Origin of the sequence: Pseudomonas sp. JDS08PS003, from assembly GCF_045013505.1 — a bacterium.
Classification (GTDB): Bacteria; Pseudomonadota; Gammaproteobacteria; order Pseudomonadales; family Pseudomonadaceae; genus Aquipseudomonas; species Aquipseudomonas protegens_B.
The window spans coordinates 5,662,860-5,719,255 of the sequence record NZ_CP120724.1; the positions used below are offsets into that span (position 1 = coordinate 5,662,860).

Annotated in this window: 51 protein-coding genes and 1 pseudogene (2 of these 52 cut by a window edge); 29 read left to right on the forward strand and 23 right to left on the reverse strand. The window is 62.1% G+C overall.

The genetic code is table 11. The annotated features are described in order from the left end of the window. Together argJ and secA are read right to left on the reverse strand one after the other, a co-directional pair. A protein-coding gene (gene argJ, locus P7C00_RS25090) for a bifunctional glutamate N-acetyltransferase/amino-acid acetyltransferase ArgJ (RefSeq protein WP_404937542.1) crosses the window boundary here: on the reverse strand, nt 1–547 show its 5' end (the start). The gene continues 671 nt to the left of window position 1, outside the view; 547 of the gene's 1,218 nt are visible here — the first part of the coding sequence; its start codon is at nt 545–547; the stop codon falls past the left edge of the window. Nucleotides 548–667: 120 nt separating this feature from the next. Then, nucleotides 668–3,409, reverse strand: coding sequence for a preprotein translocase subunit SecA (gene secA, locus P7C00_RS25095; RefSeq protein ID WP_346632451.1), 2,742 nt, complete (start codon nt 3,407–3,409; stop codon nt 668–670). A 322-nt stretch (nt 3,410–3,731) separates the two neighbouring features. Between secA and P7C00_RS25100 the strand changes: the two genes are divergently transcribed. Continuing rightward, complete coding sequence (locus P7C00_RS25100) at nt 3,732–4,187, forward strand: DUF721 domain-containing protein (RefSeq protein WP_123726105.1); 456 nt, start codon at nt 3,732–3,734, stop codon at nt 4,185–4,187. A gap of 15 nt (nt 4,188–4,202) precedes the next feature. Here the strand turns inward: P7C00_RS25100 and P7C00_RS25105 are convergent, their stop codons facing one another. Then, the gene (locus P7C00_RS25105) at nt 4,203–5,690 is read right to left on the reverse strand and encodes a helicase HerA-like domain-containing protein (protein ID WP_404937543.1); all 1,488 of its coding nucleotides are present in this window, start codon (nt 5,688–5,690) and stop codon (nt 4,203–4,205) included. Nucleotides 5,691–5,884: 194 nt separating this feature from the next. On the opposite strand from P7C00_RS25105, the pseudogene P7C00_RS25110 reads away from it, so the two are divergent. Together P7C00_RS25110 and P7C00_RS25115 are read left to right on the forward strand one after the other, a co-directional pair. Beyond that, a pseudogene (locus P7C00_RS25110) lies at nt 5,885–6,916 on the forward strand (cache domain-containing protein); the annotation flags it as partial. A gap of 93 nt (nt 6,917–7,009) precedes the next feature. Continuing rightward, nucleotides 7,010–7,774, forward strand: a complete 765-nt coding sequence (locus P7C00_RS25115; RefSeq protein ID WP_371826169.1) for a methyl-accepting chemotaxis protein — start codon at nt 7,010–7,012, stop codon at nt 7,772–7,774. Nucleotides 7,775–7,853: 79 nt separating this feature from the next. Here P7C00_RS25115 and P7C00_RS25120 read toward each other — a convergent pair whose 3' ends face one another. After that, complete coding sequence (locus tag P7C00_RS25120) at nt 7,854–8,024, reverse strand: hypothetical protein (protein WP_346632454.1); 171 nt, start codon at nt 8,022–8,024, stop codon at nt 7,854–7,856. Nucleotides 8,025–8,091: 67 nt separating this feature from the next. Next, nucleotides 8,092–8,940, reverse strand: a complete 849-nt coding sequence (purU, locus tag P7C00_RS25125) for a formyltetrahydrofolate deformylase (RefSeq protein ID WP_346632455.1) — start codon at nt 8,938–8,940, stop codon at nt 8,092–8,094. 346 nt (nt 8,941–9,286) lie between these two features. Between purU and mvaT the strand changes: the two genes are divergently transcribed. After that, nucleotides 9,287–9,661 (forward strand): histone-like nucleoid-structuring protein MvaT, encoded by a 375-nt coding sequence (gene mvaT, locus P7C00_RS25130; protein ID WP_102860539.1) that lies wholly within the window; start codon nt 9,287–9,289, stop codon nt 9,659–9,661. A gap of 104 nt (nt 9,662–9,765) precedes the next feature. Here mvaT and sbcB read toward each other — a convergent pair whose 3' ends face one another. Next, nucleotides 9,766–11,193: an exodeoxyribonuclease I gene (gene sbcB / locus P7C00_RS25135; RefSeq protein ID WP_346632456.1), complete on the reverse strand. Its 1,428-nt coding sequence runs from the start codon at nt 11,191–11,193 to the stop codon at nt 9,766–9,768. Between the two features lie 185 nt (nt 11,194–11,378). On the opposite strand from sbcB, the gene P7C00_RS25140 reads away from it, so the two are divergent. Genes P7C00_RS25140 through P7C00_RS25165 form a run of 6 tightly spaced genes read left to right on the forward strand, consistent with a single transcriptional unit; the run spans nt 11,379 to nt 18,145 of the window. Then, nucleotides 11,379–12,104 (forward strand): RDD family protein, encoded by a 726-nt coding sequence (locus tag P7C00_RS25140; protein ID WP_346632457.1) that lies wholly within the window; start codon nt 11,379–11,381, stop codon nt 12,102–12,104. Further along, entirely contained in the window at nt 12,101–13,081 is a 981-nt protein-coding gene (locus P7C00_RS25145) for a stage II sporulation protein M (protein WP_346632458.1), read from the forward strand. The genes P7C00_RS25140 and P7C00_RS25145 overlap by 4 nt, the downstream gene beginning before the upstream one ends. After that, a complete protein-coding gene (locus P7C00_RS25150; RefSeq protein ID WP_404937544.1) occupies nt 13,068–14,618 on the forward strand; it encodes a DUF4129 domain-containing protein in 1,551 nt (516 codons plus the stop codon). Before P7C00_RS25145 ends, P7C00_RS25150 begins: the two co-directional genes overlap by 14 nt. Continuing rightward, on the forward strand, nt 14,615–15,778 hold the full coding sequence (locus P7C00_RS25155) for a DUF4350 domain-containing protein (RefSeq protein ID WP_346632460.1): 1,164 nt from the start codon (nt 14,615–14,617) through the stop codon (nt 15,776–15,778). The genes P7C00_RS25150 and P7C00_RS25155 overlap by 4 nt, the downstream gene beginning before the upstream one ends. Continuing rightward, nucleotides 15,775–16,800 carry an AAA family ATPase gene (locus P7C00_RS25160; RefSeq protein WP_404937545.1) on the forward strand — a complete coding sequence of 342 codons (1,026 nt, stop codon included), beginning with the start codon at nt 15,775–15,777 and terminating at the stop codon, nt 16,798–16,800. The genes P7C00_RS25155 and P7C00_RS25160 overlap by 4 nt, the downstream gene beginning before the upstream one ends. Nucleotides 16,801–16,813: 13 nt before the next feature. Then, nucleotides 16,814–18,145 carry a DUF58 domain-containing protein gene (locus tag P7C00_RS25165; protein WP_404937546.1) on the forward strand — a complete coding sequence of 444 codons (1,332 nt, stop codon included), beginning with the start codon at nt 16,814–16,816 and terminating at the stop codon, nt 18,143–18,145. A gap of 15 nt (nt 18,146–18,160) precedes the next feature. Here P7C00_RS25165 and P7C00_RS25170 read toward each other — a convergent pair whose 3' ends face one another. Together P7C00_RS25170 and P7C00_RS25175 are read right to left on the reverse strand one after the other, a co-directional pair. Then, nucleotides 18,161–18,520: a PilZ domain-containing protein gene (locus P7C00_RS25170; protein ID WP_346632463.1), complete on the reverse strand. Its 360-nt coding sequence runs from the start codon at nt 18,518–18,520 to the stop codon at nt 18,161–18,163. Nucleotides 18,521–18,739: 219 nt separating this feature from the next. Further along, a complete protein-coding gene (locus P7C00_RS25175; RefSeq protein WP_123726098.1) occupies nt 18,740–19,114 on the reverse strand; it encodes a tetratricopeptide repeat protein in 375 nt (124 codons plus the stop codon). 157 nt (nt 19,115–19,271) lie between these two features. On the opposite strand from P7C00_RS25175, the gene pyk reads away from it, so the two are divergent. Continuing rightward, entirely contained in the window at nt 19,272–20,723 is a 1,452-nt protein-coding gene (pyk, locus tag P7C00_RS25180; RefSeq protein WP_346632464.1) for a pyruvate kinase, read from the forward strand. 85 nt (nt 20,724–20,808) lie between these two features. On the opposite strand, the gene P7C00_RS25185 is transcribed toward pyk, so the two are convergent. Genes P7C00_RS25185 through P7C00_RS25195 form a run of 3 tightly spaced genes read right to left on the reverse strand, consistent with a single transcriptional unit; the run spans nt 20,809 to nt 23,624 of the window. Then, nucleotides 20,809–21,558 carry an enoyl-CoA hydratase-related protein gene (locus P7C00_RS25185; RefSeq protein ID WP_346632465.1) on the reverse strand — a complete coding sequence of 250 codons (750 nt, stop codon included), beginning with the start codon at nt 21,556–21,558 and terminating at the stop codon, nt 20,809–20,811. Nucleotides 21,559–21,586: 28 nt separating this feature from the next. Next, a complete protein-coding gene (locus tag P7C00_RS25190) occupies nt 21,587–22,525 on the reverse strand; it encodes an iron-sulfur-binding ferredoxin reductase (protein ID WP_346632466.1) in 939 nt (312 codons plus the stop codon). Continuing rightward, complete coding sequence (locus P7C00_RS25195; RefSeq protein ID WP_346632467.1) at nt 22,518–23,624, reverse strand: GGDEF domain-containing protein; 1,107 nt, start codon at nt 23,622–23,624, stop codon at nt 22,518–22,520. The genes P7C00_RS25190 and P7C00_RS25195 overlap by 8 nt, the downstream gene beginning before the upstream one ends. 337 nt (nt 23,625–23,961) lie before the next feature. Between P7C00_RS25195 and P7C00_RS25200 the strand changes: the two genes are divergently transcribed. From P7C00_RS25200 to P7C00_RS25215, 4 genes are all read left to right on the forward strand, one after another. Further along, nucleotides 23,962–25,485, forward strand: coding sequence for a fumarate hydratase (locus P7C00_RS25200; protein ID WP_346632468.1), 1,524 nt, complete (start codon nt 23,962–23,964; stop codon nt 25,483–25,485). A gap of 153 nt (nt 25,486–25,638) precedes the next feature. Then, nucleotides 25,639–27,405 carry an ATP-binding protein gene (locus tag P7C00_RS25205; protein WP_346632469.1) on the forward strand — a complete coding sequence of 589 codons (1,767 nt, stop codon included), beginning with the start codon at nt 25,639–25,641 and terminating at the stop codon, nt 27,403–27,405. Continuing rightward, nucleotides 27,399–28,733 (forward strand): sigma-54-dependent transcriptional regulator, encoded by a 1,335-nt coding sequence (locus P7C00_RS25210; protein WP_404937547.1) that lies wholly within the window; start codon nt 27,399–27,401, stop codon nt 28,731–28,733. The genes P7C00_RS25205 and P7C00_RS25210 overlap by 7 nt, the downstream gene beginning before the upstream one ends. Before the next feature lie 290 nt (nt 28,734–29,023). Beyond that, on the forward strand, nt 29,024–30,346 hold the full coding sequence (locus tag P7C00_RS25215; RefSeq protein WP_346632471.1) for an MFS transporter: 1,323 nt from the start codon (nt 29,024–29,026) through the stop codon (nt 30,344–30,346). Between the two features lie 48 nt (nt 30,347–30,394). Here P7C00_RS25215 and P7C00_RS25220 read toward each other — a convergent pair whose 3' ends face one another. Further along, nucleotides 30,395–31,150: a hypothetical protein gene (locus tag P7C00_RS25220; protein ID WP_404937548.1), complete on the reverse strand. Its 756-nt coding sequence runs from the start codon at nt 31,148–31,150 to the stop codon at nt 30,395–30,397. 385 nt (nt 31,151–31,535) lie between these two features. Between P7C00_RS25220 and P7C00_RS25225 the strand changes: the two genes are divergently transcribed. Then, a complete protein-coding gene (locus P7C00_RS25225) occupies nt 31,536–31,988 on the forward strand; it encodes a heme utilization protein (protein ID WP_404937549.1) in 453 nt (150 codons plus the stop codon). A gap of 164 nt (nt 31,989–32,152) precedes the next feature. Next, on the forward strand, nt 32,153–32,782 hold the full coding sequence (locus tag P7C00_RS25230) for a flavin reductase family protein (RefSeq protein WP_346632474.1): 630 nt from the start codon (nt 32,153–32,155) through the stop codon (nt 32,780–32,782). 9 nt (nt 32,783–32,791) lie between these two features. On the opposite strand, the gene P7C00_RS25235 is transcribed toward P7C00_RS25230, so the two are convergent. Both P7C00_RS25235 and P7C00_RS25240 read right to left on the reverse strand, forming a co-directional pair. Continuing rightward, nucleotides 32,792–33,064 (reverse strand): hypothetical protein, encoded by a 273-nt coding sequence (locus P7C00_RS25235; RefSeq protein WP_339070115.1) that lies wholly within the window; start codon nt 33,062–33,064, stop codon nt 32,792–32,794. 9 nt (nt 33,065–33,073) lie between these two features. Then, nucleotides 33,074–33,439 (reverse strand): antibiotic biosynthesis monooxygenase family protein, encoded by a 366-nt coding sequence (locus P7C00_RS25240; protein ID WP_346632475.1) that lies wholly within the window; start codon nt 33,437–33,439, stop codon nt 33,074–33,076. Between the two features lie 330 nt (nt 33,440–33,769). Between P7C00_RS25240 and P7C00_RS25245 the strand changes: the two genes are divergently transcribed. Next, nucleotides 33,770–34,699, forward strand: coding sequence for an AraC family transcriptional regulator (locus P7C00_RS25245; protein ID WP_346632476.1), 930 nt, complete (start codon nt 33,770–33,772; stop codon nt 34,697–34,699). Nucleotides 34,700–34,724: 25 nt separating this feature from the next. On the opposite strand, the gene P7C00_RS25250 is transcribed toward P7C00_RS25245, so the two are convergent. Further along, entirely contained in the window at nt 34,725–36,173 is a 1,449-nt protein-coding gene (locus P7C00_RS25250; protein WP_404937550.1) for an aldehyde dehydrogenase family protein, read from the reverse strand. Further along, entirely contained in the window at nt 36,170–37,807 is a 1,638-nt protein-coding gene (locus P7C00_RS25255) for a 5-guanidino-2-oxopentanoate decarboxylase (RefSeq protein WP_404937551.1), read from the reverse strand. The genes P7C00_RS25250 and P7C00_RS25255 overlap by 4 nt, the downstream gene beginning before the upstream one ends. Nucleotides 37,808–37,964: 157 nt before the next feature. Between P7C00_RS25255 and P7C00_RS25260 the strand changes: the two genes are divergently transcribed. Beyond that, the gene (locus tag P7C00_RS25260) at nt 37,965–38,846 is read left to right on the forward strand and encodes a LysR substrate-binding domain-containing protein (RefSeq protein WP_346632479.1); all 882 of its coding nucleotides are present in this window, start codon (nt 37,965–37,967) and stop codon (nt 38,844–38,846) included. Between the two features lie 116 nt (nt 38,847–38,962). On the opposite strand, the gene P7C00_RS25265 is transcribed toward P7C00_RS25260, so the two are convergent. Further along, nucleotides 38,963–39,577 (reverse strand): NAD(P)-dependent oxidoreductase, encoded by a 615-nt coding sequence (locus P7C00_RS25265; RefSeq protein ID WP_123726083.1) that lies wholly within the window; start codon nt 39,575–39,577, stop codon nt 38,963–38,965. A 69-nt stretch (nt 39,578–39,646) separates the two neighbouring features. Beyond that, nucleotides 39,647–40,531 carry an MBL fold metallo-hydrolase gene (locus tag P7C00_RS25270; protein ID WP_346632481.1) on the reverse strand — a complete coding sequence of 295 codons (885 nt, stop codon included), beginning with the start codon at nt 40,529–40,531 and terminating at the stop codon, nt 39,647–39,649. A 114-nt stretch (nt 40,532–40,645) separates the two neighbouring features. On the opposite strand from P7C00_RS25270, the gene P7C00_RS25275 reads away from it, so the two are divergent. Both P7C00_RS25275 and P7C00_RS25280 read left to right on the forward strand, forming a co-directional pair. Beyond that, complete coding sequence (locus P7C00_RS25275; RefSeq protein ID WP_404937552.1) at nt 40,646–41,551, forward strand: LysR family transcriptional regulator; 906 nt, start codon at nt 40,646–40,648, stop codon at nt 41,549–41,551. A gap of 148 nt (nt 41,552–41,699) precedes the next feature. Next, nucleotides 41,700–41,876 carry a hypothetical protein gene (locus P7C00_RS25280; RefSeq protein WP_162884084.1) on the forward strand — a complete coding sequence of 59 codons (177 nt, stop codon included), beginning with the start codon at nt 41,700–41,702 and terminating at the stop codon, nt 41,874–41,876. Here P7C00_RS25280 and P7C00_RS25285 read toward each other — a convergent pair. After that, nucleotides 41,869–42,783 carry a helix-turn-helix domain-containing protein gene (locus tag P7C00_RS25285; protein WP_346632483.1) on the reverse strand — a complete coding sequence of 305 codons (915 nt, stop codon included), beginning with the start codon at nt 42,781–42,783 and terminating at the stop codon, nt 41,869–41,871. The two genes, P7C00_RS25280 and P7C00_RS25285, sit on opposite strands and share 8 nt — an antisense overlap. Nucleotides 42,784–43,250: 467 nt before the next feature. On the opposite strand from P7C00_RS25285, the gene P7C00_RS25290 reads away from it, so the two are divergent. Next, nucleotides 43,251–44,705: an MDR family MFS transporter gene (locus P7C00_RS25290; protein ID WP_404940086.1), complete on the forward strand. Its 1,455-nt coding sequence runs from the start codon at nt 43,251–43,253 to the stop codon at nt 44,703–44,705. Nucleotides 44,706–44,737: 32 nt separating this feature from the next. Here P7C00_RS25290 and P7C00_RS25295 read toward each other — a convergent pair whose 3' ends face one another. The 4 genes from P7C00_RS25295 to P7C00_RS25310 all read right to left on the reverse strand — a co-directional run bounded on the left by P7C00_RS25295 (nt 44,738) and on the right by P7C00_RS25310 (nt 48,643). Further along, nucleotides 44,738–45,586 carry a cache domain-containing protein gene (locus P7C00_RS25295; RefSeq protein WP_346632485.1) on the reverse strand — a complete coding sequence of 283 codons (849 nt, stop codon included), beginning with the start codon at nt 45,584–45,586 and terminating at the stop codon, nt 44,738–44,740. A 122-nt stretch (nt 45,587–45,708) separates the two neighbouring features. Further along, complete coding sequence (locus P7C00_RS25300; RefSeq protein WP_346632486.1) at nt 45,709–46,548, reverse strand: ATPase; 840 nt, start codon at nt 46,546–46,548, stop codon at nt 45,709–45,711. Between the two features lie 106 nt (nt 46,549–46,654). Next, nucleotides 46,655–47,647, reverse strand: coding sequence for an NAD-dependent epimerase/dehydratase family protein (locus P7C00_RS25305; protein WP_346632487.1), 993 nt, complete (start codon nt 47,645–47,647; stop codon nt 46,655–46,657). Nucleotides 47,648–47,743: 96 nt separating this feature from the next. Next, the gene (locus P7C00_RS25310) at nt 47,744–48,643 is read right to left on the reverse strand and encodes a LysR family transcriptional regulator ArgP (RefSeq protein WP_404937553.1); all 900 of its coding nucleotides are present in this window, start codon (nt 48,641–48,643) and stop codon (nt 47,744–47,746) included. Between the two features lie 110 nt (nt 48,644–48,753). On the opposite strand from P7C00_RS25310, the gene P7C00_RS25315 reads away from it, so the two are divergent. The 7 genes from P7C00_RS25315 to P7C00_RS25345 all read left to right on the forward strand — a co-directional run. Further along, nucleotides 48,754–49,158, forward strand: a complete 405-nt coding sequence (locus tag P7C00_RS25315; protein ID WP_346632489.1) for an ACT domain-containing protein — start codon at nt 48,754–48,756, stop codon at nt 49,156–49,158. Between the two features lie 2 nt (nt 49,159–49,160). After that, nucleotides 49,161–49,763 carry a LysE/ArgO family amino acid transporter gene (locus P7C00_RS25320; protein ID WP_102880727.1) on the forward strand — a complete coding sequence of 201 codons (603 nt, stop codon included), beginning with the start codon at nt 49,161–49,163 and terminating at the stop codon, nt 49,761–49,763. A gap of 176 nt (nt 49,764–49,939) precedes the next feature. Further along, complete coding sequence (locus tag P7C00_RS25325) at nt 49,940–50,536, forward strand: superoxide dismutase (RefSeq protein WP_123726073.1); 597 nt, start codon at nt 49,940–49,942, stop codon at nt 50,534–50,536. 304 nt (nt 50,537–50,840) lie between these two features. Beyond that, nucleotides 50,841–52,892 (forward strand): putative bifunctional diguanylate cyclase/phosphodiesterase, encoded by a 2,052-nt coding sequence (locus tag P7C00_RS25330; protein ID WP_404937554.1) that lies wholly within the window; start codon nt 50,841–50,843, stop codon nt 52,890–52,892. 162 nt (nt 52,893–53,054) lie between these two features. Next, nucleotides 53,055–54,395, forward strand: coding sequence for an imelysin family protein (locus P7C00_RS25335; RefSeq protein WP_346632491.1), 1,341 nt, complete (start codon nt 53,055–53,057; stop codon nt 54,393–54,395). Nucleotides 54,396–54,585: 190 nt separating this feature from the next. Beyond that, nucleotides 54,586–56,010 (forward strand): di-heme oxidoredictase family protein, encoded by a 1,425-nt coding sequence (locus P7C00_RS25340; protein WP_346632492.1) that lies wholly within the window; start codon nt 54,586–54,588, stop codon nt 56,008–56,010. Nucleotides 56,011–56,054: 44 nt separating this feature from the next. Continuing rightward, nucleotides 56,055–56,396, forward strand: partial view of an imelysin family protein gene (locus P7C00_RS25345; RefSeq protein WP_346632493.1) — the 5' end (the start) only. It continues 723 nt past the right edge of the window; the window shows 342 of its 1,065 coding nt (coding positions 1–342); its start codon is at nt 56,055–56,057; the stop codon falls past the right edge of the window.

A 56,396-nucleotide genomic window follows, 5' to 3' on the forward strand; every position in this document is an offset into this window, starting at 1 on the left:
TCATCCCCGCCCCCTTGCTGATACCGGTCACGGTGATGGTCACGCCATCGTGCTGGAACTGACGGCTGGCGCCTTTGGGCAGGGTGTCGGTGGTCATGATCCCGGTGGCCGCGGCCGCCCAGTTGCCCACGGACAGGTCATCCAGCGCGGCTTGCAGAGCACCCTCAATTTTCTCTACCGGCAGCGGCTCGCCAATCACGCCGGTGGAATACGGCAGCACAGCGCTGGCATCGACGCCGGTCAGCTCCGCCAGCTTGGCGCAGGTACGGGTTGCAGCAGCCAGGCCCGGCTCGCCGGTACCAGCGTTGGCATTACCGGTGTTGGTCAGCAGATAACGCACCGGCCCCTGCACACGCTGCTTGGCCAGGATCACCGGTGCCGCGCAGAACGCGTTGAGCGTGAACACTCCAGCCACGGTGGAGCCTTCGGCACAGCGCATGACCACCACATCCTTGCGCCCGGGGCGCTTGATGCCGGCCGAAGCGATGCCGAGCTCGAAACCGGCAACCGGGTGCAACGTAGGCAAAGGACCAAGACCAACAGCCATGAATGCGCTCCTCTTATCAGGTGTCTGCACCGTCGTCTCAAAAGACGGTGTTGCAAATGGAAAAACGCCGCGACGGCGGATGCCGTCACGGCGCGGGTGTTTCAGTGTCTGGCGAGGATCTTAGTTGATCTGGCCGTGACAGTGTTTGTACTTCTTGCCCGAACCGCAGTAGCACAGTTCGTTGCGGCCCAGTTTCTGCTCATTGCGCACCGGCGCGGTGGCCAGGGCGACATCAACATCAACCCCCTCTTCCAGCGCTTCCGGCTGATCCAGACCCGGAGCCTCGGCGTGTTCGAACTGCAGACGCTGGGCCAGTGCCTCGGCTTCCTGACGCAGACGCGCCTCTTCTTCGGCCGGATCTTCACGGCGGACCTGCACATGGGACAGGACCCGGATCGAATCGCGCTTGATGGAATCCAGCAACTCGGAGAACAGGGTGAAGGACTCGCGCTTGTACTCCTGCTTCGGGTTCTTCTGCGCATAACCGCGCAGGTGAATACCGTGGCGCAGGTGGTCCATGGTGGACAGGTGGTCTTTCCACAAGTCATCCAGTACCCGCAGTACGATCTGCTTCTCGAAAGAACGCAGCGCTTCGGCACCGGCCTGGTCTTCTTTCTCGTTGTACGCAGCGATCAACTCGTTGAGCAGCTTCTCGCGCAGGGTTTCTTCGTACAGGTGATCGTCTTCGTCGAGCCATTGCTGGATCGGCAGGCTTACACCGAAACCGCTCTGGATCGACTCTTCCAGACCGGCCACGTCCCACTGCTCGGGCAGCGATTGCGGCGGAATATGCGCACTGACTGTGGCATTGAGCACGTCCTGGCGGAAATCGGCGATGGTTTCGCCAATGTTGTCCGCCGCCAACAAGGTGTTGCGCATGTGATAGATCACTTTACGCTGCTCGTTGTTGACGTCGTCGAACTCCAGCAATTGCTTGCGGATGTCGAAGTTGCGGCCTTCCACCTTGCGCTGGGCCTTCTCGATGGCATTGGTCACCATGCGGTGCTCGATCGCCTCGCCGGACTGCATGCCCAATGCCTTCATGAAGTTCTTCACCCGGTCAGAGGCAAAGATACGCATCAGGCTGTCTTCCAGGGACAGGTAGAAGCGGCTGGAACCGGCATCACCCTGACGACCGGCACGACCACGCAGCTGGTTGTCGATACGGCGCGATTCGTGACGCTCGGAAGCGATTACCTGCAGGCCACCGGACTCCAGCACTTGCTGGTGACGCTTCTGCCAGTCGGCCTTGATCTGGGCGATCTGCTCCGGAGTCGGGTTCTCCAGGGAGGCGACCTCCACTTCCCAGTTGCCGCCCAGCAGGATGTCGGTACCACGACCGGCCATGTTGGTGGCGATGGTCAAGGCTCCCGGGCGACCGGCCTGGGCGATGATTTCCGCTTCCTTCTCGTGGAACTTGGCGTTCAGGACCTTGTGCTCGATGCCTTCCTTGTTGAGCAGGTTGGACATGTGCTCGGAAGTTTCGATGGTCGCGGTCCCCACCAGCACCGGACGGCCCTGGGTCATGCATTCCTTGATGTCGTTGATGATCGCGGCGTATTTCTCATCCGCGGTCAGGAACACCAGGTCGTTGTAGTCCTTACGAGCCAGCGGCTTGTTCGGCGGAATCACCATCACCTGCAGGCCGTAGATCTGATGGAACTCGAAGGCTTCGGTGTCGGCGGTACCGGTCATGCCGGACAGCTTGGTGTACAGACGGAAGTAGTTCTGGAAAGTGGTCGAGGCCAGGGTCTGGCTCTCGGCCTGGATGTTGAGGTTTTCCTTGGCTTCGATGGCCTGGTGCAGGCCCTCGGACAGGCGACGACCCGGCATGGTACGGCCGGTGTGCTCATCCACCAGGACCACTTGACCATCCTGAACGATGTATTCGACGTTGCGATTGAACAGCTTGTGGGCACGCAGGCCGGCATAAACGTGGGTCAGCAGGCCCAGGTTGTGGGCCGAATACAGGCTTTCGCCTTCCGCCAGCAGGCCGACCTGGGTCAGCATTTCTTCGATGAACTGGTGACCGGCTTCGTTGAGCTCGACCTGACGGGTCTTCTCGTCGACAGTGAAGTGACCGGCCTTGGTGACCTGGCCTTCCACTTCCTCGATGTGCTGCTCCAGGCGCGGGATCAGCTTGTTGATTTCGGTGTACAGGCGGGAACTGTCTTCAGCCTGACCGGAAATGATCAACGGAGTACGGGCTTCGTCGATGAGGATCGAGTCGACTTCGTCGATCACGGCAAAATTGAGCTCGCGCTGGAACTTGTCTTCCATGCTGAAAGCCATGTTGTCGCGCAGGTAGTCAAAACCGAATTCGTTGTTGGTGCCGTAAGTGATGTCGGCGGCGTAGGCGGCACGTTTCTCTTCAGGCGGCTGGAACGGCGTAACCACGCCGACGCTCAGGCCGAGGAATTCGTACAGCGGGCGCATCCAGTTGGCGTCACGACGCGCCAGATAGTCATTCACCGTCACAACGTGCACGCCCTTGCCGGACAATGCGTTGAGGTACACACCCAGGGTGGCTACCAGGGTCTTGCCCTCACCGGTGCGCATCTCGGCGATCTTGCCTTCATGCAAGGTCATGCCACCGATCAACTGCACGTCGAAGTGACGCATACCCATGATGCGCTTACCGGCTTCACGGGCGACCGCGAAGGCTTCGGGAAGCAGTTTGTCGAGGGTTTCACCCTTGGCGATACGGGCCTTGAACTCGGCGGTCTTGGCACGCAATTGATCGTCCGAAAGGGCCACCATTTGCTCTTCGAAGGCATTGACGATCTGTACCGTCTTGAGCATGCGTTTGACTTCACGCTCGTTCTTGCTTCCAAAAAGTTTCTTTAACAAAGGCGCAAACATATCGGCAGGATCTTCCACACATAGGGTTGGAGGGCGGCCCCGTGAGTCGCCCGAGCAGCCCTCATGGCCGCATGCGAACGAGCATTCTACCCGGAAACGATGGTGAGGAAAGTGGCGTTATTCCACGATGCTGGCACAGCGCTGTGACGGGGCTCACCTAAAATAAGGGCTTTTTGCCGAACTTCAAGCCCATTGACCACAGAACTTAATGATTACGATCAGCAAAGCGCCAGAAAGTAGTCAAAGTACGAAAAAGCAATGAGCCCGGTGCCCCGGGTGCTTTCTGCTACCATGGCGCCTCTGTAACTTCAGGTTTCTGATCATGGCATTTCGCCCCCTTACGGCACGCGCGCCCGCCGTTCTTCTTCGCGAAGCCAAGCCACTCAAAGCCATACTCGGCCACGCCCAGCGCCTGGCGCATCTGCAGCGCCTGCTGGAGAGCCAATTGCAACCGGCCGCTCGCGAACATTGCCACGTCGCCTCCTGGCGAGAAGGCAGCTTGCTGCTGATCGTGACCGATGGCCACTGGGCTACGCGTCTGCGCTATCAGCAAAAACGCCTGCAGCGCCAACTGCTGGAGTTCAATGAGTTCAGCAACCTCACGCGCATCCTGTTCAAGGTCCAGCCACCCACGGTCCAACAGGGCGCAGCGGGGCATACCATGGATCTGTCGAACAACGCCGCCGCAACCATCCAGGCCACAGCCGAAGGCATCACCGATCCCAATCTGCGCGCCGCCCTGGAGCGCCTGGCCAGCCACGCCAAACCGCGGGGCTGATCCAGACGCCAGGCTTCAGCGCCGCTTGCTGCCGCCCAGCAACGACCCCATCAGGCCCCTGACCAATTGCCGACCCAACTGATTGGCCGCCTGACGCATGGCCGACTTCAATGCCTGCCCGGCGGCAGTGCCGAGGAACTCACCCGCCCGATCAGCCAGGCTCGGTTCTTCAGCGACGGGCTCGTCGGGCGTCGCCTGCGCTTCAGGCGCCAGGTCCTTGCGCCCCATCAGCACCTCATAGGCAGACTCGCGATCGATAGGCTTGTCATAACGGCCCTGTAACGGCGAACTGGCGATCAGGGCCTTGCGTTCGGTCTCCGTCAACGGTCCGATTCGCGATTGCGGTGGTGCCACCAGCACGCGCTGCACCATCTCCGGCGTCCCCTTGTCTTGCAGGGTCCCTACCAACGCCTCGCCAATGCCCAACTCAGTGAGCACCGCCAGCGCGTCAAAGTCCGGGTTTGGACGGAAACCATCGGCCACAGCCCGTAACGACTTCTGCTCCTTGGCGGTGAACGCCCGCAAGCCATGCTGAATACGCAGCCCCAGTTGAGCCAGCACATCGTCCGGCAGATCCCCTGGCGATTGGGTGACGAAATACACCCCCACCCCCTTGGAGCGAATCAGCCGTACCACCTGCTCCAATCGATCCTGCAGAGCCTTGGGAGTGCCTGCGAACAGCAAGTGGGCTTCATCGAAAAACAGGGCCAGTACAGGCTTGTCCGCATCACCACGTTCCGGCAATTGCTCGAACAATTCAGCCAGCAGCCATAAAAGGAAGGTCGCATAGACTTTCGGCGCCTCGTGCACCAAACGACTCGCGTCCAACAGATGAATCCGTCCACGGCCATCGGCAGCTGGCGGCAGAATGTCTTCCAGTTGCAACGCGGGCTCGCCGAACAGAGCTTCCGCGCCTTGCTGCTCCAGGGTCGCCAGACGCCGCAACAGCGCCTGACTGGACCCCGTGGTCATCAGCGCCGCATCATCTCCCAGCAGTTGAGGGTGGTCCTTGAGGTGATTGAGCAGCGCCTTGAGATCCTTCAAGTCCAGCAACAACAGCCCTTCACGGTCCGCCACCTTGAACGCCGCATACAGCGCCGACTGCTGACTGTCGGTGAGCTCAAGCAGGCTGCCCAGCAATAGCGGGCCCATTTCGCTCAAGGTGGTGCGCAAGGGATGGCCGGACTGACCATGGATATCCCACAGTGTTACCGGATACGCCTGAGGCTTATGTTCAAGCCACGGCATGCCGGCGATCCGTTCGGCGATCTTGCCCTGTGGATTGCCCGCCGCCCCCAGCCCGCACAGATCGCCCTTGATATCCGCGGCGAATACCGCCACCCCGGCGTCACTGAAGGCCTCAGCCAGGCGCTGCAAGGTCACGGTCTTGCCAGTACCGGTGGCACCCGCCACCAGACCATGGCGGTTGGCCAGGCGCATGGCCTGAGCGATCGGCTGACCACCAAGGTCGGCACCGATAACGAGTTGCGATGAGTCAGGCATTTTGTCACCCCTGGTTAATCTTTGGCCTTACACGGTCGATATGAAGAAATGATGGATCAGAAGTATCTGAAATAAAGGTCAGGTAATTCCTTTGGGATAGATGGAGATATCAGCTTACTTATAACACCGCCCATTTTGCGCGCTTTTCCAACCCGATGCCCTGGACTCAAAGACCTTAGCGGACACACCAAGCCATGAACAAAAATCTGCGCTTCAGCCACAAGATCCTGCTTGCCGCCTCGCTGATCGTCATAGCTGCATTTGCGCTATTCACGCTCTACAACGATTACCTGCAACGCAACGCCATTCGTGATGATCTGGACAACTATCTTCAGGAAATGGGCGACGTTACGGCAAAAAATATTCAGACCTGGCTCGCCGGCCGCGCCTTGCTGATCGAGAACATCTCGCAATCGGTGGCTCTCAACCCCGACCCGACCAATGTCAGCAACCTGCTGGAACAGAAGTCCGTGAGCTCAACCTTCATGGGGGCTTACCTGGGCAACAAGGACGGCACCTTCATCATCCGCCCGGACAGCAAGATGCCCGACGGCTACGACCCTCGCGCACGCCCCTGGTACAAGAGTGCCGAGAGCACCAACGGCTCGGCCCTGACCGAACCCTATATCGACCTGGCCTCCGGCCAACTGGTGATCTCGATTGTCGACAGCGTGCTCAAGGCCGGCCAGCGGATTGGTGTAGTGGGCGGCGACCTGAGCCTGCAGGTGATTGCCGACAGCATCAATGCCCTGGACTTCGACGGCATGGGCTACGCCTTCCTGATCAGCGCCGACGGCAAGATCCTGGTGCACCCGGACAAGAACCTGGTGATGAAGAATCTCAAGGACGTCTATCCCCAGGACACCCCGCGCATCAGCAGCGAGCTCAGTGAGATCAGCGTCGACGGCAAAACCCGCATCGTCACCTTCACCCCGATCAAGGGCCTGTCTTCGGTGAACTGGTACATCGGCCTGTCGGTGGACAAGGACAAGGCTTTCGCCATGCTCAGCGAATTCCGCACCTCGGCCCTGATCGCCACCCTGACCGCCGTGGCCCTGACCATCGCCCTGCTGGGCCTGCTGATACGCTTGCTGATGCAGCCCCTGCACGTAATGACCCGTGCCATGCAAGACATCGCCGACGGCGAAGGCGACCTGACCCGCCGCCTGAACATCCACAACCAGGACGAGTTCGGCATCCTCGGTACGGCCTTCAACCGCTTTGTCGAACGTATCCACGGTTCGATCCGCGAAGTGTCCTCCGCCACCGAGCATGTCAACGAAGTAGCTCTGCGGGTGGTCAGCGCCTCCAACTCATCGATGCTCAACTCCGATGAGCAGGCCAGTCGCACCAACAGTGTCGCCGCGGCCATCAATCAACTGGGCGCCGCAGCCCAGGAAATCGCCCGTAATGCCGCCCAGGCCTCGCAGCAGGCCAGCGACGCCCGCAACCTGGCTGAAGACGGCCAGCAGGTGGTGGATCGCAGCATCCAGGCGATGAACCAGCTATCGGACATGATCAGCGCCTCCAGCAGCAACATCGAGACCCTGAACAGCAAGACAGTGAACATCGGGCAGATTCTCGAAGTCATCACCAGCATCTCCCAACAGACCAACCTGCTGGCACTCAACGCCGCCATTGAAGCCGCCCGTGCGGGTGAAGCCGGCCGCGGATTTGCCGTGGTTGCCGACGAAGTGCGCAACCTGGCTCACCGCACCCAGGAGTCGGCGCAGCAGGTGCAGACCATGATTGAGGAACTGCAAGTGGGCGCCCGCGAGTCGGTGAGCACCATGAGCAATAGCCAGCGTCACAGCCAGGACAGCGTAGAGATCGCCAACCAGGCTGGAGAACGGCTGAACAGCGTGACCCAGCGCATCGGTGAAATCGACGGCATGAACCAGTCGGTGGCTACCGCCACTGAGGAACAGACCTCGGTGGTGGAGTCCATCAACATGGACATCACCGAAATCAATACGCTGAACCAGGAAGGCGTGGAAAACCTCCAGGCGACACTGCGGGCCTGCTCCGATCTGGAACAGCAAGCAGCGCGCTTGAAGCATCTGGTGGGCAGCTTCAGGATTTGATGGCGGGCCTCAGGGCCCTTTAGTCGGCAAGCCGGCTCCTAGAGGAGGAGCCGATTGCCAACCATGACAGGCAAACCACTCACTGCGGCTCCGGTGGCGGCTCCTGCTGCAACTGCTCCCACAGTTGGGCGGCCCCAGGAAACTCGGTGCCGTCATCGGCATCAAGTTCGTCGGGGTCGTAGCGGCTCAAGCACCCCTCGCCGAGGGTGGCAGGGGCCTGGGAAGTGGCTTTATCCAGTGGATCGGTCATCGGACTGACCTCGTGATTTACAGAACCAGGACCGGGATATTGCCCCCCGCTCCTGGTTTTTTTTCAATCAGAACACCACGGTCTTGTTGCCGTGCACCAGCACGCGGTCTTCCAGGTGGTAGCGCAGGCCGCGGGCCAGGACCATCTTCTCCACATCACGACCAAAACGCACCATGTCCTCGATGCTGTCGCTGTGACTGACTCGTACCACGTCCTGCTCGATGATCGGGCCGGCATCCAGCTCTTCGGTGACGTAGTGGCAGGTGGCGCCAATCAGCTTCACCCCACGCAGAGAAGCCTGGTGGTAAGGCTTGGCACCGACGAAGGACGGCAGGAAGCTGTGGTGGATGTTGATCACCTTGTGCGCATATTCGCTGCACAACGCCGGCGGCAGGATTTGCATGTAGCGCGCCAGCACTACCACTTCGGCGTCGTGCTGCTTGACCAGGCGCGACACCTCGGAGAATGCCGGCTCCTTGTCCTGAGGATTGACCGGTACGTGGTAATAAGGAATGCCATGCCACTCGACCATGCTGCGCAGGTCATCGTGGTTGGAGATCACACAGACGATCTCACAGTCCAGCTCATCGCTGTGCCAGCGGTGCAACAAGTCGGCCAGGCAATGGGACTCACGACTGGCCATGAGCACCACACGCTTCTTCTCGGCGGTATCAGTGATCCGCCAGTCCATCGAGAACTCTTCAGCGATCGGCGCAAATGCCTCGCGAAAAGCCTCCAGGCCAAAAGGCAGGGAATCGGCACGAATCTCGTGGCGCATGAAGAACCAGCCACTGAGGTTGTCCGAGTGGTGGCTCGCTTCGGTGATCCAACCGTTATGGGAGGCCAGAAAGTTACTGACTTTGGCAACGATGCCAACGCGGTCAGGGCAAGAAATCACCAACCGAAAGGTGCGCATGAGGGGGAAACTCCAGAACTTCGCAAAGGTCGCCATTCTAGCCACTACGCGAAAAAACTGCAGTATCCATTGCGCCCCGGGCCTTGATTAGATTGGCAAACGCACCTTCAAACGCCTTATCGACTGCCACTGCGACGACAGATACCGACACTTGCCAATAGCGCATAACTAATTTGTGAATAGCGCAATCGAACCCATCGACCTATTAAATACCGAAATGATTTTTACGCCTAAACACACTAAGAGAGACAAATAAAACAGCGGTATTATGTTTACTTGCACATACTCTCTGACTATTATTGCGACATTGTCACCCAGCCACTCAGCGCTCAATAAGGTAGTCCACATGTCCCTGATCAACGAATACCGTGCTACAGAAGAAGCCATTAAAGAACTGCAAGCACGTTTGAAGAACCTGTCCCAAGACGACAAACTGAAAACCGAACTGGAATTCGAAGGCAAACTGCGCAGCCTGATGGGCGAGTACTCCAAGTCCCTGCGCGACATCATCGCCCTGCTGGATCCGGACTCGAAAGTTAAAGCACCACGTGCCGCAGTAAAAACCACCGGCACCAAGCGTGCCCGTAAAGTTAAACAGTACAAAAACCCGCACAATGGTGAAGTCATCGAAACCAAAGGCGGCAACCACAAGACTCTGAAAGAGTGGAAAGCCAAGTGGGGCGGCGATGTGGTTGAAGGCTGGGCAACCCTGCTGGGCTAAGCCTTGCCAGTGAGCGCCCGGGCTCTTGCAGCCTGACTGAAAAACGCCAGTCCGCTGGCGTTTTTTTATGCCCCGGCGACCTGTTCCAGGCCCGGGGCACTCCCTCAAAGAGCCAGACGTCCAGCCAGGGCCCGAACATGCTCCTGCCACTCATCCAGCACCTGACGCTGCTTCGGATCAGCACTTAACAACGATTGCTCAAGTCCCTGAGCGAAACTTTCCAGGGTATTGGGCGCGCCGAGTTTCGGGTCAAGCAAACGCTGCTGACAGAAACCGCGCCAACGCTCTTGCTCGGTTTTATCCAATGTCTCCGGAAAGTTGCGGGCACGGTAGCGAAAGAGCAATTCAGGTAAGCGCTCATCATCAAATGGCCACTGTTGCTGAGCCAAATGCAACGGATCGGCCTCACGCACTTGCTCACACAAACGCCGATCGCGATCGCCAATAAAGCCGTCGTACAACTGTTGCTCCGGGTCCTCACTGGCAGCGAACTCATCAGGGCCGTAAATCACCGAAAGTTTATCCCGCCAAACTTCCTGGGCCTCAGTCAAAAGCAACCCACGGCGCTGGTACTGCTCCATGTCCAAGTGCAGCCGTTGTTGATCCTCCGCGCGCAGGACACTCAATGGCGCCACTACCGGGCAGCGATTGATATGGATGAGTTTCAACGGCACTGGCAGCTCACCGTCCAGAAGATCTTCGCGCCGCGTATATAAACGCTGACGCAAGGTTTCGGCATCCAGGTCCAGTAGCCCCTGCGGGTCCAGATGCAGATCACAGACGATCAGCGCATTGCGGTTGCGTGGATGCCAGGCCAGGGGCAGCACCACCCCGATATAGTGCCGTGCCGCAGAGAAACGCCCGGAAATATGCACCAGAGGCTGCAGCAGGCGGATCTGATCCATCACCCGCTGCTTGCTGCGCAGTTGAAACAGCCAGTCATAGAGCTTGGGTTGCTTGTCGCGAATCAGGCGCGCCAGGGCAATGGTGGCACGGACATCGGACAGCGCATCGTGGGCCTGGCCGTGGTCGATACCATTGGCGGCGGTCAGGCGCTCCAGCTTGAGAGTCACCTGCCCCTGCTCCTGCGGCCAGACGATACCCTCGGGACGCAGAGCATAGGCCGTGCGCACCACATCGATCAGGTCCCAGCGGCTGTTGCCGCCTTGCCACTCCCGGGCATAGGGATCGAAGAAGTTGCGGTACAAGCTGTAGCGGGTCACCTCATCGTCGAAACGCAGGGTGTTGTAGCCGACACCGCAAGTACCCGGACGCGCCAGTTGCCCGTGCACCCGGGTCATGAAGTCCGCCTCGCTCAAGCCCTGCGCCGCCAGACGGCTCGGGGTGATGCCGGTGATCATGCAGGCCACCGGGTGCGGCAGGATATCGTCGCTGGGCTGGCAGTAGAGGTTGACCGGCTCGTCGATCTCATTGAGCGCCAGATCGGTGCGAATGCCGGCCACTTGCAACGGGCGATCGCTGCGAGGATTGATGCCGGTGGTTTCGTAGTCGTACCAAAAGAGGGAAGTCACGGCCTGTTCCTGAACTGAAAGACCGCCGCAGTCTAGGCGCTCAAGCGCCACCAGGGCCAGCCGCGCGTCCAGGCATTACCCAGACCGGGGCATCGAATTCGTAGTTAATGATGTCGTTTGCCCCTCAGACACTGCTAGCATCGGCGCTGGATTTTTCTCTACCAGGCCAAGCCGACAAGTTGCCCATGCTTGAGACGACAGCAACGCCAAGGAACGCATCGCTGCACCCGCCACTGGATACGCGGTATCAGGTCGAAACCCCCGAGGGCATCGACCTGCCACTGCGACCTGCGGGACTGCTGGTCCGTACCCTGGCGTTTTCCCTCGACCTGGGTATTCGCGGGCTGGTGCTGGGCCTGCTGTTGATTGTCCTGGGCTTTTTCGGCGAGATCGGTATCGGCCTCGGCTCAATCCTGCTGTTCCTGATCAGCTGGTGGTACATGGTGCTGTTCGAGGTACTGAACCAGGGTCGCTCTCCCGGTAAACAACTGATGGGGCTACGGGTGGTACAGGACGATGGCACCCCCATCGGCTGGAGCGCCTCCCTGACTCGCAACCTGTTGCGCTTTGCCGACATGCTGCCGTTCGGCTACTTCCTCGGCGCAATCAGTTGCCTGCAGCACCCGACCTTCAAGCGCCTCGGCGACCTGGCCGCCGGCACCCTGGTGATCTACCGCGAGCAGTCGGTCAAGCGACCGGAACTGCCAGCCGCCGTACCCCGTTCCGCGCCTTTTGCCCTGAGTCTGAATGAACAACGAGCGATTCTCGAGTTTGCCGAACGCCAGAGTCAGCTGTCGGCCGAACGGACCGGGGAACTGGCGGCGATCCTCGCGCAGCCGCTGCATGTACCCACCGCCCAGGCCACTGCCGAACTCAATGGCATCGCTCGCGGTTTTCTGGGAACGACATGAAACAAAGCCTTTTCGAAAACCGTCACCAGGCGCAATGGCAACAGTTCGAGCATCTGCTGGACCAGTTGGAGCGACGCCGAGCCAAAGCCGAGGACTGCCAGAGCTTCGTCCAGGACTACCGTCGCCTGTGCCAGCACCTGGCCCTGGCTCAGGAGCGCGGCTACAGCAGCTACCTGATCGACCCCCTGCAGCAACTGGCTTTGCGCGGCCATCAGCAGTTGTACCGTCAACGCACCGCTATCAGCGCCAATATCCTGGGCTTCGTACTGGCCGGCTTTCCTCGCCTGGTGCGCCAGGAATGGCGCCTGGTGCTGATCGCCAGCCTGCTGTTCTTTGGCAGCCTGCTGGGTATAGGGCTGCTGGTGTACCTGTTTCCCGAGCTGATCTACAGCCTGGTGAGCCAGCAACAGGTGACGGAAATGCAGGGCATGTACGACCCCAGCGCCGGACGCCTGGGACGGGCTGCCGAACGCGCCTCCAGTGAAGACTGGGTGATGTTCGGCTACTACATCATGCATAACATCGGCATCGCCTTTCAGACCTTTGCCAGCGGTTTGCTGTTCGGTCTGGGTAGCGTGTTCTTCCTGTTTTTCAACGGTCTGATGATCGGCGCCATCGCCGGCCATCTGACCCAGATCGGCTTCGGCCAGACCTTCTGGCCCTTCGTCATCGGTCACGGTGCCTTCGAACTGAGCGCCATTGCCCTGTCCGGGGCGGCCGGCCTGAAACTGGGCTGGGCGCTGATTGCCCCCGGTCGCCTGAGCCGCGGCGAAGCCCTGTTGCAGGCCGCGCGGATCAGCGTGCAACTGGTCTACGGGGTCATCGTATTCCTGCTGATCGCGGCCTTTATCGAAGCCTACTGGTCCTCCATGACCTGGCCCGCGGCCTGGATCAAATACAGCGTCGGCGCCGTCCTGTGGAGCCTGGTGGCGGCGTACCTGACCCTGGCCGGACGTGAATCCCATGCGCCTGAGTGACGCCAGCGTGACGATCCGCCCACGCACCCCCTGGGAAGCCATGGACCTGGGCGTACTGCTGAGCCAGCGCCACCGACGCCTGCTGATGACCAGCTGGGCCATCGTCAGCCTGCCGGTGTTCGCCCTGCTGAGCCTGCTGCTGTGGCAATCCCCATCCTTGGCAGTGCTGTTGTTCTGGTGGCTGAAACCGGCCTTCGAACGCTTGCCGCTGTTCATCCTCTCCAAAGCCCTGTTCGGGGAAACCCCAAGCCTGGGAGAGGCGCTGAGGCAATGGCCACGCCTGCTCAAGCCACAACTGCTGGCCAGTCTGACCTGGCGCCGCTTCAGCATGAGCCGCAGCTTTGTCATGCCGGTGGTGCAACTCGAAGGCCTGACTGGCGACGCCCGGCAACAACGCCTGGCGGTCCTGCTGCAGCGCAACGCCGGGGCCGCACGCTGGTTGACCCTGATCGGCATGCACCTGGAGGGCGCCTTGTGGATTGGCCTGATGGTGCTGTTCTACCTGTTGCTGCCGCAACAGATCGAGCTGGACTGGAACTGGCAGAGCCTGGTCATCGCCGCTCAGCAGGACTGGCTCTGGCTGGAACACCTGACCAACGCCTTCTACGCCCTGGTCCTGGTGATCTGGGAACCGATCTACGTGGCCTGTGGCTTCAGCCTGTACCTCAACCGCCGCACCGAGCTCGAGGCCTGGGACATCGAACTGGTTTTCCGCCGCCTGCGCCAGCGTCTGGCAGGCACCGCGGCGCTGCTGCTGGTGGCCGGCCTGATGCTGGCGACGCCAGGCCCATCGCTCTGGGCAGCCACCACCAGCAGTTCCGTGGCCGGCCCCGAAGTGCCCCGACTGCAGCAGCAACCTCTGACCAGCAAGGCCTCGAAGGACAGCATCCAGGGCATCCTGGAAAAGCCGCCATTCAAGAACCAGGAATCGGTCACCCGCTACCGCTTCGGCGAAGAACAGGCACAGAAGAAAGACGCCAAGGGCAAGCCGCCGGGCTGGCTCAAGAGCCTGTTGGAAAACCTCGACAACAACAGCTTCGGCAGCCTCGCCAAGGGCCTGGAAATCCTCCTCTGGGGCTTGCTGCTAGGGGCCCTGGGCTGGCTGATCTGGCGCTACCGCGATTGGCTGCGTGCCTTTGTCAGCCGCCGTCCGCTACCGCGCAAGAAACGCCCCGCCGCGATACCCCAACAACTGTTCGGTCTGGACGTCAGCAGCGAAACCCTGCCCGCCGATGTGGCCGCCCGCGCCGAGGAGCTCTGGTCAAACCAGCCCCGGGAAGCCCTGGGCCTGCTGTATCGGGCACTGCTCAGTCGCCTGCTGGAAGACTTTCATCTGCCCCTCAGCGTGGCCGATACCGAAGGCCAGGTACTGGAGCGGATCAAGGCCTTGCAGCAACCGCCCCTGGAAGCCTTCAGCCGCGAGCTGACCAAGCACTGGCAGAACATGGCCTACGGGCACCGGGTTCCCGGCGCCGATCTGCAGCCGCAACTGTGCGACGCCTGGCGCAGCCTGTTCGGCCCAGGAGCGCCCGCATGAAACGCTATCTATGGGGCAGCCTGGCCCTGTTGCTGATCCTGGTACTGGGAGCCGCCGGCTACTACCTGTACCAACAGGCCACGCCTTATCAGGAACTCATCGATCACGGACCGTCTCCCGAAGCCCAGGCCAATCCCTACCTGGCCGCCGAGATGTTTATGCGCGAACGCGGCCTCAAGGTCGATCACGCCAACGGCCTGGAAGTACTGGCCACCTTGAAGCCCGCCGGCAACAGCCTGCTGTTGCTGGGAGAGCGCTCGAACATGAGCCCGCGCCAGGTCGACCAGGTGCTGGATTGGGCCCGTGCCGGTGGTCGGCTGATCTTTGTCGCCGAAGCCCTGTGGGACGATGACACCCAACAAAGCGGTGACCTGCTGCTGGATCGGGTGCAGATCCATCAACAGCTCAGCGAGGACCTTGAGGAACCGCCGGAACAGGAAGCCAACGACGCCTTTCCAAAGCTGACCAAAGTCTATCTGGAAGACGAACAGGCCCCGGCCTACATCGGCTTCGACACTGCCTTCCACCTGGACGACCCGGACAGCCTGGCCCAATCCTGGGCCAACAGCGGCGTGGCCACCCACATGATCCAGCTCGACTACGGCCAGGGTTCGGTCACCGTGCTGACCGACGCCGACATCTGGAAAGCCCCGGCCATCGGCCTGTACGACAACGCCTGGCTGCTGTGGTACCTCAATACCGATACGGCAGTAACCCTGCTGTTCAACACTGACCACCCGAGCCTGTGGCAATTGCTCTGGCGCTATTTCCCCCAGGCGTTGGTCGCCCTGGCCCTATTGATCGGCCTGTGGCTATGGCAGGCCGGTAGCCGCCAGGGTCCGTTGCTGGCACCGGCGCCCAAGGCCCGGCGTCAACTGCGTGAACACCTGCGCGCCAGCGCCGACTTCATCCTGCGCCATGGCGGCCAGGGCCCACTGCTACAGGCCCTGCAACTGGATATCCGGCGCCGGGCCCGACGTCGTCATCCGGGTTTCGAACAGCTGGAGCCCGAAGCCCAGTGGGACGTGCTCGCCCTCCTCAGCCACCAGCCTGTCGCTGCTGTGCGCCAAGCCCTGCAACCCTTGTCCGGGCAGCGCCTTTCCGGTGCTGACTTCAGCCACCAGGTCGCCCACCTGCAAACTCTCAGGAATGCCCTATGAGCGAACAACCCGTCGAACCCCTTGACTCCTCTGAGGCACCTCAGCCCCAGGTCCATGTCGCCCAGCAGCGGCAACGGGCCAGCCAGCTGGCGCAGGCGGTGCGCCAGGAACTGCAGAAGGTGGTGATCGGCCAGGAGGCCGTGATCGATGATGTGCTGACGGCGCTGATCGCCGGTGGCCACGTACTGCTCGAAGGCGTCCCTGGTCTGGGCAAGACGCTGCTGGTACGGGCCCTGGCCCGCTGCTTCGGCGGTGAGTTCGCACGGATCCAGTTCACCCCGGACCTGATGCCCAGCGATGTCACCGGCCACGCGGTGTACGACCTGCAGACCGAGCAGTTCAAACTGCGCAAGGGGCCGCTGTTCACCAATCTGCTGTTGGCGGACGAAATCAACCGCGCCCCGGCCAAGACCCAGGCCGCTCTGCTGGAAGCCATGCAGGAACGCCAGGTGACCCTGGAAGGCCGGGCCCTGCCCATCGCCCAGCCATTCATGGTCCTGGCGACCCAGAACCCCATCGAGCAGGAAGGCACCTACCCGCTGCCGGAAGCTGAACTGGACCGTTTCATGCTCAAGTTGCGGATGGACTACCCGGACGCCGAGGAGGAGCTCAACATGGTTCGCCAGGTGGCTCGCTCGACCCGCGCCGACATGCTCGATGTCCAGCCCCTGCGTACCGTGCTCCAGGCCAAGGACGTGCTGGCCCTGCAGCGCATCGCCAGCGAGCTGCCTCTGGACGAACAGGTGCTCGACTATGCCGTGCGCCTGGCCCGGGCCACCCGCAGCTGGCCCGGACTGACTCTCGGCGCCGGCCCGCGAGCCTCCATTGCCCTGGTGCGCGGAGCCCGGGCCCGGGCCCTGCTGCGGGGCGGCGAATTCGTGATTCCGGATGACATCAAGGGCTGTGCCCTGGCCGTACTGCGGCATCGGGTACGGGTCGCTCCGGAACTGGATATCGAAGGGCTATCGGTGGAACAGGTGCTCAAGCAGATGCTCGAGCAGATTCCGGCACCGCGTCTGTGAGCCGCCCACACTGATGAAGCCGACTCGTCTGTTGCTGATCTGGCTGGGCACCCTGGCCGGCCTGTACATCCTCCTGGGCGCGGTGCGTGCCCTGGGTATCGAGGCCGTGCCACGCCTGGACTCGATCGCCTGGGGCATGTTGCTGGCGCTGTTGCTGCTGGCGCTGCTGGATGCCCTGCGCTTGTCGCGCCTGGCGTCGCCCGAGGTACAGCGCCAGTTGCCCGGCAGCCTGCCCCTGGGACGTTGGAGCGAAGTGCAACTGGAGATCCGTCACCCTTATCAGCAAGCGCTTCAGGTGCAGCTCTTCGACCATCCGCCCCAAGGCTTGAGCTTTGAGCACCTGCCGCAATCGGTGAGCCTGGAGCCGGGCCAGGTAAGCCGGGTGGGGTATAGCGTGCGACCGCTACAACGAGGACATTTCAACTTCTTCCAGTGTGAAGTCAGCCTGCCCAGCCCACTGGGCCTGTGGGCTGCCAGAAGACGGTTGAAAGTCCACGACAGCACCCGGGTCTACCCGGACTTCGCCCGCCTCTATGGCGCGCAGTTGCTGGCAGTGGACAACTGGCTCAGCCAACTCGGGGTGCGCCAACTGCAACGCCGGGGGCTGGGACTGGAATTCAATCAGTTGCGGGAGTTTCGCGAAGGCGACAGCCTGCGGCAGATCGACTGGAAAGCCACCGCCCGCCAGCGCACGCCCATCGCCCGGGAATATCAGGACGAACGCGACCAGCAGATCATCTTCATGCTCGACTGCGGACGCCGCATGCGCAGCCAGGACGGTGAGCTGGCGCATTTCGACCATGCCCTCAACGCTTGCCTGTTGCTCAGCTATGTCGCGCTGCGCCAGGGGGACGCAGTGGGCCTCTACAGTTTTGCCGGAGAACGCTCGCGCTACCTTGCGCCGGTCAAGGGATCGGCCCAACTGAGCGTGCTGCTCAACGGCGTCTACGACCTGGACACCAGCCAGCGTCCAGCCGACTACCAGGCTGCAGCCAGTGAATTGCTGGCGCGGCAGAAGCGTCGGGCGCTGGTGGTGCTGGTCACCAACCTGCGGGATGAAGACGACCAGGAGCTGCTGACCGCGGTCAAGCGCATCAGCCGCCAGCACCGGGTACTGGTGGCCAGCCTGCGTGAGGAAGTTCTCGACCAGTTGCGCCAGAGCCCGGTGCAGACCTTGCCCGAGGCGCTGATCTACAGCGCGGCGGTGAACTACCTCAATAGCCGGGCCGAACTCCATGAGCGCCTGAGCGCCCACGGCATCGCCCTGCTCGACGCCCGTCCAGGTGAGCTGGGAGCGGAACTGGTCAGCCGGTATCTGAGCTGGAAGAAAGCCGGCAGCCTGTAGTGGCTGCCGTGACATTCAGGCCGATGTCTGCAACGGATGGAAACTGAAGTAGTGCCGCAGGGCCTGCTCCAGTTCAGCGAATTCGGCGCTCGCCCGCAGCAGGCTGAATCCGCTGTCGTACTGGTGAGGGGTCAGGTCCTCATGGCACCACAGGCAACAGGCGCTGAAATCGATGAACTGCGCCTGCCCATCACTGCCGGGGACTTTCACCCGCAGCTCGAACTCGGCACCGATCAGCATCGGCAACTGGCTGATCAACATCAGCCCGTCAGCGGAAATATTGCCCAGAAAACCGACAGGCTTGTCGGTAAACCGGTTGAAGACTTTCAAGTAGGACGGCAGTTGATGCCGCTCGATCCGAGGTTCCGTGAACATGCTGGGTATCGCTATGAAAGGTCATTAAGCATGACCGCACTAGTGCTTCGCAACGGGCCATGAGTAGAGGCTCGTTCTCCCGGATTCGAGGTGCGAGGAAAATCTTCACAAGGATTTCAACGCCACTGCGCCAGGCAGGAACCGGGCAGTGTTCGAACAACCTGTACAAATGTTAGCTCAAGCGCGAGGGGCAATTACACTGCCCCTGACCGGTATCGCTTACAACGCTGTGCGGCGAACTTGTGCTGCACCGTTTGCCGGGTAATGCCCCAGTTGCTGCAGGGTGTCCAGGCGGGCGCGAGCACGGTAGGCGTATTCGCTGCTGGGGTACTGGGTAATGATGAACTGATACGTCTGCGCCGCATCCACGAACAACTTCTGGCGCTCCAGGCATTGCCCGCGCAGCATCGACACTTCCGGCTGGATATAACGCCGCGCACGGCTGTCACGGTCAACCTGGCTCAACTCGAGCATCACGCTCTCGCAGTTGCCGCGGTCATAAGCGCGGTAGGCGTTATTCAAATGATGGTTCATGGACCAACGGGTGCAGCCGACAACACTGACGGCCAGGGCAGCAATGAGTACGAATCGCATGGGGTATCTCCTGTCTTGTGCAGTGTATCGACTCATCGGCAAAAATCTTCAAGGTTGTTGCGGTAAACAAACAAAGCAATAAGTAGTGCAAACGAACAATGACTACAACTTCGGAGCATAGTAGCCTCTCGTTGCGCTTGAACTCAGGAGTCCGTGCATGTCCGTTCGTCGTACCAAAATCGTTGCCACCCTTGGCCCGGCCAGTAACTCGCCGGAAGTTCTCGAACAGTTGATTCTCGCGGGCCTGGATGTTGCCCGTCTGAACTTCTCCCACGGCACTCCGGACGAGCACAAGGCTCGCGCCAAACTGGTCCGCGACCTGGCCGCCAAGCACGGCCGCTTCGTGGCCATCCTCGGCGACCTGCAAGGCCCGAAGATCCGCATCGCCAAATTCGCCAACAAGCGTATCGAACTGAAGATCGGTGACAAGTTCACCTTCTCCACCGTGCACCCGCTGACCGAAGGCAACCAGGACATCGTCGGCATCGACTACCCGGATCTGGTCAAGGATTGCGGCGTCGATGACGAACTGCTGCTGGACGATGGCCGTGTGGTAATGCGCGTGGAAACCGCCACCGCTACCGAGCTGCACTGCGTAGTGACCGTCGGCGGCCCGCTGTCCGACCACAAAGGCATCAACCGTCGTGGCGGTGGCCTGACCGCTCCGGCCCTGACCGAAAAAGACAAGGCCGACATCAAGCTGGCCGCCGAAATGCAAGTCGACTACCTGGCCGTGTCCTTCCCTCGCGATGCTGCCGATATGGAATACGCACGCAAGCTGCGTGACGAATCCGGTGGTACTGCCTGGCTGGTGGCGAAGATCGAACGCGCCGAAGCCGTGGCCGACGACGAAACCCTAGACGGCCTGATCAACGCCAGTGACGCCGTGATGGTGGCCCGTGGCGACCTGGGCGTGGAAATCGGCGATGCCGAGCTGGTGGGCATCCAGAAGAAAATCATTCTTCACGCGCGCCGCCACAACAAGGCAGTGATCGTTGCGACCCAGATGATGGAGTCGATGATCCAGAACCCGATGCCGACCCGTGCCGAAGTGTCCGACGTGGCCAACGCCGTGCTCGACTACACCGACGCGGTCATGCTCTCGGCAGAAAGCGCCGCCGGTGCCTACCCGCTGGAAGCGGTCCAGGCCATGGCGCGGATCTGTGTCGGTGCGGAAAAGCACCCCACCAGCAAGACCTCCAGCCACCGCATGGGCAAGGTGTTCGAAAGCTGCGACCAGAGCATCGCCCTGGCGGCCATGTACACCGCCAACCACTTCCCTGGCGTGAAGGCCATCATCGCCCTGACCGAAAGCGGCTACACCCCGCTGATCATGTCGCGCATCCGTTCTTCGGTGCCGATCTACGCCTACTCCCCGCACCGTGAAACCCAGGCGCGTGCAGCCATGTTCCGCGGCGTATACACCATCCCGTTCGACCCGGCTTCCCTGCCTCCGGAGCAGGTCAGCCAGGCTGCGATCGATGAGTTGCTCAAGCGCGGCGTAGTAGAGAAAGGCGACTGGGTGATTCTCACCAAGGGCGACAGCTACCACACCACCGGCGGCACCAACGGCATGAAGATCCTGCACGTTGGCGACCCGATGGTCTGAGCCCTGGCTCGCTGAACGCAAAAGCCCCGGCGGTGAAAACCCCGGGGCTTTTTTTTATCTGCGCCCTACCCTTTAACGACAGGCATCAGCCTTTGGCGAGAAACCCCGACAACGCGGCGATGGCCTCTGGCGAGCGCAGACGCTGAGTGAACTGCACGCCCTCTTCTTCTATCACCTGGCGCAGTTGCTCACGATAGGGAGCCTTCATCAGGCGCTTGCTCACCTGCACCGCCTCCGGCGCCAGTTGGCTGAAACGCAATGCCGCCTCCCTGGCTTTGGCCAGGGCTGCCGCGCCATCTCCCAGGGCCGCAGTGGCAATGCCCCAGGCCGCCGCCTGTTCACCACTGAAGCCTTCGCCGAGCAGCAACAACTCAGCGGCCTTGGCCTGTCCCAGCAAGCGCGGCAGGATCAGGCTCGAGCCAAACTCCGGGCACAGCCCGAGGTTGACGAACGGCATGCGCAGCCGTGCATCACGGCTGACATAGACCAGATCGCAATGCAGCAGCAAGGTGGTGCCAATGCCCACGGCCGCACCGGCCACCGCGGCCACCACCGGCTTGCGGCACTCCAGCAGGTTGCGCATGAACTGGAACACCGGGCTGTCGAGCCCCCTGGGCGGCTGTTGCAGAAAGTCGGCGATGTCGTTGCCGGCGGTAAAGCACTCGCTGCTGCCGCAAATCAGCACGGCATTGATTTGCGGATCGGCGTCCGCCTCGGCCAGGGCTTCGGCCAGACGGCTGTACATGGCACGGGTCAGGGCGTTTTTCTTGTCGGGGCGATTCAGGCGCAGGGTCAGCAGCCCGCCCTCGCGTTGCAGCTCGATGGCATCGGTCATGAAGATCTCGCTCTGGGAAAATCAGCGCTCAACCACGGGGCAGGAACACATCGGCCAGCAGTTGATTGCGCGGCAGCCCCGCCAGGTACAGGCGCCGGGCAAAGGCGTCGACACTGGCGGGGTGCCCGCAGAGTAAGGCCTGGGTTTGCCGGGAAACAAGTCGCAGTTGCGCCAGGGCCGCCGTCAGCTCCGCCCCCTGCCACAGCTCGACACTCAGTTGGGGACGGTTCGCCGCCAGGGCGGCCAAGGGTCTGGCCAGATAATGCTCTGTGGCGTCATGAGCCAGGTGAATGATGCGGATAGGGCCTTGGTGATCCTGACGCAGAGCTTCGCGCAGCACCCCGAACAAGGGCGCCAGACCGGTTCCCGACGCCAGCAGCCAGAGCGGTCGTTGCTGCCAGTCCGGATCGTAGTGCAAGGCGCCACCGCGCAACTCGCCCAGGCGGATCGAATCCCCCAGTTGCAACTGGCGCGCGGCATCGCTGAATTGTCCCGGGTGCCGACAGTCCAGATGAAACTCCAGGAAGCGGTCCTCTTCCGGCAGGCTGGCCAGGGAATACGGCCGGGCGATCTGGCTGGCAGTCCACAGCACCAGGTGCTGGCCGGCGCGATAACGCAATGGCCGCTCAGGTTGCAGACGCAAGCGCAGGACCGTGGGCGATAGCCAGTCGAGCCCGATCACCTGGGCCGGCAGGCCATCGCGCAGCGGATCAAAAGTCTCGACCTGCAGGTCCTCCACCACCTGGCACTGACAGGCCAGACGCCAGCCACGACGGCGCTGTTCATCGCTTAAGGCATCCGGCCGACTGTCGCTGGGCAGGCCCCGGACACAATGCACCAGGCAGGCATGACAACTGCCGGCGCGACAACTGTAGGGCACCGCCACACCGGCCTGATTCAAGGCATCCAGCAGGTTGCTTGCGGGCGCCACCGACCAGCGTCGGCTGCCCACGGTCAATTCAGGCATCGAGGTTTTCCCAGGCGGCGGAACAACGATTGCGGCCGTCGCGCTTGGCCCGGTACAGCGCCTGATCGGCGCGTTGCAGGGCATTGTCCAGATCATCGCCGGCCTGCAGCAGGGTCATCCCTGCCGACAGGCTCAGGTCACGCACATTCAGGCCCACCAGTTGCACCTCCATGAAGGCCAGGCGCAGACGCTCACAACAGGACGTCAGGCGCTCGGCATCACACTCGGGCAACAGCACCACGAACTCCTCACCGCCGTAGCGTGCTAGCACATCACCGTCCCGCAGGCAGGCCGTGGCCACTGCGGCGAACGCCTGCAGCACCTGATCTCCGGCCGCATGGCCGTGGAGATCGTTGATGCGCTTGAAATGGTCCAGGTCGATCAGCGCCAACCCATGCACCTGTTCCTCACCCATGGCCTGCAACTCGCGGCTGGCGATACGCAGGAAGTGCCGGCGATTGAACAGCCCGGTCAATTCATCCGTCGCCACCAGGTCTTCCAGTTGCCGCATCATCCCCCGCAGGGTGTCCTGATGAGCCTGCAAGGCAAAGCGCCGCTGACGCATGCGCGAACGCGACGCCTGGACATAGGCGGCGTACAGGCACATCCACACCAGCATCACCAGCAGCACACAGACTTGCAGCGCCGCCAGTTGGGGATCGTCGAGGACAAAGCGATAGCCGTCCCACAGGTTGACCCCGGCAAAACAGAAGAAGATCAGCGCCGCGCAACGCAGATAGGCCCGGCGGGATAAATGAAACAGGCCAAACAGCAGCGGCAGGATATAGAACACCAGAAAGGCGCCCCGGGCCTGATCCAGGTGGGCGATCAGCCAGGTCTGCCAGGCAATGCCCAGGACCACCTGGACTTCGGTCAGGCTGGGGTCGGCAAAGCGCAGGTTGCGTCCACTGGTGAACACCCAGTACAGCAGTCCCTGACTGGCCAGCACCAATGCGCTGCCCATCAGTGCACTGCTGATGGAGGCGCGATAGTGCCCCGTAAGAACCGCCAGCCAGAACAGCAGCAGGATCAGTCCGTAGGTGCCCGCAGCAATGCTGAAGCGCTTGAGTAACAAGCTCTGGATGGCTTTATGGGTCAATCGTTGACTCACCGTGAGAAAGGAGGCTTAAAGAGTTTCCTACCCTGCAGGCCAGTTGCCACTTTAGTGCTGCGCCCGGCAAATGACTATCCAAATTTTAAGCCGTGTTCTGCGGTTTCGCCGCTGATTAACGCAAGATCAGTGCCCATCCGATGGGCGACTTTCGTTTGCCTGGCTGGCGGGTGTGCCGGGCCCCCAGGCGCGGTATACTGCCGCGCCTTTTTAGCGTCGCGCCAGTTGTCTGTCCGGCGTGCCTTAGAAGGTGTCTGCAACCGACCGATACACCATGCTGCAGCCACCTTATTAAATGTTCCCGTCTTTTAGAGGAGCGCGACTCATGACCGTGATCAAGCAAGACGACCTGATTCAGAGCGTTGCCGACGCCCTGCAGTTCATTTCCTACTACCACCCCGTGGACTTCATCCAGGCGATGCACGAGGCCTACCTGCGCGAGGAATCGCCGGCCGCTCGTGACTCCATGGCACAGATCCTGATCAACTCGCGCATGTGCGCCACCGGCCACCGGCCGATCTGCCAGGACACCGGTATCGTCACCGTGTTCGTTCGCGTGGGCATGGACGTGCGCTGGGACGGCGCCACCATGAGCCTGGACGACATGATCAACGAAGGCGTGCGTCGCGCCTACAACCTGCCGGAAAACGTCCTGCGCGCTTCCATCCTGGCCGACCCGGCAGGTGCTCGGAAAAACACCAAGGACAACACCCCGGCAGTGATCCACTATTCCATCGTTCCCGGCAACACCGTGGAAGTGGACGTGGCGGCCAAGGGCGGCGGCTCCGAGAACAAATCGAAGATGGCCATGCTCAACCCGTCCGACTCCATCGTCGACTGGGTCCTCAAGACCGTGCCCACCATGGGTGCCGGCTGGTGCCCACCGGGCATGCTGGGCATCGGCATCGGCGGCACCGCCGAGAAGGCTGCAGTGATGGCCAAGGAAGTGTTGATGGAGTCCATCGACATCCACGAGCTCAAGGCTCGCGGCCCGTCCAACCGCATTGAAGAAATGCGCCTGGAGCTGTTCGAGAAGGTCAACCAGCTGGGCATCGGCGCCCAGGGCCTGGGTGGCCTGACCACAGTGCTCGACGTGAAGATCATGGACTACCCGACCCACGCCGCCTCCCTGCCGGTGTGCATGATCCCCAACTGCGCCGCTACCCGTCACGCGCACTTCGTGCTCGACGGTTCCGGCCCGGCCGAACTGGAGGCTCCGCCACTGGACGCCTACCCGGAAATCGTCTGGGAAGCCGGTCCTTCGGCGCGACGTGTCAACCTCGACACTCTGACGCCGGAAGACGTGCAAAGCTGGAAACCGGGCGAGACCGTGCTGCTCAACGGCAAGATGCTCACCGGTCGCGACGCGGCGCACAAGCGCATGGTGGAGATGCTGAACAAGGGTGAAACCCTGCCGGTAGACCTCAAGGGTCGCTTCATCTACTACGTCGGCCCGGTCGATCCGGTAGGCGACGAAGTAGTAGGCCCGGCCGGCCCCACCACCGCCACGCGGATGGACAAGTTCACCCGGCAGATCCTTGAGCAGACCGGCCTCCTGGGCATGATCGGCAAGTCCGAGCGTGGCCCGACCGCCATCGACGCGATCAAGGACAACAAGGCCGTGTACCTGATGGCCGTCGGCGGCGCTGCCTACCTGGTGGCCCAGGCGATCAAGAAGTCCAAGGTCCTGGCCTTTGCCGAACTGGGCATGGAAGCGATCTACGAGTTCGAGGTCAAGGACATGCCTGTGACTGTCGCCGTGGACAGCAAGGGCGAGTCGGTCCACATCACAGGTCCCGCCATCTGGCAGAAAAAGATCAGTGACAGCCTGGCGGTAGAAGTGCAGTAAGCCCTTCTCCCGTTTGGCCAAAGCGGCGGCGCTGTTGAGACAACAGCCCGTCGCTTTTTTTATGGCGCGCCCTTTCGCGACACTGTCGGCGATCAACGTTCCACCCAGCGCTCATGCTATCGTTCCCGCCCCCATTGCAGCCTGCCCCGACTCATGGCCCAGATCTCTCGCCCTCTACGCTTGACGTTCTATATCCTGGTTATTCTCGCTGGCACCGTCATCAGCGCCGGCCTGGCTATGCGCCACGCCGAACGCCAGACGCTGGTGGAGGATGCCGCCCGAGCCAATGAACAGCTGGGGCTGTATGCCAACTCCCTGCACACCCTGATCGAACGCTATCGCGCCCTGCCGGCGGTGCTGGCTCTGGACCCGGAACTGCGCTCGGCGCTTCAGGGCCCAGTGACGGCAGACACCCAGGATGCACTGAACCGCAAACTGGAAAAGATCAACGGCGCCGCCCGCTCCTCGACCCTGGAACTGCTGAACCATGAAGGCCTGGCCGTGGCGGCCAGCAACTGGCGGCTGCCCAGCAGCTATGTGGGCCACAACTATGGCTTTCGTCCCTACTTCAAGCAGACCCGTAGCCAGGGCAGCGGACGTTTCTACGCGGTGGGGGTGACCAGCGGCATTCCGGGGTATTTCCTGTCCAGTGCGGTCAAGGCCGACAACGAGGACTTCCTCGGGGCCATGGTGGTCAAGCTGGAATTCCCCGAACTGGAGCATGAATGGAGCCAGGGCAACGACACCCTGCTAGTGAGCGACGCCCGGGGCATCATCTTTATCGCCAACCAGCCCGGCTGGCGTTACCGGCAGTTGCAAACGCTGTCCGAAAACGACCTGGCGGAGATCAAGCTGACTCGCCAGTACGACAAGCAACCGCTGACGGCACTGCAACACACGGCCCTGCAAAAATTCGATGACAACAGCAGCCTGGTGCGGGTTGAGGGTCCCGAGGGCGTGGCCAACTATCTCTGGGAATCCCTGCCGCTGACTGCCGAGGGCTGGACCCTGCACCTGTTGCGCAAACCGGCGAGCGCTTTCGAGGAAAGTCGCAATGCCGGGCTGGCGGCCGCCGGTGCCTGGCTGACCCTGGTGTTCCTGTTGCTGTTCCTCAGCCAACGCTGGCGCCTGGGGAAGATCCGTCAGCGTAACCGTGAAGAGCTGGAGCAATTGGTCCAGGAACGCACTCGAGATCTGCGCACCGCCCAGGAAGGCCTGGTGCAATCGGCCAAGCTGGCCGCCCTGGGGCAGATGTCCGCGGCCCTGGCCCATGAAATCAACCAGCCCCTGACCGCCCAGCGCATGCAGCTTGCAACGCTGCGGCTGCTGCTGGATCACGGCCGGGTGGATGAGGCCTACAAGGCCCTGCGGCCGCTGGATGACATGCTGACCCGCATGGCCGCCCTCACCAGCCATCTCAAGACTTTCGCCCGCAAGAGCCCCAGCGGCCTGCGCGAACGCCTGGACCTGGCGGCAGTGGTGGACCAGTCGCTGCACTTGCTGGAGACCCGGCTGCGCAGCGAAGACATCGAAGTGGTGCTGCACCTGACCCGCCCGGCCTGGGTCCGCGGCGACGCCATCCGCCTGGAGCAGGTACTGATCAATCTGCTGCGCAACGCCCTCGATGCGATGCAGGACAAGACGCACAAACGCCTGGAAATCAGCCTCGAAGCCGAAGACCAGCTGTGGCAGCTGCGGGTCGCCGACAACGGTGGCGGCATCGCCGAGGAGCACCTGCTGAGCGTGTTCGATCCATTCTTCACCACCAAGCCGGTGGGGGATGGCCTGGGCCTGGGGCTGGCCGTGTCCTACGCCATCGTCCACGAACTGGGAGGCCGCCTGAGCGCCGCCAACCAGGATCAGGGCGCAGTGTTCACCCTCAGCCTGCCCATCGATCTGGAGGCGCACATCCAATGCTGAACTCGGTAATCGTGGTGGATGACGAGGCCAGCATCCGTACCGCCGTCGAACAATGGCTGAGCCTGTCGGGTTTCGAGGTCCAGCTGTTCAGCCGCGCCGAGGATTGCCTGGCGCAATTGCCGAAGAACTTCCCCGGGGTGATTCTCAGCGATGTGCGCATGCCCGGTATCAGCGGCCTGGAGCTGCTGGCCCAGGTCCAGCGCCTGGACCCCGACCTGCCGATCATCCTGCTGACCGGTCACGGTGACGTGCCCATGGCAGTCGAGGCCATGCGCGACGGGGCCTACGACTTCCTGGAAAAGCCCTTCAGCCCCGACACCCTGCTCAGCAGCCTGCGCCGGGCCCTGGACAAGCGCCGTCTGGTCCTGGAAAACCGTCGCCTGCACCAACAGGCTGACAGCCGAGCCAAGCTCGACGCTACCTTGCTCGGTGTGTCCCGGGCCCTGCAGACCCTGCGTCGCCAGGTGCTGGACCTGGCCGCCCTGCCCGTGAATGTGCTGATTCGTGGTGAAACCGGCAGCGGCAAGGAGCTGATCGCCCGCTGCCTGCATGATTTTGGTCCCCGGGCCGCCAAGCCCTTCGTGGCCTTGAACTGTGCAGCAATCCCCGAGCAACTGTTCGAGGCCGAACTGTTCGGCCATGAGAGCGGCGCCTTCACCGGCGCCCAGGGCAAGCGCATCGGCAAGCTGGAGTACGCCCATGGCGGCACGCTGTTTCTCGACGAGATCGAAAGCATGCCCCTGGCCCAGCAGGTAAAACTGCTGCGGGTGCTGCAGGAGCAGAAACTCGAACGCCTGGGCTCCAACCAGAGCATCAAGGTCGACCTGCGGGTGATCGCCGCCACCAAGCCCGACCTGCTGGAGGAGGCCCGGGCCGGACGCTTTCGCGAAGACCTGGCCTATCGCCTGACCGTCGCCGAACTGCGCCTGCCGCCCCTGCGTGAGCGCCGCGAGGATATCGCGCAACTCTACGAACACTTCGCCCAGACCGCCGCCGAGCGCCTGGGACGCGCCGTCGCGCCCTTGAGCGGCCCGCAGTTGAGCCGCCTGCTCAGCCATGACTGGCCGGGCAACGTGCGCGAACTGGCCAACGTCGCCGAGCGTCAGGTGCTGGGCCTCGGAGAACCGGAACCCGAAACCCTCGAAGCCGAGCAGTCCCTTGCAGCACAGCAAGAAGCCTTCGAAGCCCAGTGCCTGCGCGCCGCCCTGACTCGCCACAAGGGCGAGATCAAGGCGGTGCTCAACGAACTGCAGCTGCCCCGCCGGACCCTGAATGAAAAAATGCAGCGTCACGGCCTGACCAGGGAAATGTTCCTCAAAGAGGAATAGCCCCCGCCTGCCGGAATCGGCTTGCCGGCGAAAAGGCCCTCAAGCCAGGTACAGCCCCACCAACGCCCCCACCCGCAAAAGGCGCGCCGCCTGCGCGCGCCTCCCAGGGGCCGCGCTCACTTCGGCAATTTCCCGCCTACCCCACAGGCACCCATAGGCGGATTTCCGCTCATCGCCACCGTTAAACCCCCTCTAGTCCGGGCTTCTCGCCCTTGGCACAGCTCCTGCTATAGCCCCAGTAGGCTGCGCTTGCGCGCGCTCCACAAAAACAATGAATAGAAGGGTCCGTCATGGATATCTCTAATACCCTGCCTGCTGGGTCGGCGGCTGCGCCCGCCCAGGAAAAGACCACCGCCAGCCGTCTGAAATCGATTTTCAGCGGTTCCGTCGGCAACATGGTCGAGTGGTACGACTGGTACGTCTACGCTGCATTCTCGCTGTACTTCGCCAAAGTCTTCTTCCCCAAGGGCGACACCACCGCGCAACTGCTGAATACCGCCGCGATCTTCGCCGTGGGCTTCCTGATGCGCCCGATCGGTGGCTGGCTGATGGGGCTGTACGCGGACCGCAAAGGCCGTAAAGCCGCGCTGATGGCCTCGGTGCTGCTGATGTGCTTCGGCTCCCTGATCATCGCCCTGACCCCGGGTTACGAAACCATCGGCGTCGGAGCTCCGATCCTGCTGGTGCTGGCGCGCCTGATGCAGGGCCTGTCGGTGGGCGGCGAGTACGGCACTTCGGCCACCTACCTCAGCGAGATGGCGACCAAGGAACGTCGCGGCTTTTTCTCCAGCTTCCAGTACGTGACGTTGATTTCCGGCCAGCTCATCGCCCTGGCGGTGCTGATCGTGCTGCAGAACGTGCTGACCACTGAAGAACTGCAGTCCTGGGGCTGGCGGATTCCGTTCGGCATCGGTGCTCTGTGTGCGGTCGTGGCCCTGTACCTGCGTCGCGGCATGGAAGAAACCGAGTCCTTCACCAAGAAGAAAGAGAAGCCCAAAGAAAGCCTGATGCGCACCCTGATGCGTCATCCCAAGGAATTGATGACCGTGGTCGGCCTGACCATGGGCGGCACCCTGGCCTTCTACACCTACACCACCTACATGCAGAAATACCTGGTGAACACCGTCGGCATGAGCATTTCCGACTCCACCACCATCTCTGCAGCAACCCTGTTCCTGTTCATGTGCCTGCAACCGGTGATCGGCGCGCTGTCGGACAAGATCGGTCGGCGGCCGATCCTGATTGCCTTCGGCATCCTCGGCACCCTGTTCACCGTGCCGATCCTCACCACCCTGCACACCATCCAGACCTGGTGGGGCGCGTTCTTCCTGATCATGGCGGCGCTGATCATCGTCAGTGGCTACACCTCGATCAACGCGGTGGTGAAGGCCGAGCTGTTCCCCACTGAAATCCGTGCCCTGGGCGTGGGCCTGCCCTACGCGCTGACCGTATCGATCTTCGGCGGCACTGCGGAATACATCGCCCTGTGGTTCAAGAGCATCGGCATGGAAACCGGCTACTACTGGTACGTCACCGCCTGCATTGCCTGTTCGCTGCTGGTCTACGTGACCATGAAGGACACTCGCAAGCATTCGCGGATCGAGACCGACTGAGAAAAACAACGCCCGGGTGCAAGGCCCGGGCGTTTTTTCATGTGTGGGTCAGGACAGTTCGGCGGCGTTCTGCCGTGAGTAGCGGTTCTGAGCCCAGGACGCGCCGACGATCATCACCAGCAGAATCCCCGCCAATACCGCCGACGAGCCGATGGTGCCGAAGTCCAGGCCACCCTTTTCATGGGGTTTGGTGAGGAAGTCGCCCAAGGTCGCGCCAAACGGCCGGGTCAGGACAAAGGCTACCCAGAACAGCAGCACCGACGAGAGCTTGGTGAAGTACTTGAGCAGTACCACCACGGCGATGGTGGAGCCGATCAGCAACGCCCCGCCGGCAAAGCCCAGCCCAGAATCGTCCGCCAGGTAGTCACCGAGGGCGGTGCCCAGTGTGTTGGAAAACAGAATCGCCATCCAATAGAACATCTCGCCGCGAAAGGTCTGGATCTTGTTGACGTTCAGCGAATCGCCACTGAGGCGCCAGGCGGCGAAAATCGCCAGCAAAATGCCGATCAGGATCAACGAGCCACTGGCGTAGCCCAGGCCCAGAGTGCGGTCCATGAAGTCCGACATGGTGGTTCCGGCGGTGCTGGTGGACAGGATCACGATCCAGTACAGCACCGGGTTGTAGGTCTTCGACCACAGCTGAGTGACCAGAGTCAGCAGGAACACACTGATCAGGATCATCGAGCTGATGGCATATCCGACATTGAGGGTCATCGACAGCAGATCACCTGCGGTTTCACCCAGGGTCGTCGCGCAGATTTTCATGACCCAGAAGGCCAGGGTGATCTGGGGAAGTTTGTTCATTGGTAAGGGAGCTCCAAGGGTCACATTCGAGATGGCCTGTCGTGGGTTGCAGACCTGCGCGAAGGCTGAACGCCCGGGAGTGAAAAATAGGTCGGGGCTGAATGAAAAAACCGTTGAAGGCTTTTTTATCCTTTTTTTGTCCGCTGCCTGCTCAATTAATGATCAGTTAATGCTGAATACTTAGCCTGCTACTGAATCCAAGTTGCGACTTGGCACGTATCTGTAGTGAGGCCTGAGTGCGGTCATCGGTGGTCAGTAATGGCGGTCTACATATCGGTAAATTCGATTTTAACAAGCATTAATTTGCGCTTTTTTATCAAATTTACCGGAGTAGGATTCATTCCAAGCCCAACGCAAACACCTCAACGAACCTGGAGTCATCCCCATGAAAAGCAAACTGATCCTCGCCCTGACCCTGTCGGTACTGGCTGCCAACACCTTCGCTGCTGACGGTTTCGATCGCACCGGTTCCGCTACCTTCGCTGCAGACGGCTACGACCGCACCGGCTCCGCCACCTTCGCTGCCGACGGTTACGACCACACCGGTTCCGCCACCTTCGCTGAAGACGGCTACGACCGCACCGGTTCCGCCACCTTCGCTGAAGACGGCTACGACCGCACCGGTTCCGCCACCTTCGCTGAAGACGGTTACGACCGCACCGGTTCCGCCACCTTCGCTGAAGACGGTTACGACCGCACCGGTTCCGCCACCTTCGCTGAAGACGGTTACGACCGCACCGGTTCCGCCACCTTCGCTGAAGACGGCTACGACCGTACCGGTTCCGCCACCTTCGCTGCCGACGGTTACGACCGTACCGGTTCCGCCACCATCAGTTGATCGACTCACCTGACACCACAGCCCGGCTTCGGCCGGGCTTAGTCTTTTCTGGCCTGGGAAAATCATCCGCCACCTGGATCAACCGGGGCCGGGGCGCTGGAATTCGACCAGAGCGCACTGCACTATGGCGCCCTTCACTCGCACCCCTGCAGGAACCTTGAGCCATGTCCGACGATATCCACTATTACCAACCTGCCCTGGGCCACGGCCTGCCCCATGACCCGTTCAATGCCATCGTCGGCCCGCGCCCCATTGGCTGGATTTCTTCCCAGGATGCCGAAGGCCGGCTGAACCTGGCGCCTTACAGTTTCTTCAATGCCTTCAACTACATTCCGCCGATCATTGGTTTCTCCAGCGTCGGACGCAAAGACAGCCTGAACAACATCGAGGCCACCGGGGAGTTCGCCTGGAACCTGGCCACCCGGCCCCTGGCCGAACAGATGAACCAGAGCTGCGCCGCGGTCCCCGCCGAGGTCGACGAATTCGAACTGGCCGGGTTGACGCCCGTGGCCTCGAAGATCATCAGCGTGCCTCGGGTTGCTCAGAGCCCGGTGTCCTTCGAATGCAAGGTCACCCAGATCATTCAGTTGCAACGTGCGGACAAGGAGCGGGTGCCGAGCTGGCTGATCCTCGGCGAAGTGGTCGCCGTGCATATCGCCAAGTGGCTGCTCAAGGACGGGATCTACGATACCGCCGCAGCAGAACCCATTCTGCGCGGCGGCGGACCGGCGGACTACTTCCAGTTGGGACCGGAGGCCCTGTTCAAGATGCACCGCCCAGGAGCGGTCAGGTAGTTTGGCAACTCAGTGGCGGTGAAAGCTCAGTTCGCCGTCTTGATCGACGTCGGCCAGCTGTTCGAGGTGTTGCGCGGCAGCCTGGTCGGCTTCGTGAGCGGTCTTGAATGTCTGCTCAACCAGGACTTTATGAAAGCGTGGAGCCCCTGAAGCGCCCAGGGCTTTGACGGCGATGGCGGCGCTGTATCCCCCCTCCCCTGGAACCACAGCGGAAACTGCTTCGTAGTGTGCAAACTCTTTACGTGCCATGTTGCTGATCCTGGCCAATGGAAAGTCGGCCATTCTAAACCTTCAACTGGCCAGCTGGTGCACCGGCGCGCGCTGCAGTTGCGCGTACTCACCATGAGCCTCAAGCGCCGACACCGTGCTGAAGGTGTGGAAGTCCAGGCTGTTGACCACCAGGTCCTGAACCAGCTCGGCGAAGATCGCCATGGTCGGCGAGTTGAAATAGGCGGTCATTGTCTGCTGGCTGCTCCAGAAGCCGGACACCAGCCACAGGTCGGCATCGCACTGCGAATGCTGCAGAGCAAAGTGCAGGCAACCGTTGGCCTGGCGCGAAGGTTCGATCAGGCTGCTCAAGCGCGCACCCAACTCCGTGGAGCGCCCGGCCCGGGCCCGAACAAAAGCCATGTGACTGACGGGAATATGCGTGGACATTTGGAACCCTCCCAGGGTGTTGTCGAGGCAGCCGGGGGACGGGCTGCGACACAATCAACGATACGGGGCGGGCCCAGCCGCGCGTTAGTCGATTTCTGCCGTTGATTTGCCCAATCCTGCGACAAGCCTGTTCCTGCATCCCCTTGGGTGGCGACATGGGACAGAAGCGTTACAGCGGTGTTTCAAGCAAGTGAAGCCCCCGTGCATCGGCTCACCTTGCCTATCGCGCGCGCACGCAGCAGGATCAGGCAAGTTTTACGCAGAATTCGCCTACCCGCGACTCTTGCACAAACTTAAGCTGTGCCGACTGCAAACACCCCGAGGCGCCCCATGTCATCACTGGATACCCTGCCGCCGCCCCTGGCTCCGGAGATGGAACGCCAGCGCGTGGAACTGGCCGCGATCATTGCTCGCAACACCGCCGAAGACGGCAGCTACGCCACCGCCATCAACTCGCTGTTCGTCTCGCGCCACAGCACGTCCCATCACTTCGGCTCGGTGCTGGCGCAACCGGCGCTGTGCATCATGGCCCAGGGCCGCAAGGAAGTGCGCCTGGCCGATGAAAGCTACAACTACGACCCGCTGAATTACCTGGTGGTCTCGGTTTCGGTGCCGCTCAGCGGCAAGGTGGCGATCGTTTCGCCGCAAGAGCCGATCCTGGCCCTGCGCCTGGACATCGACCCCGGGGAAATCAATGCGCTGATCGCCGATGCCGGCCCCCTGGGCGTACCCGCCCGGCCTACCGGACGAGGCCTGTACGTGGAGCGCCTGGACCCGGCGATGCTGGACGCCGTGCTGCGCCTGACCCGCCTGCTGGACACCCCGAAAGACATCGCCATGCTCGCGCCGCTGGTGCGTCGGGAAATTCTCTATCGCCTGCTGCGCAGCCCCCAGGGCCACCGTTTGTATGAGATCGCCACCGCCAACAGTCAGGGCCACCGGGTCAACCAGGCCATCAAGTGGCTCAACGGCAATTTCGTGCACCCGTTGCGCATCGATGATCTGGCCCGGGAAGTCAATCTCAGCGTGTCGACCCTGCATCACCGCTTCAAGGCCATGACCGCCATGAGCCCGTTGCAGTACCAGAAGCAGCTGCGCCTGCAAGAAGCCCGGCGCCTGATGCTGGCCGAAGGGCTGGAGGCTTCGGCGGCGGGGTATCGGGTCGGCTATGAAAGCCCGTCCCAGTTCAGCCGCGAGTACAGCCGACTGTTTGGCGCGCCGCCCCTGCGAGACATGGCGCGCCTGCGGGTGGGCGGGTAACCCGGGTTCGCCGGCAAGCCGGTGCCTACAGGGCGCGGATTACGTGCTTGAGTTCCTGGAACGCTTGCAGGCCCCAAGGTCCCAGTTCACGGCCGATGCTGCTCTGCTTGTAGCCGCCCCAGGCGGTCTGGGGAAAGATCACCTGGGGGGCGTTGATCCACACCAGGCCGGCCTGCAGGGCATTGGCAACCCGTTCGGCATTTTCCACGTCCGCCCCCACCACACTGGCCACCAGGCCGAACTCGCTGTCATTGGCCAGTTCGAGCGCCTCTTGCTCGCTGCTGAAGCTGCGCACACAGAGCACCGGGCCAAAGATTTCGTCACGCCACAGGGCACTGTCCAGCGGCACCTCGGTGAACACCGTGGGCTGGATGAAAAAACCCTGCTGCAACCCGGCCGGGCGGCCGCCGCCACAGACCAGCTTGGCACCGATATTCAGGCCACGATCGATGTGCGCCAGTACTCTCTGGTATTGCGCCTGATTCACCAGGGCGCCCATCACCACCTCGGGGTCGAACGGGTCGGCCACCCGAATGCCTTCGGCCCGGGCCTTGAGCCGCAGAAGGAATTCATCGGCCAACTCCTCGGCGACCAATACCCGGCTGGTGGCAGAACACATCTGCCCGGCATTGAAGAAGCCACCGCCACAGGCCAGCTCCACCGCCAGGTCTAGGTCGGCATCCGCCAGCACCAGCAAGGATGACTTGCCCCCCAGCTCCAGGCTCACGCCCTTGATGGTTTCCGCCGCCCGCTGCATGACCTGAACCCCCACCGCATTACTGCCGGTGAAGGAAATCTTCGCCACTCGCGGGTCCGCCGCCAAAGGCGCGCCGACCGCCAGGCCAGTCCCGCAGACCAGGTTGAACACCCCGTTGGGCAAGCCGCTTTCGGCGATGATCGCCGCCAGCTCCAGCTCCGGCAGCGGAGTGACTTCCGAGGGTTTGAGCACCACGCTGCAGCCGGCGGCCAGAGCGGGCGCCAACTTCCAGGCCGTGGTGACCATGGGGAAGTTCCACGGCACGATCAGTCCGACCACGCCACAGGGCTCACGACGCAGGCGCGCGCTGAAATCCGCGCTGGGCAGCGGCACATTCGCATCCTGGGTCGCGTCCAACGCCTCGGCCAGCCCGGCGTAGTAGTCAAAGGTGGCGATGACATCGTCCACATCCATGGTCGCCTCAAACTGCGGCTTGCCGTTGTTGCTCGACTGCAGCTGCATTAGCCGCTCCCGGCGTTCGGCCACGCCGGCAGCGATCTTGCGCAGCACGGCGGCACGCTCGACGCCACTGCTTTGCGCCCAGCGGGCAAGCCCCGCCGTAGCAGCCTGCAGTGCCTGATCCACGGCTTGCGGCCCGGCGCCCGCCACCCAGGCCAAAGGCGCCTCGGTGGACGGGTTGATCACCTGCAGATGCTCGCTGCCTGCCGACCATTGGCCATCGATGTACACACCGTTCAATACGTGCGGCGAACTCATGCCTGTACTCCTTGAGTCCAGCGATTCTGGTCAACTTCAATCAAGCTCGGTCCCTGGCGATCGGCTGCCATGCGCAGGGCCACACGCAGTTGTTCGACACTGTCGATACGCTCGGCCGCGCACCCGAGGCCCTTGGCCACGGCAATGAAATCCGGGGTGTAGATGTCGACTCCCACGGGCTCGATGGCTCGATTGACCATGTATTTCTTGATCTCTTCATAACCCTGGTTATTCCACAGCAGGACGATGATCGGCGTGCGTGCTTCCACGGCGCAGGCCAGCTCCGCCAGGGTGAACTGCAAGCCGCCGTCGCCGATCAGGCAAGCCACCGGTCGCCGCTGACTGGACTGGGAAGCGCCCCCGAGCCAGGCACCGATGGCAGCCGGCAAGGCATAACCCAGGGTGCCGTAGCCGGTGGACGAGTTGAACCAGCGCCGCGGCTGCTCAGGATTGAACGTCAGGTTGCCGCTGTACACCGGCTGAGTGGAGTCGCCCACCAGGACGATCTCCGGCAACTCCTGAACCACGGTTTCCAGGAACAGGGTCTGGGCCCGGGTCGGCGAGTCCCACAGGTTCTCGAGTTCGCTGCGCAAGGCAGCGGCCCGGGCCGGGCCCCAGTCGCTGCCGCGCTCGCTCAAGGTTTGCCGGGACAGGTCTGCCAGCAGGGCTTGGGCAGCGTTCCGGGCATCGGCTACCAGCGCCACTTTCGGTGGGTAGTTGCGCACCGTTTGATCGGCGTCGATATCGATCCGCAGTAAGGCCCCGGGAATTTCAAAGCCGCCGGCAAAGGTCACGTCGTAATCGGTTTCCGCCAGTTCGGTGCCAATGGCCAGCACCACGTCGGCCTCGGCCACCAGGGCACGGCTCGCCACCATCGACTGGGTGGAGCCAATCAGCAGCGGGTGAGCCGACGGCAACATGCCCTTGGCGTTGATCGTCAGGGCTACCGGGGCCTGCAGCAGTTCTGCCAAACGGGTCAGGGGAGCGGCAGCGTCAATGGCGCCGCCACCGGCCAGGATCAGCGGGCGCTTGGCCGTTGCCAACAGCTGACTCATCCGGGCGACGGCGTCCGGGGCGGCACCGGCACGGGCAATGGTTACCGGCTCGCTGGCCAGCAAGTGATCCGCATCCTGAACCAGCACATCGAGAGGAATCTCGATATGCACCGGACGTGGGCGTCCCGCCTGGAACAGGGCGAAGGCCCGGGCCAGCACCACTGGCAGTTCGTCAGCACTCATCAGGGTATGGGAAAACGCCGCCACGCCACTGACCAGTGCGCTCTGGTTCGGCAATTCATGGAGTTTGCCGCGCCCGCCGCCCAACTGGCTGCGGGTCTGCACGCTGGAGATCACCAGCATGGGAATCGAGTCCGCATAGGCCTGGCCCATGGCGGTGGTGATGTTGGTCATGCCGGGGCCGGTGATGATGAAACACACACCGGGCTTGCCGCTGGTGCGGGCGTAGCCATCGGCCATGAATCCGGCGCCTTGCTCATGGCGCGGGGTGACATGATGGATGGGCGAGCGGGCCAGGCCGCGATACAACTCGACGGTATGCACTCCGGGAATGCCGAACACCTGCTCAACCCCATAACCTTCAAGTAACTTGACCAGTACTTCGCCGCACGTCGCCATCTCATCGCCCTTCTTATTGGTGGGATACCCGACGCCTGACCACTGGCTGGAAAACGTCAGCAGACGCCGGGAGGGCTATTGGAACGGTGAGGCTGTAGCCGCAACAATGGATAAAAAGTCATACTAGCCATGTCCTCACGTCATGCCTTGGCTCCCCATGAAACGCTTGCCTCCCCTGCCCGCGCTGCACACCTTTCTGGTCACCGCCCAGTGCTGCAATTTCACTCGCGCTGCCGAGCAATTGCACATCACTCAAGGAGCGGTGAGCCGACAAATTGCCGGCCTGGAAAGCCACCTGGGTTATCCGTTGTTCCAGCGCCATGCCCGGGGCTTGAGCCTGACTAGCGAAGGGGCACAATGGTTGCCGCGGGTGCTGCAGGTATTCGAACTGATCAATGGCGCGGTGGATGACATCGGTGGACAGAACCGCAACCTGCGCCTCAAGGCTCCGACCTGTGTGATGCGCTGGCTGCTGCCACGGCTGCTGCAATGGCAGAGGGAACGCCCGGATGTTCCGGTACAACTGACCACCACCATTCAGCACGGCGTGGATTTCAGCCGCGAACCCTTCGATGCCGCCGTCATGTATGGAGCCCCGCCGCACCCGACCCTAGGTTCGCGGCACCTGTTCAATGAACAACTGACGCCGGTCTGCTCACGACCGCTGCTGGAGGGGCCGATGCCCCTCAAGAGCCCGGCGGACTTGCAACAGCACTTGTTACTGCATCCCTCCCATGATCAACGGGACTGGCAAAGCTGGTTGAAAGCCGCAGGCACGCCACTCAATACCCTGGGCAAGGGCCAGCATTTCGAGACCCTGGACCTGGCGATGTCCGTGGCGTCCCAGGGGACGGGAGTGGCGATTGGCGACTGGGCGTTGATTGGCGACGACCTGAGTGCCGGACGGCTGGTCATGCCTTTTGAACTGAAGGTACCGACGGGCCAGGCGTACTACCTGGTCTACCCGGAGCGCCCGGGGCCTTCGGCGGCCTTGCAGGAATTGCTGGACTGGTTGGTGGAGCAGGCCAAACAGCGTTGAACGGGAAAACCCTGATGCCGGCAGACAGCAAAAAGGCCCGCGAGGGCCTTCAATACTGACCGGAACACCCCGATAACCGCTTACGGCAGGCGGCTACCAGGGCAATCGGTCGCTGATCAGTAACCGACGGTGAAACGCTGGCGGCGATGAGCCGGTTTTTCCACTTCGTCGATCAGGGCAATGGCGTAGTCGGCGAAACTGATCCAACTGCGACCTTGGGCACTGACCAGCAGATCGTCCTGGCCCAGGCGGAACTGCCCGGTGCGCTCACCCTCAACGAACTCCGCCGATGGCGAGAGGAAAGTCCAGTCCAGATCCTGCTCCTTGCGCAAGGTATCCAGGTACACGCCACCGGCGCTGGCCTCGGCCTTGTACTCCTCCGGGAAACCGGGGCTGTCGATGACCTTGCCGCCACCGGGCAGCAGCAGCGAACCCGCACCGCCCACCACTAGCAGACGCTTGACCCCGGCCTTTTTCACCGGGTCGATAATGGCATTGGCCGGGATGGTGGAAAAATGCGCGGCGCTGATCACCACGTCGTGGCCGGCCACCGCTGCCTGCAATGCAGCACTGTCGGCCACATCCACCTCGCGGGTGAGTACGCCGGCACGCTGGCCGATCTTCGCCGTGTTGCGGGCGATGGCGGTGACGCTGTGACCGCGACGCAGGGCTTCTTCCAGGAGTTGGCTACCGGCACGGCCGGTGGCACCAATGATTGCGATTTTGCTCATGACATGTCTCCAGTTGGCTAAGAGAGTACAGAGGCGTCCGCTCCCCGAAGGGAGCGGGTCAAACCGGTTTCACCACTTCATTTCGCCCTTGGCGACCTTGGCGCTCAGCTCCAGGGAGCTGTCTTCGCCCAGGTCCGGGTAACGCTTTTTCATGGCCGCGATCAGAGCAGCGGAGTCCTTGGCCTTGGCCGTCTCTTCATCGAAGGCCTTGATGTAGTCAGCGGTGAAGTGCACCGGGGCCAGGGAACGAGCGCTGTCACCGAGGAAGTGCCCGGGGATCACAGTCTTGGGCTGCAGGCCCTCAATGGTCTTCAGGGTGCTCAGCCAGTCCTGGTGGGACTGCGGGGTCTGGGTATCGGCCATCCATACGTGGATGTTCTCCGCGACCACCACGCCCCCTACCACGGCCTTGATCGACGGAATCCATACAAAGCTGCGGTCCGGTTGCTTGCCATCCAGGCCGATGACCTCGAGTTTCTGCCCTTCCAGAGTCAGGCTGTGGCCCTTGAGTACGCCGGGCACAATGGTCTTGGCCGGAATGTCTGCACCCATTTTCGGCCCCCAGAACGCCAGCTTGCCGTCCACCGTAGCCTTGATGTGATCCACCGTTGGCTGTGAGGCAACGACCTTGGCATCGGGGAAGGCCGTGGTCAGGGTGTCGAGGCCGAAGTAGTAATCCGGATCACCGTGGCTGATGTAGATGGTGGTCAAGTGCTTGCCACTGGCACGGATCTTTTCTACCAGTTGCTGGGCCTGGGATTTGCCGAACTGGGCATCCACCAGGATCGCGTCCTTCTTGCCGCTGACCAGTACCGAGGTCACCGGGAAGATGGCATTGGCACCCGGGTTGTAGACATCCAGTTTCAGGGTGGGCTCGGCGGCTGCGGCATGGGCGGCAAAGCCCAGGGTGGCGGTGGCCAGCAGCAGGCGTTTGAGAGAGGTGAATCCGATCATGAGGGCAGCTCCAGCATCTGTTGTCTTGGTTGGAAGTGGACAAAGCTTAGTTGCCAGAGTCGTTACAAAAAATGCGATGCTTGAACATAGTTTGTTTCTGAAAGCGGGCAAATCATGGATCGTCTCCAAGCAATGCGGGTCTTCGTCACCGTTGTCGACCTGGGCAGCCAGTCGGCCGCCGCTGACCACCTGGACCTTTCACGGCCGGTGGTTTCACGTTATCTGGCGGAGCTGGAGGATTGGGTCGGCGCCCGGTTGATGCACCGCACCACACGCAAACTCAGCCTGACGGCTGCCGGCGGCGAGATCCTGCCCCGCTGTCGGCAGATGCTGGAGCTGTCCAACGATATGCAGGCAGCGGTGGGCGAGCCTGATGACGCGCCCCGCGGGCTGCTGCGCATCAGCGTCAGCACCTCCTTCGGCCAGTCACAACTGGCGGATGCCGTGGCCGACTACGTCAAGCGTTATCCCGGAGTGAGCATCGATCTGCAGATGCTCGATCGCACCGTGAATCTGGTGGATGAGCGCATCGACCTGGCGATCCGTACCAGCAACGACCTGGACCCGAACCTGATCGCCCGACGCCTGACCGTCTGTCGCTCGGTGATCTGCGCCTCACCGGCCTACCTGCAGGAACACCCGGCACCACGCAGGGTGGAGGAGCTGAGCCAGCACAACTGCCTGACCCACTCCTACTTCGGCAAGAGCCTGTGGCATTTCGAACAAGACGGCGAGCAGGTATCGGTACCGGTACAGGGCAATATCAGCGCCAACGAAGCCAGTACCCTGTTGCGCACCACAGTGGCCGGCGCCGGCATCGCCATGCTGCCCAGCTACCAGGCCGGGGAGTACATCAAGCGTGGAGACCTGGTGCGCCTGCTGGCCAATGCCGAACCCCGCAAGATGAACATGTACGCGGTCTACGCCTCGCGCAAGCACATGCCGGCGACCTTGCGCAGCATGCTGGACTTCCTGGTGCTCAGGTTTCCCCAGGAGCCGCTCTGGGATGAAGGGCTGTAGACAACAGAACAAGCGCTCAGCACTTCGATCCACCGGCTCAATACCTCGCCCAACAGGCTGGGCGGCAGCCTGGCAAGCCCCCGCAACTGACCTATGCTGATATCAATACCCCTGAAAACACGGGGGTATTGGTTCAGAGGTCGTTGCCATGAACGTCAAGACAAGAAGGTACCTGGCCATTTTCATGACCTGCACCATGACCCTGGCGCTATACGGTACCGCCGCTTATCGCGTCGAGCAGGCCCGTATGCAACAGCGTAACTACGCCAGTTGCAACCTGGAGCGCTGCATTCCCCACAACGCCACCTTGAACGCCCTCAGGTGAGCGGCGACGCCCCGGCGCCCCCTGCCTGATCGGCCTTGAGCCGGTCGCGGAACACCTTGGGCGAAATCCCCTCGCGGCGTCGGAACAGCCGGGTGAAATTGGTGGGATCGGAAAAACCCAGGTCATCGGAAATCTCGTAGATGGTCATTCCGGTGTAGGTCAGCAGGCGCTTGGCCTCCAGCAGCTGGCGCTCGTGCATGATCTGCAGCGCCGGTTGCCCGGCCAGCTCGCGGCAGGTGCCGTTGAGGTGCGACACCGAGATGCCTAGCTTGTGAGCCAGGTCCTCGACCTTCACATGCTCGCGGTAGTGGGCCTCCACCAACTGGATAAAACCGTTGAAATACTCCCGGGCCCGCTGGGGACGCTGACTGGAACTGCTGCGCTGCAGTGCCTGGCGACCGACCCAGACCACAATCATGCTCACCAGGGCGTGCATGAGCATTTCCCGAGCCGGTTGCTGCCCCTGATATTCATTCTGCAAGGCACTGAACAAACCGTTCAGGTACTGCGCATCCTCCCGGGCCGGGTAGCTGCCAGACTTGGCCAGGGTATTTTCCGAGCGCCCCAACTGAGCTTGCATATGGCTCAACAGCGGCGCCGCCAGAGTCACGACATAACCTTCGACATCCTCGGAAAAACGAAAACCATGCACCGATAACGGCGGCAACACTTGGACCATCGGTTCGTCCAGCAGGGTCCGCTGGCCTTCGACCTCCAGTTCGGCCTGCCCTCGGAAGACGAACAGCAACTGGCAGAGGTCGGCATGCCGGTGGGGTTTGATTTCCCACTGGTGCTCACGACTGCGTTGGCTGATGGACTCGCAATGGAGCAGATCCGGGGTGGGCCACTCCAGGCTCTCGCCATAGAGTTTGAACACGGGAATGGCAGCAAGGGCAGGCTTGTTCATCACTACAGTCCAGGCCTCAGAGTAACGGGGAGGAGAATTGCACCGTTGGAAAAATGCTCAGGGCACCCGCCAGGATTCATCGACCCATTGACGGGTTCAGCCAGGAAAAACGCAAGCACCGGCGACACAAATGAACATTCGTACAGCCAGGATTCAGGGAGCCGGCACCGAACGCACACTATACAGAATGCGTCCCATTACACATCAACACCAAGTGCCACAAAGCTTTTCGAAAGTGGTGAATCCAAGACCCTTTGGCACAACGTCCACGGCTTGAACAACCTTCATGAAAAAACGCCGTGGCCTTCCTTGTGGCGTTATCCGATAGCTCCCTATCGAGTACACTGACGCCCATTACCGCCAGCCTTGCCGCTACGGATCAATCACTGCCCGCAGGTTTTTTCGTGACCCATTTCCAACAACCTGGCCCGCCCAAACCGGCCATCCGCAGCGTGCTGATCGCCCTGATGCTGGCGATCTTTCTCGGCGCCCTGGACCAGACCATCGTCGCCGTCTCCATGCCGGCCATTTCCGCTCAGTTCAAGGATGTCAGCCTGCTGGCCTGGGTCATCTCCGGCTACATGGTGGCAATGACCGTGGCAGTGCCTATCTACGGCAAGCTCGGCGATCTGTATGGCCGGCGTCGGCTGATGCTGTTCGGCATGGGATTGTTCACCCTGGCCTCGCTGTTCTGCGGTCTGGCCCAGAACATGGAACAACTGGTGCTGGCGCGGATCTTCCAGGGCATCGGCGCCGGCGGCATGATCTCGGTGAGCCAGGCCATCATCGGCGACATAGTCCCGCCCAGGGAGCGCGGCCGCTATCAGGGCTACTTCAGCAGCATGTACGCGGTGGCCAGTGTCGCCGGCCCGGTGCTGGGCGGCTACATGACCGAATTTCTCTCGTGGCGCTGGGTATTTCTGATCAACCTGCCCCTGGGACTGGGTGCCTGGTGGGTGGCTCACCGCACCCTGGTGGGGCTGCCGGTGCCCCAGCGCAAGCCGATCATCGACTACCTCGGCACCCTGTTGCTGATCATCGGCCTGAGCGCCCTGCTGTTGGGCATCACCCAAGTGGGCCAGGGCCACTCCTGGCGCAGCGCCAAAGTGCTCGACCTGCTGGCCATCGCCTGCATCGTCCTGGCCCTGTTCGTCTGGCATGAGCGCCGGGCCCGGGAGCCCCTGCTGCCAATGCATCTGTTTGCCAACCGCAATGCGCTGCTGTGCTGGTGCACGATTTTCTTCACCAGTTTCCAGGCCATCTCGCTGATCGTGCTGATGCCCCTGCGCTTCCAAAGCATCACCGGGGCCGGGGCCGACAGTGCCGCCCTGCACCTGCTGCCCTTGGCCATGGGTCTGCCCATGGGCGCCTATTGCGCCGGACGCCTGACCTCGGTGACCGGACGCTACAAGCCGATGATCCTGGGCGGCGCGCTATTGATGCCGGTGTCGATTCTCGGCATGGCCCTGGTGCCGCCCCAGGAGGTACTGCTGAGCAGCCTGTTCATGTTGCTCTGCGGGATTGCCGGTGGCATGCAGTTCCCTACCTCCCTGGTGGGCACCCAGAACTCGGTGGAGCAACGGGATATCGGTGTCGCCACCAGCACCACCAACCTGTTTCGCGCCCTGGGCGGCGCGGTGGGGGTGGCGCTGATGTCGGCATTGCTCCTGGCCTTGCTGCAGGATTCCAGCCTGGCGCATCTGAGTGGCGCAGGTCTGATGAGCGAGGGGCACTCCGGCAGTGCCTTGCTGGAAGGCCTGAACGCCGCGCCTGGCTCCGCGCGCGACGCATTGCGCAACGAGTTGCTGCTGAGCTTCCGGCATCTGCTGCTGGTCAGTGCCGCAGTCTCCCTGCTGGGGCTGGCTGCGGCGATTGCCATGCCCAATCGCCTGCTACGGGGCCGTGAAGACAAGGCACGTTGATCCTGATGCCGGCAGAGGCTAGCGTTCAGGACTCAAGGGCTGTAGTACCCCACGGCAACTAACAGATTCCCGACCTTGCGCAAGTAGGCATGCTTGTCCTCGATCTTGCCAGTCACCGGGTTCTTCCAGCGGTACTCGTATTCCCCCTGATCCTGGCCTGCCATCAACGCCAGGATCGGTTCGCCCACCGGTTTGCCCTCCGGGTCCTTGATCTTGCCGAAATCGGTATTGAGCAGACGCAGATTGGTGCCATGGGCCAGATAGCGGTGGCTGTCGAGGTCCACCACGAACACATACAGATCGTCTTCGAGAAACCCGCCACGCAAGTCATTGATGGCTTTGAGCGTACCCGGCTGATCGCTGCCCAAGGCCGTGGCCGCTCGCTCCAGCAGTGCCTTGGCCTGCTCGGCCGAGGCCCGAGGCAGGTAATACCCCACCGCCAGGATGCGCTCGCCGATACGCTGGAAGTACACATGCTTGCGTTCGATCTTGCCGTCGGCCCAGTTCTGCCAACGGTACTCGGCTTGCTGGATGCCATTGGCCTCGGGAATCTTCAGGGCGTCCTTGAACGCCTTGCGCAGATCCGGCCCCAGGGCTTCGGAGACATCTCGACCAATCAATGCCGACGAAGGACCGCCACTGGCCAGCATCACGCCCCGGGTGTCCACCACGAACACATAACGATCGCGGTCGACGAACTCACCCTGACGGCTGAAGGCCGCAAACGCCTTGTCACCCTGGTCGTGGTAATAGCGCAGGGCTTTTTCCAGCAGCGCCCGGGCCGCCACACCGTCATCGGCCGCCGGTACCGCCGCATGCAGCGGCCCCATGCACAGCAACAACAACCATCCCAGCCAGGTGTTTTTTTGCAACAGCCTCATCGCTCGCTCCTCGTTCCTGATGGCGTTTGAAGAGCGTAGACGGCTGCGGGACATGAGTGAATATTCAGCGCACTTTGGCCAAACAGTGCCCACCCACGCCATGCGTGGGTGGGCCTGACCGTTCAAGGACGGGTATTGATCTGCTGCTGCAGGTTCTGGATCTGGCTTTGCAGGGTATTGATGTTGCGGGTGACCTGGCCACGGAACGCATCGAACTCGGCAGTGCTGGCTCCGTTCTGGGCGGCGGCGGGACGATTGTCCTGCTCACTCTTGAGCACCACCAGCTCCTGCTCCAGGCGCTCGATGGCGGCGCTCGGGTTGCCCTGTTTTTTCAACGCGGCAAGGTCGGCACTCAGGCTCTTGAGCTGGGTATCGACCTTGCCGGCGTCCGTCTGGGCGCCTTTCAGGCTCGCCAGTTCAGAGTTCAGGGCTTTGACCTGAGCCTGCAACTGGGCATTGGCCGCCTGCTGCTCGGCAGTCTGGGCACTCATCTGCGCCAGGCGCTTGTCCAGGTCCGTGGCCTGCCCCGCCACGCCCTGCTGTTGTCGGCTCTGATCCTGCAGCCGGCTTTCCAACTGCTTGATCTGCAGCTTCAAGGCTTCGCTGTCAGTGGTGACATTGGTCTGGCTGGCCACCACTTTGCCGGAGATATCCTGCAGACGACCGGCGGCCTCTTCGCTGATCCTGGCGAAGCTTTCCTGAGTCGCCACCAGTTGCTGCTCCATCAGCGAGATCTGCTGAAAGCTCCACCAGGCAAGGCCGATGAAGGCAAAGAACAATGCCCCCACCAATGCCCACAATGGACCGGTACTGGGCCCCTTGGCCTTGACCACCGGAGCGCTGCGCGAATGCACGGTGGTGCGCTCACGGGCAGCGCTGGTGGCAGGAAAGACATCGTCATCGAGGGGATCGGCGCGCAGACTTGGAACGTCATCGAAGTCATCGTGTGCATCGTTACGCATGGGGCAACCTTTGTGAACCGCGGTGATGGCTGAATGCGGCGAGTATAAACCGCTAATTCACCCGGCCTATGGACCGGCCCGGGCAAACCGGGTTCAGTCTTTGATTTCAGCTTATGTCCTGAGCCTTCCACCAACTGCAGAACTCATCCAGAGCAGCCCACAAGCTGACCTTGGGCTCATAGCCGAGGTAGTGCCGGGCCCGGCTGATATCCAGGGTGAAGTTCTTGTTCATGACCTGCATCCCCAGGCGCGACAGGGTCGGCTCCGGACGGCCAGGCCAGAGTTTGCAGACCCCCTCGTTAAGCGCCGCCACGCTGTAGGCCAGGCCAAAGGAGCGATAGCGGGTGACTTGTGGCACCTGCATCTGACGCATCACGTAGTTGACCACGTCCCACAGCGGAACCGGCGCGCCGTTGCTGATGTTGTAGACCTTGCCCAGGGCCGAGCCACTGGCGTGCAAGCTACTGAACAGGGCCTCGTTGAGGTTGTGCACACTGGTGAAGTCGACCTTGTTCAGACCGTTGCCGACGATGGCCAGGCGACCTTTGCGCTGCATTTTCAACAGCCGCGGGAAGATGCTCATGTCGCCGGCACCGGTGACAAAGCGCGGCCGCAGCGCAATGACCTCAAGCCCGAACTCCTGGGCACCGAAGACCTTCTGCTCGGCCAGGTACTTGGTGGCTGCATAGGGGTGCCTGAAACGCTTGGGCACTTGCTCTTCGGTCAGCCCCAGATGATCACGGCCATCGAAATAGATCGACGGCGAGGACAGGTGCACCAGGCGTTGGACCCGCTGCTTGAGGCAGGCCTCGACCACATTCTCAGTGACCAGTACGTTGCCCTGATGGAAATCCTGATAGCGCCCCCACAAGCCCACCGCACCGGCGCAGTGCACCACGGTATCGACATCGCGACAGAGTTCGCGCACCAGGCCGGCATCGTTCAAGTCGCCCTGGACGAACTCGGCACCACGGCGCACCAGGTGATCCACCGCTTCGGCGCGACGGCCGTTGACCCGGACCTCCAGGCCCTGCTCAAGGGCAAAACGAGCAAAGCGCCCGCCGATGAAGCCGCTTGCGCCGGTAACCAGAATTTTCATGAATATTCCTAAGAAAGCAGTGACGAGCTACGAGCTACAAGCTGCAAGTTAAAAATCAGTGCGCAAGCTGTCTAGTTGCAGCTTGTGGCTTGACGCTTACGGCTGCTCCCAGGGCACCAGCCATTGTGCAGATAAACGTGCCAGGTGCTCGGTCAACAAGCCCAGCAATTGTCCGCCGTTGCGCCAATGATGCCAGTACAGCGGCACATCGATGGGTTTATCCGGCAAAAGCTCCACCAGCAAGCCTCGCTGAAGTTGCTCGCGAACCTGCAGTTCGGGCACCAGCCCCCAGCCCAGGCCAGCTTCAGTGAGGCGGATGAAGCCCTCGGAAGACGGGCACAAATGATGTTCGAAACCGCCATCGACACCCAGGGACGCCAGGTAGCGATGCTGCAGGAAATCGTCAGGGCCGAATACCAATGCCGGGGTTCGAGCCAACTGCTCGGCACGTACGCCCTGGGGAAAGTGCCGGGTGATGAACGCCGGGCTGGCCAGGGCACGGTAACGCATGGCGCCCAGCAGCAGACTGCGTGCCCCGGCCACCGGACGCTCACTGGCGCAGACACAAGCCGCCACTTCGCCTGCACGCATGCGTTTGAGGCCCACCGTCTGGTCCTCCACCACCAGGTCCAGGAGCAAGTGATGTTCGGCGCAGAAGTCAGCCACCGCTTCGGCCCACCAGGTGGCCAGGCTGTCGGCGTTGAGGGCGATGCGCAGGCGTTCCGGCAAGCCTTCCTCGTCCAGCGCCGGCACCAGGCTTTGCAGGTCCCGCTCCAGAAGGCGTACCTGCTGCACATGGTTGAGCAAGCGGCGACCGATTTCCGTGGGCGCTGGAGGCGTCACCCGCACCAGCACCGGCTGCCCGACCCGGGCCTCCAGAAGCTTGATGCGCTGGGAAATTGCCGACTGCGACAATCCCAGCACCTGGGCCGCCCGTTCGAATCCTGCCTGTTCGATCACCGCGGCCAGGGCGGAGAGCAACTTGTAGTCGAACATCAGTTTTCCTAATGAGTGATCAGCACTATTGGTTTTTCTTATACCGCCTGAAGCGAGAAAATAGCCAGCGTAAAGCCTCTGTAATGCTTCTTCGCTCAAGGATTTTGTTCATGGCCGGTGAAACCTCTCTCGCTACCCTGTTGCGCAGCATGAGCCCGCAGCTCAACGACGGCGAGTACGTGTTCTGTTCCATCACAGACCCCAGCCTGCTGCAGGACTGCGAAGTGCTGGGCAGCTTTCGTGAACGCGAGGGACTGACGGTCATCGTCCAGCGCCAACAGGCCGAGCGCCTGGGACTGGCCTTCGATTACGTGGCGGCCTGGATCACCCTCAACGTGCATTCGGCCCTGGAAGCCGTGGGCCTGACAGCAGCCTTCGCCGGCGCCCTGGGTCAGGCCGGGATCAGCTGCAACGTGATCGCCGGCTATTACCACGATCACCTGTTTGTCGGTCAGGCGGATGCCCGGCGAGCCATGCAGGTTCTGCAAAAACTGGCCGCCGGCGAGGAGCAATAGTCATGTGGCAAAGCTATGTAAACGGTCTCTTGGTGGCCGCCGGCCTGATCATGGCCATCGGTACGCAAAACGCCTTCGTCCTGGCTCAGAGCCTGCGCCGTGAGCACCACTTGCCAGTGGCGGCGCTGTGCGTGACCTGCGATGCCCTGTTGGTGGCGGCCGGCGTGTTCGGCCTGGCCACCGTCCTGACCCAGAGCCCGATGCTGCTGGCAGTGGCGCGCTGGGGCGGCGCGGCATTCCTGATCTGGTACGGCGCCCAGGCCCTGCGCCGAGCCTGCTCGAAACAAAGCCTGCAACAGGGCGAAGGCCAGACCGTGCGTTCACTCCGGGCTGTCATGCTCAGTGCCCTGGCGGTCACCCTGCTCAACCCCCACGTGTACCTGGATACCGTGCTGCTGATCGGTTCACTGGGGGCACAACAAACCGAGCCCGGCGCTTACGTGGTGGGGGCCGCCAGCGCTTCATTGCTGTGGTTCTTCACCCTGGCCCTGGGCGCCGCCTGGCTGGCTCCGTGGCTGGCTCGCCCCAGTACCTGGAGGATTCTCGACCTGCTGGTGGCGGTGATGATGTTCAGCGTGGCGTTCCAGCTGATCAGCGCTGCGTGACTTATTCCAAAAGGCTCTGGAACCTCTATCCCACACAGTTGTTGCGTGGTTAAGCCGCACCCCCGGTGCTATGATCCGAACCCTGCGCCGCAAAGAGTACAAACTCCCCGGCGCTTGTCTGGCCGCCCGTGATCGGCCTTGCGCTCACCGCAACTGACCTGATTAGGAGAATCATCATGGCTTTCGAATTGCCGCCGCTGCCCTATGCACACGACGCCCTGCAGCCGCACATTTCCAAGGAAACCCTGGAATACCACCACGACAAGCACCACAACACCTATGTCGTGAACCTGAACAACCTGGTGCCAGGCACCGAGTTCGAAGGCAAGACTCTGGAACAGATCGTCAAAACCTCTTCGGGCGGCATCTTCAACAACGCAGCCCAGGTCTGGAACCACACTTTCTACTGGAACTGCCTGGCGCCAAACGCCGGCGGCCAACCTACCGGCGCACTGGCTGAGGCCATCAACGCTGCCTTCGGTTCGTTCGACAAGTTCAAAGAAGAGTTCACCAAGACTTCCGTTGGCACCTTCGGTTCCGGCTGGGGCTGGCTGGTGAAGAAGGCTGACGGCTCCCTGGCCCTGGCCAGCACCATCGGCGCCGGCAACCCGCTGACCAGCGGCGACACTCCGCTGCTGACCTGCGACGTCTGGGAACACGCGTACTACATCGACTACCGCAACGTTCGTCCTAAATACGTCGAAGCGTTCTGGAACCTGGTCAACTGGAAATTCGTGGCTGAGCAGTTCGAAGGCAAGAACTTCGTCGCTTAAGTCCGTTTGCAGTGCAAAAAACCCGGCCTGGCCGGGTTTTTTTTTGCCTCTGACAAAGCGGGCATCTTGTCCCGCCCAACCGAGGCGCTAAGATTCATCTGATGTAAAAATCAACGCCGCCCCTCAAGTTGCAAGGCGTCGCTACCGACACACTATCCACAGCAAGAGCAATCCTGAATCTGATCACCCGGGCCTGGCCCGCAGACGTCCTGTACTCGGCATTAATGTCACTTTGACGGCCAACACGGGATTGCCAATACTCATGGCAACTTGACGCTACGCGCACGGAACAAGGAATAGCCCTTTGAAGCTGGAACTCAAAAACAGCTTGTCGGTGAAGTTGCTCCGGGTTGTGCTGCTGTCGGCACTCATAGTGGGCGTAGTCCTGAGCTGCGCCCAGATCGTCTTCGATGCCTACAAGACTCGGCAGGCGGTCGCTAACGATGCCCAGCGCATTCTCGACATGTTTCGCGACCCATCGACACAGGCGGTCTACAGCCTGGACCGGGAAATGGGCATGCAAGTCATTGAAGGCCTGTTCCAGGATGATGCGGTGCGCATGGCCTCCATTGGCCACCCCAACGAAACCATGCTCGCGGAAAAGTCCCGCGAGCTGCAGCATTCCTCCAGTCGCTGGCTCACTGATCTGATTCTTGGCCAGGAACGCACCTTCACCACCCAGTTGGTGGGCCGTGGCCCCTATAGCGAGTATTACGGCGACCTGAGCATCACCCTCGACACCGCCACCTACGGCCAGGACTTCATCATCAGCTCGGTGATCATCTTCATTTCCGGAGTCCTGCGCGCCCTGGCCATGGGCCTGGTGCTGTACCTGGTCTATCACTGGTTGCTGACCAAGCCGCTGTCGCGAATCATCGAGCACCTGACCACCATCAATCCCGACCGCCCCAGCGAGCACCAGTTGCCGCTGCTCAAGGGTCACGAAAAAAATGAACTGGGAATCTGGATCAACACCGCCAACCAGTTGCTGGCCTCCATCGAGCGCAATACCCACTTGCGCCACGAAGCGGAAAACAGCCTGCTGCGCATGGCCCAGTACGACTTCCTGACCGGTCTGCCGAACCGCCAGCAATTGCAGCAGCAACTGGACAAGATCCTGGTGGACGCCGGGCGCCTGCAACGCCGGGTCGCAGTGCTCTGCGTCGGCCTCGACGACTTCAAGGGCATCAACGAACAGTTCAGCTACCAGACCGGCGACCAACTGCTGCTGGCCCTGGCCGATCGCCTGCGCGGCCACAGCGGTCGCCTCGGCGCCCTGGCTCGCCTGGGTGGCGATCAGTTCGCCCTGGTCCAGGCCGATATCGAACAACCCTATGAAGCCGCAGAACTGGCACAAAGCATCCTCGACGACCTGGAGGCCACCTTCGCCCTCGATCACCAGGAAATCCGCCTGCGCGCCACCATCGGCATCACCCTGTTCCCGGAAGACGGCGACAGCACGGAAAAACTCCTGCAAAAAGCCGAACAGACCATGACCCTGGCCAAGAGCCGGTCACGCAATCGCTATCAGTTCTATATCGCCAGCGTCGACAGCGAAATGCGCCGGCGCCGGGAACTGGAAAAAGACTTGCGCGAAGCCCTGACCCGAGACCAGTTCTTTCTCGTCTATCAGCCACAGATCAGCTATCGCGACCACCGGGTGGTGGGTGTCGAGGCGCTGATTCGCTGGCAACACCCGGAACACGGCCTGGTGCCGCCGGACCTGTTCATTCCCCTGGCGGAGCAGAACGGCACCATCATCGCCATCGGCGAATGGGTGCTGGACCAGGCCTGCCGCCAACTGCGCGAATGGCACGACATGGGCTTCAGCGACCTGCGCATGGCGGTCAACCTGTCCACGGTACAACTGCACCACGCCGAACTGCCACGGGTGGTCAACAACCTGCTGCAGATCTACCGCCTGCCACCCCGCAGCCTGGAGCTGGAAGTCACCGAAACCGGCCTGATGGAAGACATCAGCACCGCCGCCCAGCACCTGCTGAGCCTGCGACGCTCCGGGGCGCTGATCGCCATCGACGATTTCGGCACCGGTTATTCGTCTCTGAGCTACCTGAAAAGCCTGCCCCTGGACAAGATCAAGATCGACAAGAGCTTCGTCCAGGACCTGCTGGATGACGACGACGATGCGACCATCGTGCGCGCCATCATCCAGCTGGGTAAAAGCCTGGGCATGCAGGTGATCGCCGAGGGCGTGGAAACAGCCGAACAGGAGGCTTACATCATCTCCGAAGGCTGCCATGAAGGTCAGGGCTATCACTACAGCAAACCCCTGCCGGCGCGGGAGTTGAGCGCCTACCTGAAACAGGCGCAGCGCAGCAACGCGGTGATCCTCTGACCCAGGCATCGCACTCGCCAGCTTGACCTGGCGCAATCCCCTACTGAATAAGAAATATTTACAGGCGCGACCCTTTACACATAATGCAAATCTTTCGCATTATGTTGCAGTTTTTGCGCGCCCCCGCGCCGTCCACTCCCCTCTCGAAGCAGGATGTTCGCCATGATTCGTATGCCTCTGGCTACCGCCAGTCTGTTGGCCATCGCTATTTCCCTCGCCGGCTGCGGCGAAGGCAAAGACGACAAGGCTGCCGCTCAAGCGCCGACCCCGGCCGCCAGCACTGCCACCCCAGCCACTGACGCTGCCGGCAAGGTCGACGAAACCGCGGCCAAGGCTGTGGTCGCGCATTACGCCGACATGGTGTTCGCCGTTTACAGCGACTCCGAATCCACCGCGAAAACCCTGCAAACCGCCATCGATGCCTTCCTCGCCAAGCCCAACGACGAAACCCTGAAAGCCGCCAAGGCTGCCTGGGTTGCCGCTCGCGTGCCTTACCTGCAGAGCGAAGTGTTCCGCTTCGGCAACACCATCATCGATGACTGGGAAGGTCAGGTGAACGCCTGGCCACTGGACGAAGGCCTGATCGACTACGTCGACAAGAGCTACGAGCACGCACTGGGCAACCCGGGCGCCACCGCCAACATCATCGCCAACACCGAGATCCAGGTCGGCGAAGACAAGGTCGACGTGAAAGACATCACCCCGGAAAAACTCGCCAGCCTGAACGAGCTGGGCGGTGCCGAGGCCAACGTCGCTACCGGCTACCACGCCATCGAATTCCTGCTCTGGGGCCAGGACCTCAACGGCACCGGCCCTGGCGCCGGCGCCCGCCCTGCTTCCGACTACCTGGAAGGTGCCGGTGCCACCGGCGGCCACAACGAGCGTCGTCGCGCCTACCTGAAGGCCGTGACCCAGCTGCTGGTCAACGACCTGGAAGAAATGGTCGGCAACTGGAAGCCGGACGTGGCCGACAACTACCGTGCCACCCTGGAAGCCGAACCGGCCGAAACCGGCCTGCGCAAGATGCTGTTCGGCATGGGCAGCCTGTCCCTGGGTGAACTGGCGGGCGAGCGGATGAAGGTATCCCTGGAAGCCAACTCCCCTGAAGACGAGCAGGATTGCTTCAGCGACAACACCCACAACTCGCACTTCTACGATGCCAAGGGCATCCGCAACGTCTACCTGGGCGAGTACACCCGTGTCGACGGCAGCAAGATGACCGGCGCCAGCCTGTCTTCCCTGGTGGCCAAGGCCGACCCGGCTGCCGACGCCGCACTGAAAGCTGATCTGGCGGCAACCGAAGCCAAGATCCAGGTCATGGTGGACCACGCCAACAAGGGTGAGCACTACGACCAGTTGATCGCTGCGGGCAACGAATCCGGCAACCAGATCGTGCGTGACGCCATCGCCGCCCTGGTGAAGCAGACCGGCTCGATCGAACAGGCTGCGGGCAAGCTGGGCATCAGCGACCTGAACCCGGATAACGCCGATCACGAGTTCTGATCAGCGCGGCTTCAGTAAAAAGGCGACCTGCGGGTCGCCTTTTTTTGTGCCCGCAGTGCTCCGTTTCCTACGCCTGAATGCTTCCCCGCAAGCTTGTCCTGGGTCAAACCAAACGATAATTCCTCTTATTCAATCCAGGCGGCCCTGTTAGACTTTGCGCCCTTGTTTTGCTCGTCTTGCAGGATGTCCGATGCCCCCGTCGCTGCTTCGCTGGTCCGCTCTACTCATGGCCTTGAGCCTGAGTGCCTGCGATGACGCTCCACGCTTTACCCAGGCCGAACCGGGGGAAGCCCGAGCCGGCGGCGCGACGACGGTCAACAAGGCCGATCGCAATGCCTTTTCCCTGCCGTCGGCCAACCTGCCACCGACCCGACGCCTGGACTTCAGCGTCGGCAACAGTTTTTTCCGCAGCCCCTGGGTGATCGCCCCCTCCACCACCACTGCCCGTGACGGCCTCGGTCCGCTGTTCAACACCAACGCCTGCCAGAACTGCCACGTCAAGGACGGCCGCGGCCATCCCCCCGCGCCTGATGCGCTGAACGCCGTGTCGATGCTGGTGCGCCTGTCGATCCCGGATACCCCGGCCTACGCCAAGATCATTGAGCAGGTTGGCGTGGTGCCGGAACCGGTGTATGGCGGCCAGTTGCAAGACATGGCAATTCCCGGAGTCGCCCCCGAAGGCCGGGTGCGGGTCGATTACGATCAGGTACCCGTACGGTTCAAGGACGGCACCCAGGTGGAGTTACGCAAGCCCAGGCTGCAGATCACCGACCTGGGCTACGGCCCAATGCACCCCGAGACGCAGTTCTCCGCCCGAGTGGCGCCGCCGATGATCGGCCTGGGGTTGCTGGAGGCCATTCCCGAAGCGGCAATCCTGGCCAACGCTCAGCCCGACGCCGGCAACAAGGCCATTGCCGGACGACCCAACTGGGTCTGGGATGACGCGCAGCAAAAAACCGTACTCGGGCGTTTTGGCTGGAAAGCCGGCCAACCCAACCTCAATCAACAAAATGTTCACGCGTTTTCTGGTGATATGGGCCTGACCACTCACCTGAGGCCTTTCGATGACTGCACCGACGCGCAAACCGCCTGCAAGCAGGCCCCCAACGGCAATGGCCCGGACGGTGAGCCGGAAGTCAGCGACAACATCCTGCGCCTGGTGCTGTTCTACACTCGCAACCTGGCAGTACCGGCGCGCCGCGATGTCGATTCGCCCCAGGTCCTGGCCGGCAAGAACCTGTTCTTCCAGGCCGGCTGCCAGTCCTGCCACACCCCAAGTTTCACCACCGCGGCCAACGCCGCCGAACCCGAATTGGCCAATCAGGTGATCCGCCCCTACAGCGATCTGCTGCTGCACGACATGGGGGAAGGCCTGGCGGACCACCGCACGGAGTTCAAGGCCAGTGGCCGCGACTGGCGCACTGCGCCCCTATGGGGCATCGGCCTGACAGAAACCGTCAGTGGCCACACCCAGTTCCTGCATGACGGCCGCGCCCGCAACCTGATGGAAGCGGTGCTGTGGCATGGCGGCGAAGCCGAAGGCGCCAAGCAACAGGTTCTCGCGTTCAATGCCGAGCAACGTGCCGCGTTGCTGGCCTTTCTGAATTCGCTATAAACACTCGACTCAACTGCTTTCTCCACAATAAAGGGAGCCCGAACATGTTCCGCCCCAAACTGCTGTTCACCAGCCTTGCCGCACTCGCCCTGGGCGCCTGCTCGCCCCAGGACCCACAAGCCGTGACCTCGGCCGCCATCGCCAAACAGGTGATCCTGCCAACCTACAGCCGTTGGGTCGAGGCCGACCGCCAGCTGGCCATCAGCGCCCTGGCCTTCTGTGAAGGCAAGACAAGCCTGGACACCGCCCGCGCCGACTTCCTCCACGCACAAAAAGCCTGGGCCGAGCTGCAACCACTGCTGATCGGCCCGCTGGCCGAGGGCAACCGCGCCTGGCAGGTGCAGTTCTGGCCGGACAAGAAAAACCTGGTCGGCCGGCAGGTCGAG

What these genes read in the sequence shown, in the direction of transcription:
- P7C00_RS25320 (WP_102880727.1), top strand. Translation starts at nt 49,161, where the DNA reads ATGTGGCAAAGCTATGTAAACGGTCTCTTGGTGGCCGCCGGCCTGATC.
- P7C00_RS25190 (WP_346632466.1), bottom strand. Translation starts at nt 22,525, where the DNA reads ATGCCTGAATTGACCGTGGGCAGCCGACGCTGGTCGGTGGCGCCCGCA.
- P7C00_RS25290 (WP_404940086.1), top strand. Translation starts at nt 43,251, where the DNA reads ATGCTGGCGATCTTTCTCGGCGCCCTGGACCAGACCATCGTCGCCGTC.
- P7C00_RS25285 (WP_346632483.1), bottom strand. Translation starts at nt 42,783, where the DNA reads ATGAACAAGCCTGCCCTTGCTGCCATTCCCGTGTTCAAACTCTATGGC.
- P7C00_RS25265 (WP_123726083.1), bottom strand. Translation starts at nt 39,577, where the DNA reads ATGAGCAAAATCGCAATCATTGGTGCCACCGGCCGTGCCGGTAGCCAA.
- P7C00_RS25240 (WP_346632475.1), bottom strand. Translation starts at nt 33,439, where the DNA reads ATGTCCACGCATATTCCCGTCAGTCACATGGCTTTTGTTCGGGCCCGG.
- P7C00_RS25310 (WP_404937553.1), bottom strand. Translation starts at nt 48,643, where the DNA reads ATGTTCGACTACAAGTTGCTCTCCGCCCTGGCCGCGGTGATCGAACAG.
- P7C00_RS25270 (WP_346632481.1), bottom strand. Translation starts at nt 40,531, where the DNA reads ATGATCGGATTCACCTCTCTCAAACGCCTGCTGCTGGCCACCGCCACC.
- P7C00_RS25115 (WP_371826169.1), top strand. Translation starts at nt 7,010, where the DNA reads ATGCTCAACTCCGATGAGCAGGCCAGTCGCACCAACAGTGTCGCCGCG.
- P7C00_RS25255 (WP_404937551.1), bottom strand. Translation starts at nt 37,807, where the DNA reads ATGGCGACGTGCGGCGAAGTACTGGTCAAGTTACTTGAAGGTTATGGG.
- P7C00_RS25160 (WP_404937545.1), top strand. Translation starts at nt 15,775, where the DNA reads ATGAGCGAACAACCCGTCGAACCCCTTGACTCCTCTGAGGCACCTCAG.
- P7C00_RS25220 (WP_404937548.1), bottom strand. Translation starts at nt 31,150, where the DNA reads ATGAACAAACTTCCCCAGATCACCCTGGCCTTCTGGGTCATGAAAATC.
- pyk (WP_346632464.1), top strand. Translation starts at nt 19,272, where the DNA reads ATGTCCGTTCGTCGTACCAAAATCGTTGCCACCCTTGGCCCGGCCAGT.
- purU (WP_346632455.1), bottom strand. Translation starts at nt 8,940, where the DNA reads ATGCGCACCTTTCGGTTGGTGATTTCTTGCCCTGACCGCGTTGGCATC.
- P7C00_RS25295 (WP_346632485.1), bottom strand. Translation starts at nt 45,586, where the DNA reads ATGAGGCTGTTGCAAAAAAACACCTGGCTGGGATGGTTGTTGTTGCTG.
- P7C00_RS25315 (WP_346632489.1), top strand. Translation starts at nt 48,754, where the DNA reads ATGGCCGGTGAAACCTCTCTCGCTACCCTGTTGCGCAGCATGAGCCCG.
- P7C00_RS25120 (WP_346632454.1), bottom strand. Translation starts at nt 8,024, where the DNA reads ATGACCGATCCACTGGATAAAGCCACTTCCCAGGCCCCTGCCACCCTC.
- P7C00_RS25205 (WP_346632469.1), top strand. Translation starts at nt 25,639, where the DNA reads ATGGCCCAGATCTCTCGCCCTCTACGCTTGACGTTCTATATCCTGGTT.
- P7C00_RS25215 (WP_346632471.1), top strand. Translation starts at nt 29,024, where the DNA reads ATGGATATCTCTAATACCCTGCCTGCTGGGTCGGCGGCTGCGCCCGCC.
- P7C00_RS25155 (WP_346632460.1), top strand. Translation starts at nt 14,615, where the DNA reads ATGAAACGCTATCTATGGGGCAGCCTGGCCCTGTTGCTGATCCTGGTA.
- P7C00_RS25170 (WP_346632463.1), bottom strand. Translation starts at nt 18,520, where the DNA reads ATGTTCACGGAACCTCGGATCGAGCGGCATCAACTGCCGTCCTACTTG.
- P7C00_RS25280 (WP_162884084.1), top strand. Translation starts at nt 41,700, where the DNA reads ATGAACGTCAAGACAAGAAGGTACCTGGCCATTTTCATGACCTGCACC.
- P7C00_RS25235 (WP_339070115.1), bottom strand. Translation starts at nt 33,064, where the DNA reads ATGGCCGACTTTCCATTGGCCAGGATCAGCAACATGGCACGTAAAGAG.
- P7C00_RS25100 (WP_123726105.1), top strand. Translation starts at nt 3,732, where the DNA reads ATGGCATTTCGCCCCCTTACGGCACGCGCGCCCGCCGTTCTTCTTCGC.
- P7C00_RS25185 (WP_346632465.1), bottom strand. Translation starts at nt 21,558, where the DNA reads ATGACCGATGCCATCGAGCTGCAACGCGAGGGCGGGCTGCTGACCCTG.
- P7C00_RS25250 (WP_404937550.1), bottom strand. Translation starts at nt 36,173, where the DNA reads ATGAGTTCGCCGCACGTATTGAACGGTGTGTACATCGATGGCCAATGG.
- P7C00_RS25105 (WP_404937543.1), bottom strand. Translation starts at nt 5,690, where the DNA reads ATGCCTGACTCATCGCAACTCGTTATCGGTGCCGACCTTGGTGGTCAG.
- mvaT (WP_102860539.1), top strand. Translation starts at nt 9,287, where the DNA reads ATGTCCCTGATCAACGAATACCGTGCTACAGAAGAAGCCATTAAAGAA.
- P7C00_RS25230 (WP_346632474.1), top strand. Translation starts at nt 32,153, where the DNA reads ATGTCCGACGATATCCACTATTACCAACCTGCCCTGGGCCACGGCCTG.
- P7C00_RS25275 (WP_404937552.1), top strand. Translation starts at nt 40,646, where the DNA reads ATGGATCGTCTCCAAGCAATGCGGGTCTTCGTCACCGTTGTCGACCTG.
- P7C00_RS25140 (WP_346632457.1), top strand. Translation starts at nt 11,379, where the DNA reads ATGCTTGAGACGACAGCAACGCCAAGGAACGCATCGCTGCACCCGCCA.
- P7C00_RS25260 (WP_346632479.1), top strand. Translation starts at nt 37,965, where the DNA reads ATGAAACGCTTGCCTCCCCTGCCCGCGCTGCACACCTTTCTGGTCACC.
- P7C00_RS25335 (WP_346632491.1), top strand. Translation starts at nt 53,055, where the DNA reads ATGATTCGTATGCCTCTGGCTACCGCCAGTCTGTTGGCCATCGCTATT.
- P7C00_RS25325 (WP_123726073.1), top strand. Translation starts at nt 49,940, where the DNA reads ATGGCTTTCGAATTGCCGCCGCTGCCCTATGCACACGACGCCCTGCAG.
- P7C00_RS25200 (WP_346632468.1), top strand. Translation starts at nt 23,962, where the DNA reads ATGACCGTGATCAAGCAAGACGACCTGATTCAGAGCGTTGCCGACGCC.
- P7C00_RS25305 (WP_346632487.1), bottom strand. Translation starts at nt 47,647, where the DNA reads ATGAAAATTCTGGTTACCGGCGCAAGCGGCTTCATCGGCGGGCGCTTT.
- P7C00_RS25300 (WP_346632486.1), bottom strand. Translation starts at nt 46,548, where the DNA reads ATGCGTAACGATGCACACGATGACTTCGATGACGTTCCAAGTCTGCGC.
- P7C00_RS25245 (WP_346632476.1), top strand. Translation starts at nt 33,770, where the DNA reads ATGTCATCACTGGATACCCTGCCGCCGCCCCTGGCTCCGGAGATGGAA.
- P7C00_RS25225 (WP_404937549.1), top strand. Translation starts at nt 31,536, where the DNA reads ATGAAAAGCAAACTGATCCTCGCCCTGACCCTGTCGGTACTGGCTGCC.
- P7C00_RS25210 (WP_404937547.1), top strand. Translation starts at nt 27,399, where the DNA reads ATGCTGAACTCGGTAATCGTGGTGGATGACGAGGCCAGCATCCGTACC.
- P7C00_RS25145 (WP_346632458.1), top strand. Translation starts at nt 12,101, where the DNA reads ATGAAACAAAGCCTTTTCGAAAACCGTCACCAGGCGCAATGGCAACAG.
- secA (WP_346632451.1), bottom strand. Translation starts at nt 3,409, where the DNA reads ATGTTTGCGCCTTTGTTAAAGAAACTTTTTGGAAGCAAGAACGAGCGT.
- P7C00_RS25175 (WP_123726098.1), bottom strand. Translation starts at nt 19,114, where the DNA reads ATGCGATTCGTACTCATTGCTGCCCTGGCCGTCAGTGTTGTCGGCTGC.
- P7C00_RS25340 (WP_346632492.1), top strand. Translation starts at nt 54,586, where the DNA reads ATGCCCCCGTCGCTGCTTCGCTGGTCCGCTCTACTCATGGCCTTGAGC.
- P7C00_RS25150 (WP_404937544.1), top strand. Translation starts at nt 13,068, where the DNA reads ATGCGCCTGAGTGACGCCAGCGTGACGATCCGCCCACGCACCCCCTGG.
- P7C00_RS25165 (WP_404937546.1), top strand. Translation starts at nt 16,814, where the DNA reads ATGAAGCCGACTCGTCTGTTGCTGATCTGGCTGGGCACCCTGGCCGGC.